58 protein-coding genes (1 of these 58 running past the window's edge) are annotated in these 57,671 nt (G+C 35.9%); 31 read left to right on the plus strand and 27 right to left on the minus strand.

Features of this window, described 5'->3' with window-relative positions; translation table 11 throughout:
- Positions 1-174 precede the first annotated feature (174 nt).
- The gene (locus ACQKIM_RS12070) at positions 175-414 is read right to left on the minus strand and encodes a hypothetical protein (RefSeq protein ID WP_427543966.1); all 240 of its coding nucleotides are present in this window, start codon (positions 412-414) and stop codon (positions 175-177) included.
- Between the two features lie 107 nt (positions 415-521).
- Positions 522-1,292: an ORF6C domain-containing protein gene (locus ACQKIM_RS12075; RefSeq protein ID WP_427543969.1), complete on the minus strand. Its 771-nt coding sequence runs from the start codon at positions 1,290-1,292 to the stop codon at positions 522-524.
- 68 nt (positions 1,293-1,360) lie between these two features.
- Here ACQKIM_RS12075 and ACQKIM_RS12080 point away from each other — a divergent pair, with 68 nt between their 5' ends.
- Positions 1,361-1,567, plus strand: a complete 207-nt coding sequence (locus tag ACQKIM_RS12080; RefSeq protein WP_427543972.1) for a hypothetical protein — start codon at positions 1,361-1,363, stop codon at positions 1,565-1,567.
- 37 nt (positions 1,568-1,604) lie between these two features.
- Here ACQKIM_RS12080 and ACQKIM_RS12085 read toward each other — a convergent pair whose 3' ends face one another.
- Both ACQKIM_RS12085 and ACQKIM_RS12090 read right to left on the minus strand, forming a co-directional pair.
- Entirely contained in the window at positions 1,605-1,877 is a 273-nt protein-coding gene (locus ACQKIM_RS12085; protein WP_427543975.1) for a hypothetical protein, read from the minus strand.
- A 13-nt stretch (positions 1,878-1,890) separates the two neighbouring features.
- Positions 1,891-2,121, minus strand: a complete 231-nt coding sequence (locus ACQKIM_RS12090) for a helix-turn-helix transcriptional regulator (protein WP_427543978.1) — start codon at positions 2,119-2,121, stop codon at positions 1,891-1,893.
- A gap of 169 nt (positions 2,122-2,290) precedes the next feature.
- On the opposite strand from ACQKIM_RS12090, the gene ACQKIM_RS12095 reads away from it, so the two are divergent.
- The 3 genes from ACQKIM_RS12095 (at position 2,291) to ACQKIM_RS12105 (ending at position 4,828) form a co-directional block, all read left to right on the plus strand.
- Positions 2,291-2,758 (plus strand): helix-turn-helix domain-containing protein, encoded by a 468-nt coding sequence (locus ACQKIM_RS12095; RefSeq protein ID WP_427543981.1) that lies wholly within the window; start codon positions 2,291-2,293, stop codon positions 2,756-2,758.
- Positions 2,759-2,762: 4 nt separating this feature from the next.
- A complete protein-coding gene (locus ACQKIM_RS12100; RefSeq protein WP_427543984.1) occupies positions 2,763-3,488 on the plus strand; it encodes an ImmA/IrrE family metallo-endopeptidase in 726 nt (241 codons plus the stop codon).
- 182 nt (positions 3,489-3,670) lie between these two features.
- Entirely contained in the window at positions 3,671-4,828 is a 1,158-nt protein-coding gene (locus ACQKIM_RS12105; RefSeq protein ID WP_427543987.1) for a tyrosine-type recombinase/integrase, read from the plus strand.
- A gap of 649 nt (positions 4,829-5,477) precedes the next feature.
- Here the strand turns inward: ACQKIM_RS12105 and ACQKIM_RS12110 are convergent.
- Positions 5,478-6,443 (minus strand): hypothetical protein, encoded by a 966-nt coding sequence (locus ACQKIM_RS12110; RefSeq protein WP_427543990.1) that lies wholly within the window; start codon positions 6,441-6,443, stop codon positions 5,478-5,480.
- Positions 6,444-6,859: 416 nt separating this feature from the next.
- On the opposite strand from ACQKIM_RS12110, the gene ACQKIM_RS12115 reads away from it, so the two are divergent.
- The 4 genes from ACQKIM_RS12115 (at position 6,860) to ACQKIM_RS12130 (ending at position 10,366) form a co-directional block, all read left to right on the plus strand.
- A complete protein-coding gene (locus tag ACQKIM_RS12115) occupies positions 6,860-7,759 on the plus strand; it encodes a hypothetical protein (RefSeq protein ID WP_427543993.1) in 900 nt (299 codons plus the stop codon).
- 266 nt (positions 7,760-8,025) lie between these two features.
- A complete protein-coding gene (locus tag ACQKIM_RS12120) occupies positions 8,026-8,673 on the plus strand; it encodes a TetR/AcrR family transcriptional regulator (RefSeq protein WP_427543996.1) in 648 nt (215 codons plus the stop codon).
- Positions 8,674-8,684: 11 nt separating this feature from the next.
- Positions 8,685-9,572 (plus strand): ABC transporter ATP-binding protein, encoded by an 888-nt coding sequence (locus tag ACQKIM_RS12125; protein ID WP_427544164.1) that lies wholly within the window; start codon positions 8,685-8,687, stop codon positions 9,570-9,572.
- A complete protein-coding gene (locus ACQKIM_RS12130; RefSeq protein WP_427543999.1) occupies positions 9,569-10,366 on the plus strand; it encodes an ABC transporter permease subunit in 798 nt (265 codons plus the stop codon). The genes ACQKIM_RS12125 and ACQKIM_RS12130 overlap by 4 nt, the downstream gene beginning before the upstream one ends.
- Before the next feature lie 70 nt (positions 10,367-10,436).
- On the opposite strand, the gene ACQKIM_RS12135 is transcribed toward ACQKIM_RS12130, so the two are convergent.
- The 3 genes from ACQKIM_RS12135 to ACQKIM_RS12145 form a co-directional block, all read right to left on the minus strand.
- Positions 10,437-11,081, minus strand: coding sequence for a CPBP family intramembrane glutamic endopeptidase (locus ACQKIM_RS12135; protein ID WP_427544002.1), 645 nt, complete (start codon positions 11,079-11,081; stop codon positions 10,437-10,439).
- Positions 11,074-11,700 (minus strand): TetR/AcrR family transcriptional regulator, encoded by a 627-nt coding sequence (locus ACQKIM_RS12140; RefSeq protein WP_427544005.1) that lies wholly within the window; start codon positions 11,698-11,700, stop codon positions 11,074-11,076. Before ACQKIM_RS12140 ends, ACQKIM_RS12135 begins: the two co-directional genes overlap by 8 nt.
- Before the next feature lie 115 nt (positions 11,701-11,815).
- Positions 11,816-12,409 (minus strand): TetR/AcrR family transcriptional regulator, encoded by a 594-nt coding sequence (locus tag ACQKIM_RS12145; protein ID WP_427544008.1) that lies wholly within the window; start codon positions 12,407-12,409, stop codon positions 11,816-11,818.
- 199 nt (positions 12,410-12,608) lie between these two features.
- Between ACQKIM_RS12145 and ACQKIM_RS12150 the strand changes: the two genes are divergently transcribed.
- From ACQKIM_RS12150 to ACQKIM_RS12185, 8 genes are all read left to right on the plus strand, one after another.
- On the plus strand, positions 12,609-13,337 hold the full coding sequence (locus ACQKIM_RS12150) for an ABC transporter ATP-binding protein (RefSeq protein ID WP_427544011.1): 729 nt from the start codon (positions 12,609-12,611) through the stop codon (positions 13,335-13,337).
- The gene (locus ACQKIM_RS12155; protein WP_427544014.1) at positions 13,334-14,350 is read left to right on the plus strand and encodes an ABC transporter permease; all 1,017 of its coding nucleotides are present in this window, start codon (positions 13,334-13,336) and stop codon (positions 14,348-14,350) included. The genes ACQKIM_RS12150 and ACQKIM_RS12155 overlap by 4 nt, the downstream gene beginning before the upstream one ends.
- A 160-nt stretch (positions 14,351-14,510) precedes the next feature.
- Complete coding sequence (locus ACQKIM_RS12160; protein ID WP_427544017.1) at positions 14,511-14,738, plus strand: hypothetical protein; 228 nt, start codon at positions 14,511-14,513, stop codon at positions 14,736-14,738.
- Positions 14,739-15,310: 572 nt separating this feature from the next.
- Positions 15,311-16,189, plus strand: a complete 879-nt coding sequence (locus ACQKIM_RS12165; RefSeq protein WP_427544019.1) for an ABC transporter ATP-binding protein — start codon at positions 15,311-15,313, stop codon at positions 16,187-16,189.
- Positions 16,190-16,210: 21 nt separating this feature from the next.
- Positions 16,211-16,924: an ABC transporter permease gene (locus tag ACQKIM_RS12170; protein WP_427544022.1), complete on the plus strand. Its 714-nt coding sequence runs from the start codon at positions 16,211-16,213 to the stop codon at positions 16,922-16,924.
- A 6-nt stretch (positions 16,925-16,930) separates the two neighbouring features.
- Positions 16,931-17,641, plus strand: a complete 711-nt coding sequence (locus tag ACQKIM_RS12175; protein ID WP_427544025.1) for a response regulator transcription factor — start codon at positions 16,931-16,933, stop codon at positions 17,639-17,641.
- Between the two features lie 9 nt (positions 17,642-17,650).
- Positions 17,651-19,090, plus strand: a complete 1,440-nt coding sequence (locus ACQKIM_RS12180) for a sensor histidine kinase (RefSeq protein ID WP_427544028.1) — start codon at positions 17,651-17,653, stop codon at positions 19,088-19,090.
- A gap of 74 nt (positions 19,091-19,164) precedes the next feature.
- Positions 19,165-19,650 carry a DinB family protein gene (locus ACQKIM_RS12185; RefSeq protein WP_427544031.1) on the plus strand — a complete coding sequence of 162 codons (486 nt, stop codon included), beginning with the start codon at positions 19,165-19,167 and terminating at the stop codon, positions 19,648-19,650.
- 140 nt (positions 19,651-19,790) lie between these two features.
- Here the strand turns inward: ACQKIM_RS12185 and ACQKIM_RS12190 are convergent, their stop codons facing one another.
- Positions 19,791-20,558 (minus strand): DUF4184 family protein, encoded by a 768-nt coding sequence (locus ACQKIM_RS12190; protein ID WP_427544034.1) that lies wholly within the window; start codon positions 20,556-20,558, stop codon positions 19,791-19,793.
- Positions 20,559-20,749: 191 nt separating this feature from the next.
- Here ACQKIM_RS12190 and ACQKIM_RS12195 point away from each other — a divergent pair, with 191 nt between their 5' ends.
- The gene (locus ACQKIM_RS12195) at positions 20,750-21,508 is read left to right on the plus strand and encodes an ABC transporter ATP-binding protein (RefSeq protein ID WP_427544037.1); all 759 of its coding nucleotides are present in this window, start codon (positions 20,750-20,752) and stop codon (positions 21,506-21,508) included.
- A 3-nt stretch (positions 21,509-21,511) separates the two neighbouring features.
- The gene (locus tag ACQKIM_RS12200; protein ID WP_427544040.1) at positions 21,512-23,902 is read left to right on the plus strand and encodes an FtsX-like permease family protein; all 2,391 of its coding nucleotides are present in this window, start codon (positions 21,512-21,514) and stop codon (positions 23,900-23,902) included.
- Between the two features lie 56 nt (positions 23,903-23,958).
- Here ACQKIM_RS12200 and ACQKIM_RS12205 read toward each other — a convergent pair whose 3' ends face one another.
- The 3 genes from ACQKIM_RS12205 to ACQKIM_RS12215 all read right to left on the minus strand — a co-directional run bounded on the left by ACQKIM_RS12205 (position 23,959) and on the right by ACQKIM_RS12215 (position 26,189).
- Entirely contained in the window at positions 23,959-25,059 is a 1,101-nt protein-coding gene (locus ACQKIM_RS12205; protein WP_427544043.1) for a DUF4179 domain-containing protein, read from the minus strand.
- Complete coding sequence (locus tag ACQKIM_RS12210; RefSeq protein ID WP_427544046.1) at positions 25,056-25,622, minus strand: sigma-70 family RNA polymerase sigma factor; 567 nt, start codon at positions 25,620-25,622, stop codon at positions 25,056-25,058. Before ACQKIM_RS12210 ends, ACQKIM_RS12205 begins: the two co-directional genes overlap by 4 nt.
- Before the next feature lie 114 nt (positions 25,623-25,736).
- Positions 25,737-26,189 carry a DUF523 domain-containing protein gene (locus ACQKIM_RS12215; protein ID WP_427544049.1) on the minus strand — a complete coding sequence of 151 codons (453 nt, stop codon included), beginning with the start codon at positions 26,187-26,189 and terminating at the stop codon, positions 25,737-25,739.
- Between the two features lie 193 nt (positions 26,190-26,382).
- On the opposite strand from ACQKIM_RS12215, the gene ACQKIM_RS12220 reads away from it, so the two are divergent.
- Positions 26,383-26,868 carry an NUDIX hydrolase gene (locus ACQKIM_RS12220; RefSeq protein ID WP_427544052.1) on the plus strand — a complete coding sequence of 162 codons (486 nt, stop codon included), beginning with the start codon at positions 26,383-26,385 and terminating at the stop codon, positions 26,866-26,868.
- Between the two features lie 51 nt (positions 26,869-26,919).
- On the opposite strand, the gene ACQKIM_RS12225 is transcribed toward ACQKIM_RS12220, so the two are convergent.
- Both ACQKIM_RS12225 and ACQKIM_RS12230 read right to left on the minus strand, forming a co-directional pair.
- Positions 26,920-27,441 carry a DUF6886 family protein gene (locus tag ACQKIM_RS12225; RefSeq protein ID WP_427544055.1) on the minus strand — a complete coding sequence of 174 codons (522 nt, stop codon included), beginning with the start codon at positions 27,439-27,441 and terminating at the stop codon, positions 26,920-26,922.
- 151 nt (positions 27,442-27,592) lie between these two features.
- Positions 27,593-28,795 carry a YbfB/YjiJ family MFS transporter gene (locus ACQKIM_RS12230; protein ID WP_427544058.1) on the minus strand — a complete coding sequence of 401 codons (1,203 nt, stop codon included), beginning with the start codon at positions 28,793-28,795 and terminating at the stop codon, positions 27,593-27,595.
- A gap of 114 nt (positions 28,796-28,909) precedes the next feature.
- Between ACQKIM_RS12230 and ACQKIM_RS12235 the strand changes: the two genes are divergently transcribed.
- A complete protein-coding gene (locus tag ACQKIM_RS12235) occupies positions 28,910-29,806 on the plus strand; it encodes a LysR family transcriptional regulator (RefSeq protein WP_427544061.1) in 897 nt (298 codons plus the stop codon).
- Between the two features lie 10 nt (positions 29,807-29,816).
- On the opposite strand, the gene ACQKIM_RS12240 is transcribed toward ACQKIM_RS12235, so the two are convergent.
- Positions 29,817-30,080 carry a hypothetical protein gene (locus tag ACQKIM_RS12240; RefSeq protein WP_427544064.1) on the minus strand — a complete coding sequence of 88 codons (264 nt, stop codon included), beginning with the start codon at positions 30,078-30,080 and terminating at the stop codon, positions 29,817-29,819.
- A 264-nt stretch (positions 30,081-30,344) separates the two neighbouring features.
- Here ACQKIM_RS12240 and ACQKIM_RS12245 point away from each other — a divergent pair, with 264 nt between their 5' ends.
- The 3 genes from ACQKIM_RS12245 to ACQKIM_RS12255 all read left to right on the plus strand — a co-directional run bounded on the left by ACQKIM_RS12245 (position 30,345) and on the right by ACQKIM_RS12255 (position 31,185).
- Entirely contained in the window at positions 30,345-30,491 is a 147-nt protein-coding gene (locus tag ACQKIM_RS12245) for a hypothetical protein (protein WP_427544067.1), read from the plus strand.
- A 184-nt stretch (positions 30,492-30,675) separates the two neighbouring features.
- The gene (locus ACQKIM_RS12250; RefSeq protein WP_427544070.1) at positions 30,676-30,816 is read left to right on the plus strand and encodes a hypothetical protein; all 141 of its coding nucleotides are present in this window, start codon (positions 30,676-30,678) and stop codon (positions 30,814-30,816) included.
- Positions 30,817-30,903: 87 nt separating this feature from the next.
- Positions 30,904-31,185, plus strand: a complete 282-nt coding sequence (locus tag ACQKIM_RS12255; protein WP_427544073.1) for a hypothetical protein — start codon at positions 30,904-30,906, stop codon at positions 31,183-31,185.
- Positions 31,186-31,394: 209 nt separating this feature from the next.
- On the opposite strand, the gene ACQKIM_RS12260 is transcribed toward ACQKIM_RS12255, so the two are convergent.
- The gene (locus tag ACQKIM_RS12260) at positions 31,395-33,074 is read right to left on the minus strand and encodes a hypothetical protein (protein WP_427544076.1); all 1,680 of its coding nucleotides are present in this window, start codon (positions 33,072-33,074) and stop codon (positions 31,395-31,397) included.
- Between the two features lie 113 nt (positions 33,075-33,187).
- On the opposite strand from ACQKIM_RS12260, the gene ACQKIM_RS12265 reads away from it, so the two are divergent.
- A complete protein-coding gene (locus ACQKIM_RS12265) occupies positions 33,188-34,456 on the plus strand; it encodes a DNA cytosine methyltransferase (protein WP_427544079.1) in 1,269 nt (422 codons plus the stop codon).
- Positions 34,457-34,758: 302 nt separating this feature from the next.
- Entirely contained in the window at positions 34,759-35,877 is a 1,119-nt protein-coding gene (solA, locus tag ACQKIM_RS12270) for an N-methyl-L-tryptophan oxidase (protein ID WP_427544082.1), read from the plus strand.
- Positions 35,878-35,945: 68 nt separating this feature from the next.
- On the opposite strand, the gene ACQKIM_RS12275 is transcribed toward solA, so the two are convergent.
- The 7 genes from ACQKIM_RS12275 to rpoN all read right to left on the minus strand — a co-directional run bounded on the left by ACQKIM_RS12275 (position 35,946) and on the right by rpoN (position 48,054).
- On the minus strand, positions 35,946-37,922 hold the full coding sequence (locus tag ACQKIM_RS12275) for a hydantoinase B/oxoprolinase family protein (protein ID WP_427544085.1): 1,977 nt from the start codon (positions 37,920-37,922) through the stop codon (positions 35,946-35,948).
- 24 nt (positions 37,923-37,946) lie between these two features.
- The gene (locus ACQKIM_RS12280) at positions 37,947-39,971 is read right to left on the minus strand and encodes a hydantoinase/oxoprolinase family protein (RefSeq protein WP_427544088.1); all 2,025 of its coding nucleotides are present in this window, start codon (positions 39,969-39,971) and stop codon (positions 37,947-37,949) included.
- Between the two features lie 216 nt (positions 39,972-40,187).
- Positions 40,188-41,585 (minus strand): aldehyde dehydrogenase family protein, encoded by a 1,398-nt coding sequence (locus tag ACQKIM_RS12285; RefSeq protein WP_427544090.1) that lies wholly within the window; start codon positions 41,583-41,585, stop codon positions 40,188-40,190.
- Between the two features lie 29 nt (positions 41,586-41,614).
- Positions 41,615-42,940 carry an aspartate aminotransferase family protein gene (locus ACQKIM_RS12290; protein WP_427544093.1) on the minus strand — a complete coding sequence of 442 codons (1,326 nt, stop codon included), beginning with the start codon at positions 42,938-42,940 and terminating at the stop codon, positions 41,615-41,617.
- A 269-nt stretch (positions 42,941-43,209) separates the two neighbouring features.
- Positions 43,210-44,856 (minus strand): sigma-54 interaction domain-containing protein, encoded by a 1,647-nt coding sequence (locus tag ACQKIM_RS12295; protein WP_427544096.1) that lies wholly within the window; start codon positions 44,854-44,856, stop codon positions 43,210-43,212.
- A gap of 207 nt (positions 44,857-45,063) precedes the next feature.
- On the minus strand, positions 45,064-46,479 hold the full coding sequence (locus ACQKIM_RS12300) for an amino acid permease (protein ID WP_427544099.1): 1,416 nt from the start codon (positions 46,477-46,479) through the stop codon (positions 45,064-45,066).
- A gap of 237 nt (positions 46,480-46,716) precedes the next feature.
- Complete coding sequence (gene rpoN, locus ACQKIM_RS12305; RefSeq protein ID WP_427544102.1) at positions 46,717-48,054, minus strand: RNA polymerase factor sigma-54; 1,338 nt, start codon at positions 48,052-48,054, stop codon at positions 46,717-46,719.
- A gap of 219 nt (positions 48,055-48,273) precedes the next feature.
- Between rpoN and ACQKIM_RS12310 the strand changes: the two genes are divergently transcribed.
- The 5 genes from ACQKIM_RS12310 to ACQKIM_RS12330 all read left to right on the plus strand — a co-directional run bounded on the left by ACQKIM_RS12310 (position 48,274) and on the right by ACQKIM_RS12330 (position 53,409).
- Positions 48,274-49,428 (plus strand): acyl-CoA dehydrogenase family protein, encoded by a 1,155-nt coding sequence (locus ACQKIM_RS12310; RefSeq protein ID WP_427544105.1) that lies wholly within the window; start codon positions 48,274-48,276, stop codon positions 49,426-49,428.
- On the plus strand, positions 49,425-50,501 hold the full coding sequence (locus ACQKIM_RS12315; protein WP_427544108.1) for an acyl-CoA dehydrogenase family protein: 1,077 nt from the start codon (positions 49,425-49,427) through the stop codon (positions 50,499-50,501). The genes ACQKIM_RS12310 and ACQKIM_RS12315 overlap by 4 nt, the downstream gene beginning before the upstream one ends.
- 55 nt (positions 50,502-50,556) lie before the next feature.
- Positions 50,557-51,363, plus strand: a complete 807-nt coding sequence (locus ACQKIM_RS12320) for an enoyl-CoA hydratase/isomerase family protein (protein ID WP_427544111.1) — start codon at positions 50,557-50,559, stop codon at positions 51,361-51,363.
- Between the two features lie 17 nt (positions 51,364-51,380).
- Entirely contained in the window at positions 51,381-52,520 is a 1,140-nt protein-coding gene (locus tag ACQKIM_RS12325; RefSeq protein WP_427544114.1) for a CaiB/BaiF CoA transferase family protein, read from the plus strand.
- Between the two features lie 121 nt (positions 52,521-52,641).
- Positions 52,642-53,409, plus strand: a complete 768-nt coding sequence (locus ACQKIM_RS12330) for an IclR family transcriptional regulator (protein WP_427544117.1) — start codon at positions 52,642-52,644, stop codon at positions 53,407-53,409.
- 47 nt (positions 53,410-53,456) lie between these two features.
- Here ACQKIM_RS12330 and ACQKIM_RS12335 read toward each other — a convergent pair whose 3' ends face one another.
- Genes ACQKIM_RS12335 through ACQKIM_RS12350 form a run of 4 tightly spaced genes read right to left on the minus strand, consistent with a single transcriptional unit; the run spans position 53,457 to position 56,971 of the window.
- Positions 53,457-54,017 (minus strand): 5' nucleotidase, NT5C type, encoded by a 561-nt coding sequence (locus tag ACQKIM_RS12335; protein ID WP_427544120.1) that lies wholly within the window; start codon positions 54,015-54,017, stop codon positions 53,457-53,459.
- A 17-nt stretch (positions 54,018-54,034) separates the two neighbouring features.
- Complete coding sequence (locus ACQKIM_RS12340) at positions 54,035-55,120, minus strand: FAD-dependent monooxygenase (RefSeq protein ID WP_427544123.1); 1,086 nt, start codon at positions 55,118-55,120, stop codon at positions 54,035-54,037.
- Positions 55,117-56,226 carry a bifunctional diaminohydroxyphosphoribosylaminopyrimidine deaminase/5-amino-6-(5-phosphoribosylamino)uracil reductase RibD gene (gene ribD / locus ACQKIM_RS12345; protein ID WP_427544126.1) on the minus strand — a complete coding sequence of 370 codons (1,110 nt, stop codon included), beginning with the start codon at positions 56,224-56,226 and terminating at the stop codon, positions 55,117-55,119. Before ribD ends, ACQKIM_RS12340 begins: the two co-directional genes overlap by 4 nt.
- Positions 56,227-56,239: 13 nt before the next feature.
- Positions 56,240-56,971 carry a GTP cyclohydrolase II gene (locus tag ACQKIM_RS12350; RefSeq protein WP_427544129.1) on the minus strand — a complete coding sequence of 244 codons (732 nt, stop codon included), beginning with the start codon at positions 56,969-56,971 and terminating at the stop codon, positions 56,240-56,242.
- A 271-nt stretch (positions 56,972-57,242) separates the two neighbouring features.
- Here ACQKIM_RS12350 and ACQKIM_RS12355 point away from each other — a divergent pair, with 271 nt between their 5' ends.
- On the plus strand, positions 57,243-57,671 hold the 5' portion of the coding sequence (locus ACQKIM_RS12355) for a TrkA C-terminal domain-containing protein (RefSeq protein WP_427544132.1). The gene runs 207 nt beyond the window's last position; only the first 429 of its 636 coding nucleotides appear in the window; the start codon lies at positions 57,243-57,245; the stop codon falls past the right edge of the window.

Consider the following 57,671-nt stretch of genomic DNA (forward strand, 5'->3'; position numbering starts at 1 on the left):
CAAAAGCGGAACAAAGTATAATTGGCAAATAAGTTAATATATAGGCAAGAGGTTTATTGCCCAAACCTCTTAACAGTTTAGTAGTTTAGTAGAGGTCATTTGCCATGGCCTCTCCTTATTTCAAATTTATCGTTTTATCACACATGTACCTGTCCGGGGTAAATTGTGTTATTTTTAATTCCATTCATTCATAATGATTTGTTCTATTGCTTGGATAGTTGGTTCATAAATCCAAATTCGTTTGCTATGTGGTCCTCGTTGGCGTTGATATTGCCTAACTCTAGGATCGTTTAAAATGTTTTTTTCTAAGAAATCCCGTTCAAATGGAACAATTTCTTTTAACTGTTCCAAATCAATAAACAGTACCTTTGGTCGAGTTACTTCACGTACATATTTATCGAAAATCTCTTCCATCTTCTCTTTTGGAAAGCCAGCATTTTCGAAAAGTTTTTGAATTAAGAAATTATCATTTTGTGTTTTTATAAGTGAACACCATCCTTAAGTTGTTCGCTTAACAACTTTTAATTTATACCGCCATCTACTAACTTTAGATGTTGTTGCCCATTACATACGGTGATGTCCATTCGTAATGAAGTAGATGGCTGCCACATAGAAATAAATTTGATACCTTCTGCAAAACGTGATCTTGGCAAATCACCATAACGAGGGATTTGAAAATGATCTTTGAAATCACGCCAAAAGGCTGAAAATACTTGTTTACTTAGCTGTTTGTAAGCATTGGCATCTTTACCACCAAGAGCTTCCAAAACTGCTTCATTACCACGTTTACGAATTTGAGCTTCTTGGCTACCATCTATACGCATGGTATTAACCAAGTTTTGAACAGTTTCTTTCACTTCACTAACTTCCACTTTTAGAGTTTCTACTTCTTCGGAAGTTTCTAGTGATAGTCTCATAGAAGCTTTGAGCTGTTCTTTTTCTGTTAGAGGCTTTGCATGCTGCTCTTGGATAAATACTCGCATTCTCTTAAACTCCTCTATGAATTTAACTTTCATTTTCATAGCTTCGGGAGTTGTATACGACATAGCTACAATTGCAAACCCATCTTCCGTTAAATTGTATTTGGGGTACCATTGTTTATTTTGTGAGTGTTGGTAATGGGTCTGCCCAAAGTTGGACACCCCCCATTCAGGCTCTCCAGCTTCTTTTAACTTTTCAATTTGTATCTCAATGTCACGTAGAACATGCTTATGTTCTTTCCCAAACATTTCAGAGATTGTTAAGCTATCTGTTACTGCCTGGTTGTTATTGATGAAAACTAATTGTGTCATAATTGAACCTCCTATTTTCCGAAGTATTTCCAATCTGCTAAACTATTGGTAGATTGGAGGTGATACATATGGCTGTAAAGAAAAGTTATATTCCTGTAACACAGGAACAATTAGTTCATGATTTAACAATTACTTGGTTAAGTCGTGATAAAAAAGAATACAATGCAACTGAATTCGTGAATGAGTACCTTCGATTAACACAAACTTTCACAGAGACAGTTGACCAATTAACTCAGTATGACTTCAATCCAATGGCTCCTAAAGAGCTAGATTAAAACGCTGTGTTTAGCAAGATTAATAGCGTAGGACCTATTAATCTTGCTTTTGTACAAAATGTTGAGCAGACATGTTATTCAATTCATTAGAGTATTGCTTTTGACGACGAACTTTTTGATCATGTATTAGTTCATTCATGGCAAGCAGCACATGTTGTACTTCATAGATACTCAATTCACCATAATCAGCATCTATCAATTGTTCTGCTTCTATTAAAGGAATAACCTTTGTTAGCAGGTTTTCTAGTTTTTGCGACTGTTCATCAGTAAATGGTGACTGATACAGTTCCCTAAGTGTTTTAGGTTCCACATTTTCACCTCCTTTATGCAAGACACCCTTTCTGTAAACTATGTTCAACATCATGGATAAAAAAAATTTCTCTTGGGTCTTTATTGAAAAAATGACCTATTTTAATAACCATTTCTGCTGTTGTACTACCGCCTTTTTCAATAGAAATTATAGTATGTCTCGAAACACCAAGCGCTACTGCAAGTTCTTCTTGAGTCAAATCAAAATCTTCACTGAGGCGTAGATACTTAACAATATTACGCATTCTAATTTCACCTCACTTTTTGTTGCACATTGTTTACATACACATCGTAATATACATGCAACAATATGTCAACTATGTACAACAAATTATTCTTATGTTTTTACTTAATGTTTTGTTGTATATGTCTTACAATATGGTAAACAAAGTTTACAGACAGGAGGGGAGCATTATGAGTGAATTAGGAGATCTATTAAGAGAACTACGAGGTAAACGCTCGTTAAGAGAAATAGCTGATTTAACAGAATTAAGCCACACTTACATTTCAGATGTTGAAAAAGGCTATAGACGAGGTACTAAAAAGCCATTAAACCCTTCGCCTGAGACATTGAAAAGATTAGCAAAGGCTTATGATTACCCGTATGAAGAACTTATGAAAGCTGCTGGTTACGTTGAGAATACTGGGTATCTTAATAAAAATCAAGAATCATACCATAAAGTTGAAGTAAACGGTAAAATTATTTCTTTATCGCAAGAGGAGTATGAAGTTTTAGAAGCTATAAAAAAATATCCTGTTGCTATGGATAATCTAAAAAGTAATCCTGAGAAAAAAGTAAAACAAATGATTACTTCATGGCGAAAAGTAGAAGAAGCTATGAAGGAAATTGATGATGATGACGATGGTGATTATTTGGAGTGATTAAATGGCATTGGTTTTAGGCGATTTTTTACAAAAAAAGAGAATTGATTCATATGAGAGAATAAGTAAAGATATTTTGAAAAATATTAATTATAACCACCCTCATAAAATCGATATATATGAGCTATGTGATCTTTATGGTATGAAAGTTCTGTTGAGTTTGATACCAGATGATACTAGTTATGCTGTTTCACACAAAAAAGGTAGAAGAGGCGTTATAAATTTAACTGTTTGTGAAAATGAAAAAGAAGAACGTGAAACATTGGCCCACGAATTTTCACATTTATATTTACACCAAATGAATCAACTAACTCAGATACCGATAATGGTAGATAAAATGGAAATTCAAGCTTTTAAATTAGCTTCAAATATTTTGATGCCTTCGTCAGACATATTAAACTTTGAAGTTTACCCTGATATTAATACTGCGTACTTATTAGCTGAAGATATTGCACAATATTTCAACGTCACGCCAGAATTTGCTTATAGAAGACTACTATATTTTAACGAAAATCATAAATTCAATATAAATGAAAAATTAGAACTGCCTAACCTATCAATTCTTTCTGATTCAGAAGTTAGAGAATACTGTTCTTATGACATATTAACTAAAACAAATAATAGATATGATAAAGGTTCCTATTATATATCTACTGACCCAGCAATAGATATGAATAAAAATAAAATTATTGTTATTTTTAATGAGAGTAACAATTTAGAATTAAAATGATATTATTTTGAAACAGGTATTGGTTTATATGATTAGCTCCTTGCACATCAAAAGTGTAAGAAGCTATTTTAATACCCAAAAAAAGAACATACATTCTACATTTGAAAGGAGTGATGATGAATTAGCCTAAAATTATCGTTTTCTCTTAGATACCTGTCCGGGGATTACTGAGGTGGAATGAAATGGCTAGACAACAATATAACAAGACAAAAAAGGAACATATTTATTGGTATAAGGATGGTAAAAAGAAGAAGTTTGCTTTCCGCTATCGATATTACGACACTTCTGGTGCTCGCAAAGAGAAAAGTAGAAGTGGATTTGAAACTGAAAAAGCTGCAGAACTTGCATTAACACAATTGAAGGCAGACATTTTATCTGGAAATCTTGCAAAAGTTGAAAATCAGGGTTTAACAATAGAAGAATGGCTAAACATGTGGTATCTAGCAAATCATCCAAAATGGAAAGTAAGTACACAACATTTGTATAAATACTATATTGAGCATCATATCCTACCTTCATTACGACATTTGAAGCTAAACAATCTAACGAAAACATCCTATCAAGACTATATTAATAATCTACTAAAAGATTTTTCACAGTCTACAGTATACGGTGTCCATGCTGTATTAAATCATGCTATTAATGCCGCAGTAGATGATGAAATACTGACTCGTAATAAAATTTCCAAAGTTATTATTCCTAAGGATATTCATAAACCTTTTGAAGAGAAACATTTAGATTTGCATGAAATTGAAGAATTGCTAACCTACATCAAAAGGAATGAAGGATTTACTCATTTTGTATTAATTTTAACTCTTGTTTCTACTGGAATCAGAAAAGGTGAAGCGTCTGGTTTAAAGTGGAACGATATTGATTTTGAAAGTAATATCATTACTATTCAAAGGACTAGAGATCACTTAGGAACTCGTTCGACAAAAAGCTGGAATAGCATGAGAAAAATTGATGTAGGTAATCACCTAATATCTTATTTAGAAAAGTATAAAATCTGGTCTAAGAAAAAATTTCTTGAACATGGAAAAGTATTAACTGAGGATGATTATATTTTTATTAACGAAAATCTATTAGAGCCTATTTCCAGACAATTCCCTAACTACATTTTAGAACGTGCTTTTGAGGCAGGAGTTATCAAAAAAATCACACCCCACATGTTAAGGCACTCTTGCGCTTCCATTTTAATTTCTCAAGGCATTCCTATAACTACTGTTGCAAAAATGTTGGGGGATTCTGTAGAAATGATTTTAAAGGTTTATGCTCATTCTTTACGAGAAAAAGAGAAGGAAGTTGTAAAAGTAATGGACACATTACTGAAGTTTGGATGATTTAGTAGATTTTGGGGTACAAATTGGGGTACACATTAAATGGGTACCCTTCTCCCCCTTATATATCAATACAATCCCACTTATTACAACTTATCTTTTTCTTAAGAATTTACATTATTTAGTTGTATCTATAATAGGCTAACTGCGATTAAATCTGTTTTTATACTCTCTATGTGAACAGTAAACAAGATTAGCTTTTTATTTCACCGTATTCTTATGTTGGGTACGTAACATTTTTTAATACACTTAGGGATAATTTTAGTTTAAATAAACAATTAAAAGAGGCTGGGACAAAAAAAAAAATGTTAGACCAAGATACAATCGGTCTAACATTTTTTTGATTTAGGAAGGCATATTTAACTTCGTGAAGTGAAAAAGCTAATATCCATTTTTGTTGTTTTTCAATATAATCGAGTTTTGTCCCAGCCTCTTTGTATATTATTTATTAACTTCCAGATATTTCATATAGCGAACCGACCGAATACCATTAATGTATTGAATAAATGTCATTCTACTCCACATTACCTTTGGAGAGCGTCAAACCTCTATTAGAATCAATTAAAGAAAAAAGAGTGTAAGCAAACTAAGTATTTTTGAATCTGTCCCCGGTCTGAAACAAGAATGTTTATTTAATAGCATTTTGTTTTTTTTAAATACCTAAATCATTATCATAAAGGTGATTTAAAAATGGTAACCAATGAAAGTCAGAGATTCTAAAATCATTATAACCTAATCTTTGGTATTCCCACTTATATTGATCTCTTTGTCGTGCATCCTGAATATATTTTCTGTATATCGGTGATGTATGGTCTTCCCACGGGTTGTATATAACACTAGAATAGTCCTTTGGTACGTCACCAGGCCAAGTGTTTTTCATGTAAATAGGTTCATAATTAGACCAATGTAAATAAAGAATGTTATTATAATCGAGTTTTAAATTGGGATATCCATAATAAGATTCATCGTTTCGGCCCAATATTTTTTTATCAGGAAACTTATCAATGATGTCTCTAGCCAGTCTTTCTATAAAATCTTTTAATTGTTTTTTAGAAAGTTCGACATCTTCTTCTGCAGCTGTATCGTTCTTATTTAAATATAAATGTTGATTCATATCTCCTATAAAGCTTGAAAATCTCGTACCCAATTCTATTCTGTAATCATACACATCAAAAAGACTATCATTTTCATAAACATGAATATCAAAATTAACTTTTTGTAGTTTTGTTTGTAGTACAGAATAATTTTCTCTGAGATAAACTTGTAATTCAGCTCTGTTAGTAACTTTTTTAGGTTTAAAATACACTTCAATTTGTTCTTTTGATTTTTTACCATTTAAAGTTGAAGATACATAAATAAAATTTTTTCCTTCTTTAGTAAATTTAATTTCATATGTATTATCTTTATCCTCTACAATTTCATCATTTAAGGTAACTGTAACAGTCGCTTTTTCAACTGTTGATACATTTAAATTATGAGTACTTTCAGTTGTTGTTTGACCATTTACCAAACCGGTAATTTTCAATTCGGGAGGCTTGCCCCACAATTTTTTTGCATGTGCTGTTTCATTAACAGTAGTTATAAAGAGCAATGTAAGAAAAATAACACTTGCAATCAATAACGATGAACACCTCTTCATTACTTAAATCACTCCATTTACTTTAGATTAAGTTAAATAATACTATGATAATACCATTATATTTATTTAGTGGGAATATTTTTTTGTAATGTATAAAGCACACCTTTAAAACTCTTATTAACATTGTAACGACTTGATAGTGAAATCATGTATACCAAATTTTGTGCAATAGCCCATGTTGTCCAATCTTTACCCTAAAAGTTATTTACACACTAAAGAACAAACGCTCTTCTTTTATGAAATGTTCGACAAAAATAACACACTCTTATGAGCAAAGTTAGGCTGAATATTGATTTTAAGTTTTCCTACATAAAATAGGCATACAAATGCTACTAGTAGAATAGAAACCTATATAGAGGTCATTTTTATCGAAAATTAAAGTGGGGTGTGAAAGGATGCTGAAACTAAATGATGCAAAGGAAATGGTACTCGAAATTGTACAACATGACCCATTATTTGTTGTCTTACAACAAGATACGCATTTAGAAGAAACGCTTTATAATGATGCTTATTTAGCACATATTAAGGAATCAAATTATTATTCTATTTCAGAAGTAGCTGGTTGGTTTAATATTACTGATGCGATGCTTCGTTACTATATTAAGCCATTTGAACAGTATATTTTTAATGATGCTACAAACAGCCCAAACACCAATATTCGTTTAAATCTTTCTGCCATTTTAAGACTTCGGATGATTTTATTATTAAAGGACAAGCACCGTGTTAAAGGTCTGAAGAATTTATTAGGGATTGATGATCATGGTCAACTTCCTAATCATCAAATAACTGCAACAACGATGATTAATGATGATTTAGCCAATAAAGTCGATGTTCTCGGAAATGTCCTACAGCAGATAATCCAAACGGGACTCTTTACTATCTTGCCAAATGAAGAGCAAGGTGCCCTGCAAGTAGCCATTAATCAAGATTTTCTTACACAAAAAATTCAATTACTATCCACTGAGTCAAGTTCATTTGAAGAAATACAAAAAGAAACAGCTGAACTGAAACAAGAAAACGAAAATTTACAGAAACAAATTCAAGAGCTGCAGGGAGGAAACGTGAAGACCATCGTCCAAAAAATACGTGAGCGTCATATTGAAAATGAAATTGTATCCATATTGCGCACAGAGGCCTTACAGCAATTTTCTCAGGAAAGAAAAATAGGCTTTTTCGTGAAAATGTTTCGTTCCTCACAAATTGAGATGGAAAAAGAGCAATTCGCCTTGAGCTATATTTCAAAGAATTTAGAAGAACGCTTAGAAGCAACCTTGAATAATTATTATGACAAATAGTGCAATTTATTTATTTGACGTTTGCAAAAGAAAGTATCAGTCTCCCAGGGTAATGTCGCGAAGGTCTTGTTCATATGGATGTGATGATTCTAGCCTTCGTCCCCCCACCCTGTGGAGTTCCTCTAAACTTACTCTTCATTCCCTAACGATCCTTTTACTGTTCATTTCTCTATTCGTATCACTAGGAAAATTATCTATCAACCATATTGACCACTTTGGTCAACGCATATATAATCGATTTAAAATACACCAAAGGGAGAAAAAAATTGTATCAAGCATTTCAAAATTTAGAAGAAAAAAAACGTAATAAAATTATAAATGCTGCACTGCGAGAATTTTCAATTCATAACTACGAAACAGCCTCTACTAATAAAATAGTGAAGGATGCAAAAATCTCAAAAGGAATTTTATTTCACTATTTTGGTAGTAAAAAAAATTTATATCTTTACTTATATGACTATGTAACAACAATTTTCACTGAAGCAATCAATAGTAGCGTAGATTTGGAAGAACCCGATATATTTAAACGTTATGAACAAATTATGATGATGAAATTGGCATTAATTCAGCAATACCATACACTTTTTGATTTCTTAAAAAAGACATATGCTGAAACAAGCTTAGAAGTAAGAAATGAACTCGATCAATATAATAGTAAGCTACAAGATTCTTCCTATACTCGTGTGTTCGCTGGAATTAATTTTGATTTATTTCATGAAAATATAGATAGTACTAAGGCGTTAGATACCATTAGATTAGTTACAGATGGAATCAGTGATCGATATGAAAAACAATTAAAAAGCAACGTTGATAATCCTGAAGCCTTTCATCAACTACTAAAGCAATGCATGGAAGAGGCAACCCATTATTTTGAATTTTTAAAACAATTATTATACCGAAACACAAAGGGGTGAATAGCATGACAATTATTGAGATTAATCAATTAACAAAAAGGTTTGGGAATTTTTATAGCATTCAAAATGTGAACTTACAGATTGAAAAAGGTGAAGTATTTGGATTTTTGGGTCCAAATGGTGCAGGTAAATCGACAACAATCAGACATTTAATGGGCTTTTTACAGCCAACTGAAGGCATTTGTACAATCAAGGGATTAGATTGCCGAAAAGCTACAGCTGAAATACAAAAATTTGTAGGGTATTTACCGGGTGAGATAGCCTTTATTGATAAAATGACAGGACAGCAGTTTATTCAATTTATTGCCAAAATGCGAGGATTACATGATCTAACAAGAGCCCATGAGCTTATGCAATACTTTGAATTAAACGCTACAGGGCTAATAAAGAAAATGTCGAAGGGTATGAAGCAAAAAGTTGGTTTAGTTTGTGCGTTTATGCATAGTCCTGAAATAGTCATTTTAGATGAGCCGACAAGTGGATTAGACCCGCTTATGCAAACAAAATTTATTGAATTGATTATCGGAGAAAAGGAAAAAGGAACGACTATCTTCATGTCCTCTCATATGATTGAGGAAATTGAGAAGACCTGTGACCGAGTAGCCATTATTAATGCTGGTAAGATTGTTGCCATAGAAGCCATTGCTGATCTAAAAAAACGCAAATCTAAGAAATTTTTAATTGAATTTCAAAGTGAGCAGGAGCTTTCTCGCTTCCTAGAGGAACCATTTATGACTGAGCAAATCAGCCCTACACAGGCGATTATCAAGGTTCAGGGGAATGTCCAAGTATTGCTTTCAACGTTAGCACACTATCAAATGATGGATCTCGATGTTATTTCACAATCACTCGAAGATATTTTTATGCATTACTACGATGTAGGGGGACAAAAATCATGAATTTTCCTTTGCTAAAACATGAGATGCTAGCCACGGTTAAATTATTTTGTATTATACTCGCAGTATTAATGCTCTATATTATCAGTATTGTTTATATGTATAATCCCGAGATGAGCAACACATTAAAGCAGCTTACAGCAACTATGCCAGAAATGATGGCCGCATTTGGGATGGGTTCTATCGGTGATACGTTAATTGAATTTTTATCCACCTATCTCTACGGATTTTTATTACTAATTCTCCCATTAGTGTTTATTATTATGTTAGCAAATAAACTTATAATGGGCTATATAGATAATGGATCAATGGCCTATCTCATTGCAACACCAAATAGACGATTGAAAATTGTATTTACACAGGCATCTTTTTTAATTGCTAGCATCTTTATACTGCTCGCTGTGACAACTTTAGTAGCCATTATCTTTTCAGAATTTCTATTTCCTAATGAATTAGATATCCCTGCTTTTCTTACATTAAATCTAGGTCTATATTTCTTACACTTTGCCATTAGTGGCTACTGTTTTCTTGTTTCCTGTAGCAGTAAGGATTTAAAAACCTCCTATGCATATAGTACAGGCTTACCAATTGCTTTTTATTTAATAGAGGCGCTAAGCAATATGGGAGGCTCATTAGAAAAACTTCAGTACTTTACAATCTATTCATTATTTGCTCCAGAAAAATTAATGGCTCAGGATAGCTCGACTATTTGGATGCTTGGAACATTATTTATTATTGGGCTACTGTGTTACACGTTCGCTGTTCGCATTTTTGTGAAACGTGATTTGTACTTATAAAGTGCATGCCAATCTATATCATAGATGAAAGCTTGGTTTGAGATTTAAACCAAGCTTTCGTTCATAAATACTACATGGTTGGGGGTAAATAAATATTTAGAAATGTTAGCACGGTTAAATTACCAATATCTACAATGAAATGTGAAAAAATAACCCACCTTAAGCTCTTTGTTTTAAAATATGTAATAGCCCAAACAATACCTGCTATACTTAGATAAATATATAAATGGTAGGATTTACTAGCAATCGAAAATACACCCCACATAAATGGATGGCTTAACACAAAAAATAAAGTGGAATATATTATGCTAAACCATTTTGACCAATCATCTTTCAACCCATCTAGTAAAACTCCGCGCCAATAAAGTTCCTCAAACCAAGGATTAATGCAAGCAAATACTAACCATAGTATTATTAGTAAAGTCGAATCAAATAATTGGTAGTTCATTAGTAGAATGCTTAACGGGAACATCCCCAATAATAAAGAAATAGTAATCCATAATTTTGATTTATTTGACTTCATCAGCCAACTTTTAATAGACCTATCTCCTTTAAATAGGACAATACAGATACCCATCAAAATCCAATAAACTATCGCTAGGGGAATCCAAGCCCAACCATCTATGTACTGACTAAAAAAAGTTGCAGTTAAAAATCCTACACCAATAATTATGAATGGTGATAGTAAAAGAGATATATTCTTTTGGCTACTCATTATGATGACTACTCCCTTTTTCATTAATAAAAATTTTTAACAGTAAATTGGCATCAGGGATGGGGCATTCAGGCCATTGAATTTTATTAATAGCTAAGCCTTGTATAAAGGAATAATAGGTAACAGCCAAAGTTATAGGATTTGCTGAAATAATTTCTCCCTTTTCTTGCCCCGCTTCAATAATAGGCAATGTACACATAACTGGTGATAACGATTGATCTCCTGTAAGTAACTCTTTGACTTCAGTTGGTATAGCATCTGAGGTACTTGCCTGGATCATGATTAAAAAAAGTAGTGTATGTTCTGAATCTATAAAGCTATTTAAGATCTGCTCTGTCATCCATCTTAATTTCTCAAGTGGTGTACCCTTATATTCATTTGCCTTTTGAATAACCTCTATGGAACGATTCATTGCTTCTTTTACAAGCAATGAAAAAATCTCTTCTTTCGAATTAAAATAATGATAAACAAGACCATGACTTAATCCTGCCTCTTTAGCAATATCACTTATTTTTGCTGCAACCATTCCCCTCCTCGCAAAAACGATCAAGGATGCTTTTAATATCTGTTCTTTTCGCACATCCCTTAATTCTTGATTAAGCTCTGATTTCCTTGGCATTTAAAATCACTCCTTTTTTGATTGACTAGTCAGTCAATGTTATTTTATTCTATGGTTTATTTACATAATTGTCAATTCAATTCCATATTTAAATATTATCGTACTAAATGTTCACTTATAATGTAGCTAAGTTCCCGATAAAGCGCATTAGACGAAAATGGATGGTTGCCATTTCCTCTACACTTACATCCACATTGTCACTATCAAGCCACTCCTGAATAACTCCTATAATCGCAGAACTTAAAAAAGCCTGTAAATATTGTCGAAATTCTGGATCTAGCATCTCCTCTTGAATAAGAGATAGGCTATTTAAAATATGATTACTAAAAACCCTTTTCATTTTAATAATAAAGGCAGGACTCCCCTGTTCCCCTAAAAAAACGCGAAAAACCTTTGCGTTCCTTTTAATGCATCGAAATACCTCAACAAATGGTTGATAAAGCTGTCCTGTTTTTACGGTGTGGAAGGCTTCTACAGGCTGAACATTTTTAACATAGCGCTCTAATTCTTTTAATAGCTCCTGCTGTAAATCCTCCATTACTTCAAACTTATCCTTATAATGTAAATAAAAAGTACCTCTATTGATGTTAGCAGCTAAAGCTAGATTTTTTACGGTTACTCGTTCAAAGCCCGCTTCCTCTATTTGTTGGATTAAAGCTTTTTTGATTGCTTGCTTTGTTTCAAAATTCATCTTTTCATGGATAGACATCGTTAACCTCCTATAGTTTGACTCTTTAATTCAATCCTTTTGTTTGTATATATGCTAGCGAAAAATTTCCCTAGTATCAATATAGTGCATTTCCCATAAAATCACTAAACACATTTTCTTTATCTGTTGATTGTAATTCCCTATACACTATTTTAAAATTTCAAGTATCAACACTGTGTTCAGTAAAGGAGATGGAGATATGGGAAACAATGCGATATCACTAAATTCCATTGAAAAAAAGTTTCATCACAAGCAAGTGATTGCACCCCTTTCCTTAGAAATTCCACAGGGTCAGCTTATCGGTTTACTTGGTCCCTCAGGCTGTGGGAAAACAACGTTAATCAAATTGATTATGGGTATGATAAAGCCTGACAACGGTAGTATTCAAGTATTAAACCTTACTGTTCCACATAAGCAGTTGCTGATGGATATCGGCTATATGGCACAATCTGATGCACTTTATTTGGATTTAACAGGTAAAGAAAATCTTCATTTTTTTGCAAAGCTTTTTCGTTTAACAAAAAAAGAACGCGCTGAACGAGTAGCATATGCGGCCGATCTCGTTCGTTTGACAGATGATTTAAATAGTAAGGTCATGAATTACTCTGGCGGAATGAAGAGAAGATTATCTCTTGCCATTGCCCTACTCCAAAATCCACAGCTTTTAATTCTTGATGAACCAACAGTTGGCATTGATCCTGTCTTGAAAAAGGTAATATGGCAGGAGCTTATTCGATTAAAAGACGAGGAACAGAAAACAATTCTTGTCACAACACATGCCATGGACGAGGCGGAACGTTGTGATCAATTAGCTATGCTAAGAAATGGGCAAATTATTGCATACGGTACTCCGCATGAATTGAAAGACCGTTATCAAGCACAAGATTTTGATGAGGTATTTGTAAAGGCTGGGGGTGACGTGCTATGAGGATTGGTGCTATCATAACAAGAATTATGCAGCAGATGAAACGCGATAAACGGACACTTGCTTTATTATTTATTGCACCTTTAATTATTCTTTCCTTAATGTATTTTATTTTTAATAGTAATGAGCCTGAGATGACGCTTGTTGTATCGAATGGTCCAGCACCATTAATCGAAAAGCTTAAAGCAGTAGATGTTAAAGTAGTGGAAAACAATGATTATTCCTCAGCGATGTTAAAGGAAGAAAAGTATGATGGATGGTTAGCAATCAAGCAAAATGATATAAAGCTTACATTATTAAATGATGATCCCTCTAGTACAAAAGTTGTTATGATGAAGCTCTCTCAAGCTTTACAGCCTGAACAAACTTCTATGTTAAATCTAAAGACTGAGTATGTTTATGGGGATGAAAATACCGCTATCTTTGATATTTTTAGTCCAATGCTGACTGGCTTCTTTGTTTTCTTTTTCGTCTTTTTAATTACAGGGATAGCACTATTAAAAGAACGCACCTCTGGGACACTGGAACGTCTGCTTGCAACACCGATTAAACGCTCAGAAATTGTCGCAGGCTATATGATTGGCTATGGTTTGTTTGCCTTTCTTCAAACAATTATTATTGTTTTGTTTGGTATTTATATTTTAGATATTGTACATGTGGGCTCAATTTGGCTTGTTTTGCTTATTAATATTGTTGTAGCACTTGTTTCATTATCATTAGGGGCATTGCTATCAAGCTTTGCAGCGTCTGAATTTCAAATGATGCAGTTTATTCCGCTTGTTATTGTCCCTCAAATATTTTTTTCAGGCATTTTTCCACTGGATAATATGGTAGAATGGCTGCAAAATATCGGACGTATTATGCCACTTTACTATGCGGCTGATGCACTGAATGGTGTTATGTATAAAGGCTATGCTTTTCATGACATTGTTGTGGATTTAGTGATACTTGCTTGCTTCGCTCTTGTATTCATTACGCTAAATATTATTAGCCTAAAAAAATATCGATCCTTATAATGCACACAGAAGAGTTCTGCCATATCCTAAGCAGAACTCTTCATGTTGTTGAAATACTATTATGTCAATGAAATTAAGGTGACAAATTAAAAAGTATAGCCCTTTTTCAAAACGAGGGGTTGATCTCCGTTCCGACAGAGTGCTTTCCTGGGGGCGTCCGATGAGCCGCTTCACTCGCGTAGCTCGCTCCAGGGTCTCATCTGTGACGCTGAATCCCCGAGGAGTCACTCAGTCTACACTCCAATCAACCTTTGCTCATCGTATTTTCTTCTGGCAATTCACACAAATATATAGTGATAAATTTGAAGTCTTAGCCATCATTATATTGTGCAAAAATGGAGCTTTGATAACATTTTTCAATGCGAAAACAGAGGAGTACTTTATGTAAAGTTACAAAGTAGTTTTACGCATAAAATGTAGGTTAACAGCTATAGAATTTGTACCAATATTCTATCCATTTAATGATGGTGAGTAACATGCTTTTACTTCACTTTACTTTTGAGGGAAGAAAATATTTAAAGTTCTACACTATTGTGGGATAGCGAGACAGACGAGAAACTGAGGCCAACACGATGTTGGTCACGAAGGCGTTGTCACAGGACGTGACGCACTTAGTCTTCGTTCCTCCAGCGCAGGAAGCGGCTCGTCGCTCGCCCACAGGAAGCCCTTGCTCTGCGCGAAAGCGAAGCGTCAGCGGCAAAGCGAGTAGCCTGGAACGGAAATCACCTTCATTTTGACTAAATATTCACAAAAAGTCCCTTGACTATTTAATTTTTCAACACTTTGAAGAGTTCTGCCATTTCCTAGGCAGAACTCTTTTGAACGTAATGACCAAAAATAGAAAATTACCCCATCATTTTCATAGTAAAAGAGCAGATATTCAACTATACTAGTTTTACAATTAGTGCCATCGTACATATGTATTTTACCAAAATATCAATAAAATAAAGGGGTATAAAAATGAAGATGATAATGGAAATACAGAACATCTCTAAACAATACAAAGGCAAAAAGATTTTAGAGAATGCTTACTTATCAATTTATGCCCACCAAATAATAGCTCTTGTTGGAAAGAACGGTTCTGGAAAGAGCACTCTTTTAAAAATCATTTCTGGATTAATAGATGCCGACAGTGGTGCAGTTATTAAACACCAACAGTCTTTAAAAATTGGGTATGTACCAGAGGTGACACCTTCACATATTTTATTTACGCCAGAAGAATATCTTTTTCATATGGGCAGTATTCGAGGAATGGCAACAAAACAATTACAGCAAAAAATTGATGATTTACTAGAAATGTTTCATTTACAGGAATCAAGGAATATTCGTATCATTAATTTTTCAAAAGGCATGAAGCAAAAGGTAATGATTATGCAGGCAATGCTTGAAAATACGGATCTACTAATATTGGATGAGCCATTATCAGGTCTTGATCCAAAGGCACAGAGTGATCTAGAAGAAACCCTCTCTATTTTAAAAGACAAGGGTTTAAGCATCGTCCTAACCTGTCATGAAACGAAATTGCTTCAGCATCTTGTTGACACCGTTTTTGTAATTCAGAATAATAAAATCATCCAAACAGATTCATTCAATTCCAATCAGACACAGCATAATAGATTAATTTTTGAGATTGGCGATCTGGCACTATTGGAAAACCTATATCCTTTTCTTGATATTCTAGAGCAAAATCAGTTAAATTCTGACCATTTTGAAATTGTTACTGTGATTAAATTAGAGGATACCAATCGTATTTTAGAAGACCTTCTACGCAAAAATGTCTCCATCAAACAATTAATGCCAGTCAACTATCAGGAGGAACATTTCTATAATCAATTTTAACGAGGAGGAATAGACACTAGAATGCTTAGTTTATTACGCTATCAATTTATCAATTATTTAAGGACTTATCAATATGTTCCACCTTTTTCAATCTTTGTGCTATGTCTTGTCGTCAATTATACCTTTGTTCCAAATCCTATATTAGATAGCTATTCATTCACAGCCATTATGCTCTTTTTTCTAATGGGATGGTTTACGGTCACACTATTTCACGCGGAGGATGAGGAGCAAAAAGTAATAACAACGCTACATGCTAAAGGTCGAACACAATACAATTTAGCAATTTTCATTATTTGTGGACTGATTGCGTTAGGCTTAAGCTTTATATCAGTACTTTACCCTACTGTTATTGGTGCCTTTGGAGAAACGCCAAGATTTTTACATCTATTACTAGGCTTCCTTGCTCACTTTAGTTTAGCTATACTAGCTATTGCACTTTCAGCTATCTGTACAAGAGAGCTTGTTAAAAATAGGCACAATACTTGGTGGGGTGTGCTAGGCATCTTACTAATCTCTGTTGTAGCCGCTGCTTTACACGAGACAATATCACAAGTGAAAGGTCTTACTTGGCTGCTTCCACCAGTCCGTCTTTCGTTAGAAATGATGAATTCAGAAGATTCCATAACAACAATACCAAGCATTTTTTATTGGCAATTTGCTTGGATATTTATTTATGCGAGCCTAGTCATTATGGTGTTCTTCCTCCTAGCTAATCGAAAACTACTAAGGAGATAGGTTTCTATGTTAAAAAAAGCAAAAGTGCTAATTATAGAGGATGAAAGTGATATTGCTACTATTATTAGAGACTATTTAAGCGTCAACCATTTTGAGCCTTATATCGCTCAAAATGGACATGAGGCTATTCAAGCTATAAAAAATAGCCGTCCTGATTTTGTTATTCTTGACCTATCTCTCCCTGATTGTGATGGCATCGAATTATGTCGTCAAATTCGAGAAGATAGCAATGTTGCGATATTAATTTTAAGTGCTCGCAGCAGTGATACTGATAAGGTTCTTGGTCTAGGATTCGGTGCAGATGATTATATGACGAAGCCATTTTCCTTAAGTGAGCTTGTTGCAAGAATAAATGCCCATTTACGGAAACAGTATAGATGGCTGCAGGACAATACAGAAAAGATGGATCTGATTCAAATCGATCATATGATTATCAATAAAAATGAGTATACCTTTTCCCTTGATCAAAAGCACATTCCTCTATCAGCAAAAGAATTTGAAATGTTATTTTTTCTAATGAAAAATAGTAATCAGGTGTTCTCCAAAACGCAGCTGCTTGATGCTGTTTGGGGCTATGACACCTATGGTGATGAAAACACGATAACTGTTTATATTAGACGTCTCCGTGAAAAAATTGAAGTCAATCCATCTTGCCCTGTCTACCTTCAAACTGTTTGGGGTGTTGGTTATAAATTTAGTACTCAAAATCATTCGTAGGAGAGCACAATGTATTTAAAAATTTGGATGAAGAAATGGCTATGGTCTATACTAATTTGTGTTTCTCTATTATTTATTTGTTTCCTTCTTTTACTGCTTACTACTGTTAAACAAAATGAGGAACCATCAAATGAGTACGTTATCAATCAAATTCGCTTACAGGTAAATAACGTTTTATTGTACATAGAAGACCATTTTACAAGTCTCGAACAAAATTTAAATTTACGCAATTCCCTTCAGGAAATGAGCAATAGTGAAGATATAGATATCACAGTTGTTCAATTAGATGGGAAAATTATTTTTAATTCAATAGAAGATGACCCTTCACAGTTTATCAGCTTAAAAAACGATTTACATTATGATTTATTTACTTCTCAACAACAACCTGAGATCATAAAAATTGCCTTTCCTATAATTAGTAAGACGAATGAACAACTAGGTAACGCTATTTTCACCATCGATAAAGATGTACTCTTTCCCATGGAACAGCCTAATACTAGCATTTTTTCAATTTTATTTATAAGTGGTCTATTATGTTTTTTAATCATTTGCCTTGCCATTTACATTACAAGGAAGGCTAATAAGGAAATCTTACTTCCTTTAAATGATTTGAAAAAAAGTACCGAAGAAATTGTCAAAGGGAATTATGAACAGAAAACGGAGTATCCGAGAGTAGATGAAATTGGTGAATTATATGCAGTATTTGATCAAATGCGATTAGAAATAAAAAATCTTACGCTACAACGAGATGAACAGGAGCAAAACCAGAAAAAGCTCATTTCAAGTATTTCGCATGAGGTAAGAACACCTCTAACAACAATAAAAGCCTATTTAGATGCTATTTCAGAGGGAATTTGTCCAGATACGAATTCTCTTATGTCATACATTCAAATTATACAGACAAATACTGAAAAAATGTCCAGGCTAATTGATGATTTATTTATTCACACGTTGAAGGAGCTTGGGCATATCCCAGTTAACTTAACAGAGCAGTATAGCAAAGATGTTTTTACGAATATTTTGCATCCAATTCATCATTACGTCCAAACGACCGGCATTCAATTTATCGAGCCAGAGCATATTCCTAATGTCCTTATTCGAGCAGATGAGCATAGACTAGAGCAGGTACTTTCAAACCTTATTACGAACGCACTAAAGCATACCTCTAAAGGCGATTCCATAACCGTTTCCATCAATATTGAAAACCAATTACTATACATTAATGTCATAGATAATGGTAATGGAATGCTACCTGAGGATATGCCTTTTATTTTTGAACGATACTTCAGAGGTATTCAGGCTACTGGAGAGACTGCTGTGAAAAATGAAGGAGCTGGACTCGGGTTGTCTATTTGTAAGCATATTATGGAAGCGCATAATGGTTCTATTTCATTTAAAAGCAAACAAAATATAGGAACAACATTTACATTAACTCTTCCTATTATTTAAATTTCTAAGAGGATAATTTCGAAAAATTAAGAATATAAGTAATGAAAATCAGAAAAAAATTGGAGAGTGAAGACATGATTCATGACATAGAGGAATATGTAAAATATTTAGATGGTATTCATAAACGAACGATGCAATATATGAACGCAATACCTGATGAACTTTTAGATTGGAAGCCCTCTGAAGCTAAATTTTCTATAGGTGAATTATTGCGGCATATCGCATCAGCTCGTTTGATGTTTCTAGGTATATTTGAACATGGCTCGTGGACGTACACGGGACATGATACTAGTAATGGGGCTTCCATAGAGGATATATCTAATTATTTAGAGTCATGTCAAACTAAATTAACAGAGGGGCTATTGAAAATAGGTAACGATGTGTTGTCAAAAAAGGTTTTAACCCTTCATGGTCATGAAGTAAGTGCATGGAGAATACTTATGTCGATTCCCGAACATGAAATTCATCATCGTGGACAAATCTCTGCATATTTACAAATGAACAAGATTGAACCGCCTCAAATTTTCGGATTAAAAATCGAGCAAGTGAAAACATTATAATTTTAGGAAAGAGCTTTGGACCCTTCTTATATCCAAAGCTTATTTTTGTCTTTATACTAAAGGTTTAATCTGAGAGGGTTTTCTTCATTCCTACTGATCAAGCTTCTACGACTGGTTACGCGGGATAAAAATACATCTTTTCAAGAGAGCACTTTTTTATTACGATAATCTGATTTTTTTTGATGGTATGTTATAACTAAACAAATGGTTAGTAAACTTCCAAAAAATGAATCTATAAAACGCACAACTATTTTTCCATAGCTACTAATTGGTACCCAATCAATCATGCACCAAATACTTACATATAGTAGTGTTAAAATAACTAATAAAGCCCAAAAATAGAGTTTCTTTTTAGCGCTAATTTTCGAAGTATCTTTATTCTTATTTAGTGATGCTCTGTAAAACATATAGCCGATAATTAGCGAAATTCCAAAAAGTGTACTGCCGTGTTGTAAAAATTTATAAATGGGTATTTGATAGCCATACACATTGAAAGTGTGGCTAAGAGTTGGGAAACTCATTACCATAAATCCATGCATATGTGTAAAAGAATCCCATACTACATGAGTTAACATTCCAATTATCGCTGAGTAACAAAAAACGACTGTCTTCCATGTTTTACTTCCCTCCACTTTGTAGCTAGATGTATCCTGTAGAAAGGTAGGTAAATGATGGATTACATTCAAACGTATAATTTGATGATAAATAAAGTAAATCATTAAAACTAAAGGGAGATTTAATAGAAAAAAACCTGTGAAAGTATGCCCTATTTCCCCTATTGGTTGGCCTCGTAAAAAATATTCAAAGTCAGGAGCCATACTTCCCAAAACCATTGCGGAAAAATTAATATATCTGCTTTTTCTACAGAATGGTATTACTGCCGCTGGATGGGCAAATGTTAATGGCATAATAATCCCCTCCTCTTTCACAGCATCTATATTTCAACGTTTTTCATTTCTAAAAGTTCTTAGACTGAAAGAGCTACATGAATTTATCAACAGATTTTTCTGTTGTAATAATTTATTAATAATTTAATAAGGCCCTTATAATAAATCCCCCTTACACTAAAAGAAATAAAATCGATGGAGGCGGTATTCTCGTGGGAAAAGAGGTACTTATTCGTGCTCAAAATCTATGCAAGACATATTCCACAGGGAGTGAGCAATTTCATGCAATAAAAAATATTAATATCGAAATATATAAAGGAGATTTTACTGTTATTATGGGAAACTCCGGTTCAGGTAAATCGACACTGCTTTATCTTTTAAGTGGTCTAGATTCCATTACGACTGGTGAAGTCTATTTTCATGGAGAAAGGCTGGATACATTTACCGAACAGCAGTTAGCTACATTTCGTTCTAAAAAAATTGGATATGTCTATCAAAGTAGTAATCTCGTCCCGGATATGACATTGCTAGAAAACATCACCCTGCCAGGATATATTGCAAAATATCCTAAAAAAGATGTGTTAAAAAAAGCGGAGATGCTATTAAATAAAATGGGACTAGAAGAGCAACGAAATCGTTTACCTTCGCAAACCTCTGGTGGACAGCAACAAAGAGCTGCTATTGCTAGAGCATTAGTCAATGACCCAGAGATTCTGTTTGCAGATGAACCAACTGGTAGTTTAAATTACGATCAAGGTGTAGCTGTCTTAGATATTTTAACGAATTTAAATAACAAGGGTCAGTCTGTCGTGATGATTACGCATGATATAAAAGCAGCCTGTCGTGCTAATCGGCTTATTATCATTCAGGATGGAAAAATTGGAGGTATTTTAGACTTCGATCAATACGATGATGCTAGCATACAAGAGCGTGAAAATATTATCTTCTCATATGTTGCAGGAAAGGAGTAAAAAATGCACGCAATACTTACACTTTGCTTTGCACATATTAAGAAAAGGAAAATCCAAAATGTCCTATTAGCAATCCTAATTATGCTATCTACCCTTTTATTAGCCACCTCTGTAATAATTATTATGAATACAAGCAATATTTTTGAAAAAACACATCGTGATTCAAATGGGGCACATCAAATTTTAACGATGGGTAAGGATATTCATAATCCAAACACTGTCAACAATTGGTGGCAAGAACAACAAGGGGTTTCTGCCTCGAATCTCATTCCTTATAGAAATTTATCTGGCTTTACAGCGAATGGTGCAGAAACGCCAAATGATCTCTACTTATTTATGATGAATACACCAAAAACGCCCTTTGCTATTGATCAATTACTATTTTCAGAGGGTGAAAATCAGGACTATCCTACTGAGGGAACAATTTGGATTCCCACATCGATGGCTACTACTTCGAATATTTCACTTGGAGATGCTATTGAATTTAACACTGGCGAAAAAGCTTTTATATTAAACGTTTCTGGTATCGTTGTAGATTTGCCATATGGTGGACCCTTCACAACGAATGCTCGTATTTGGATGAACGACTCTGACTATCATAAACAATTTGATACGATGATAGGGTCTGAACATTATATGATGGCTCTTCGCTTTGATGATTATCAGCAAAGTGCAAACTATTGGAAAGAATTCGAAAAATTTTTAAACGGCCCCTACCTTGAATCAAAAATGGAATACGTGGATCTCTATTCGTTTAATTTTATTATTAATAAAATTATCGGCTTTATCATGATCGCTTTTGGTGTAGCAATGTTATTCATTTCATTGTTTATTATTGGTTTTAGTATTTCAGATGCCATTTTAACGAACTATAAAACGATTGGTGTTATCAAATCTCTTGGACTCACTTCTTGGAAAATTAGTGCGACCTATGTTTTACAATTTGGTTTATTATCCATGGTTTCAATTATTCCGGGTCTTATTGCCAGTACAGTCCTTTCCAGAGTGGTCATAGAAAGCTCTTTATCTTATTTAAAGGCCGGAAAGCATTTAACGATTATTCAAGATTTTAGAATCACTATGCTACTTGCTGTCATAATCCTTGTCATTGTTATCCTTACTGCGTTCATTTACTCAAACAAAGCACGTCACGTTGAACCAGTACAAGCAATTAAGTACGGTATGTCAGAATTTGCAAACAGTAAGTTGAATCGGCGTTTAAACAACTCTAATCGTCTTTCTAATTTAGTTAATTTGCCGATTCAACTTCAAATTAGCATTAAAAACATTACTAAAAATATGAAAAGTTCGATTTTAATTATTGTTCTTACAGCCATTACTTCTGCAATTTTAGTGTTTAGTGCAGTCATTCATAATAGCTTTATTTCCAACATCAAACAAAACACACCAGCATTGGGCTACGATTCATCACATGTTGTTGTAACGGTTTTTAATGAGGCAACATTTTCAAAACAACAGTTTGAACAATTTTTACGCTCAGATGAACGCATAAAAAATCACGCTTGGTTCGATCAATTTACAGGGGTCCTCCCTAATGAATCAAATCAACCACTAAATATTAATGTCAATACCATTGAAGGTAGTTTTGATGTTGCTGGATACGAGACAATTTCTGGCCGTAATCCTGTAAAAAAAAATGAAATCGCCATTGGCCTTAATGTCGCGAAGGCTTTACACAAAAATGTAGGAGATATTGTAGAAGTCTATATCGAAGGCAAGCAGCATCATTTGATTGTAACTGGTATTTATCAATCAATCGCCAATATGTCTAATTCAGCGAGAATTACCGCTGATGTAATCAAAGTTTATAATGCTACCTATTCTGCTTCAGAAATCAGTATGATCAATTTGGTAGATGAGACATTATCAACTCAAATCGTTGATGATTTAAACAATAACTTTAAAAGCTCTGTCAAAGCTGTCACACAACAAACATTATTATATGATGTCTATAAAGTTGTGGTCGCTGTTTTAATCATCCCATTATCTGTTATCGGAATTTTATTTATTGTTGTAACATTCATCATTATTTTTAGTGTTTCCAGAATAAACGTAAGAAAAGAAAGCGGAACTTACGGAATTTTTAAATCTATTGGTATGACCTCAAATACTATTCGATGGTCTATTACATCTGGAATTCTATTACTTTCATCACTAGGGGCTATGTTTGGAATTTTTATCGGTGTAAAAGTAATTCCCGTAGCTTTACAAAGTATTGTTTTAGAATATGGCTTACTAGAATTACCTCTTGTGATAAATTGGCCAATAACCATCGGATTATCTTTCTTAAGTGTTGTGGCAGCCTGTCTTGGTTGTTGGGTATCCACGAAAGTAATCGCCAAAACCTCACCTCGAATTCTACTTGTTGAATAAAAAACTGCCCTTACTCTATAAAAGAGCGAGGGCAGTTTCATCTTTTCATATCTTACCTATTCTTTCAATTCAATAACGATCGGTTCAAGATTTATTTCTTTATAGTCCTCTATTTCTACAGGGCTATTCCTCACAACAGTTTCGCCAAAGGCATTCTTTTCCTCTATTTGTTCATCTTCATTTACAGATGACTTTATGAGCCGGATATGTGGCATAATCTTCAGTGTAGTTGCTCTTTCGTCAACTTTTCCAAACGTCTTACCTATACTAAGATCATGTGGATAACCTCGCCCCCCATGACTTAAACCATCGTAGCTATTCCCCTTATCATCTGTCATTGTAAAGTCTAGTTCAATATTATTCCAATAATCTAAAATATGCTGATCTAATTGTTGCCTTACATATACAATGGTGGACATCGGTGTATGGGTGATTTTTTTTACTGATACTTTGATATCATCAAGAGTCGAGGATTTATTGACTATTTGCGTGTGCTTTGTGGTTGCCTCTACAGAAAAAGCAAAACGCCAGTGACCATTAATCATTGTATTCTCTTCCGTTAAAATCTTATCAATATCCCATACTAAGTATGCTGTATCCCCTACATTTGTTCCGAAATTTCCAACTGTTAACATACCAACATAATTGTAATCGTCTACTCTTTTTATTTCCGATCCCCAGGCCATGCCATCTGCATCCTTTACTGAAGAAGAAGTATCATGGATTCTTGGATGGTCACCTAATTTCTTTTTACTTTTGAGAGAATAGGTTACAAAAATTGTTTCACCATCGTAAAGGGCATCATTAATCGATATCTCCACACCCTTACTTACGTCGGATAATTCTATAGCTGTTGAAAATTCTTTATAATTTTCATAAAGCGAAGATCTTTCTCCATCTATAAATTGAAAGATGTTTCTTACAATAGGAATGCTTCCTGCATTGGCTGGAAAGGTATAGCCTAGTATCGCCCCTGATAATCCTATAAAAAGCATTGCTACTGCTATTTGCGACCATCTCACTCTTTTTTTCTTTTTCTTTAGGCTTTGCTTTAATCGCTTTTTTACCTGAGCTTTTTCAAATTCACTAACATCCAGTTCAGTAAATTCCTTATTATCTAATTGCACATCGTTGAAAAATTTATAAATTCCCTTCATGACGGATTACCTCCAAGCTTTAATTCAATTGCTTGCTGCTGTAATTTTTTCTTGCCTCGATATATGCGATTATCAACAGCAGCACCTGTTAAACCAACTTGAATTGCAATATCCTTCGTGCTCATACCAAGGAAAAATTTCATCATAAATATTTTTTGATCTATAGCATCAAGTGTGTTGATTAATTTTACTAATTCTTCTTGATTTTCAAGCTGAATGACCACTTCCTCAACTGAAGGGTCGATTAGTAAGTCTGGGTGCTTTGAGGATACTTCTCTATTCTTTACTGCTCGTCGGTAATAATCGAATGCTTTAAACTTAGCAATGACACATAGCCACTTTCGAAAATCATCAGTACCTCCTTTAAATTGCTCAATATTGTCCCAAATACTTAAAAAGACATCATTAATACATTCATCAACTATATAATCCTGTTGCAATGGTGCAAGCACCTTATAAATAACACCTTTCACAAGCGATAAGTACTGATCCACGACATATTCAAGAGCATCCTCTTTCTGTCGTTTTAATCGCTTAATGAAATTTTTCTCATTCGATTTCATGGCACCAATTCCTCTCAACTTCTTGTATAGGCCTCTACATCCTATACAACGACCATATCAAGCATTTTCTCTCAAAAAAAAAAGAATTCCTTTATACGCAAGGAATTCACTTTATTATTTTGTAAAAAAATCCTCTTCTGAAATAACCACTATATTATTTCTTCTTAGCAGTGCGGATGTAACGCCTGCACCGATTCTCTTTGTAGCATTGAAATCACCATTATAAATCATTGCACTGCCACAGGATGGGCTATACTCTTTTAAGATTACCTTAGTCGCGCCAAGTTCAAGCGCTTTATGTAAAGTTGCATAGGCACCCTTTAGATACAGCTCCGTTACATCACGGCCAGACCTTTCCACTACAATCGCATTTCCATCAAGAACATCTTCCCCATCACCGCCAACTATTTCAGCGGGCTCACGAGGTGTAGTAAAGCCTCCCATCAATTCAGGGCACACAGTTACAGCCTTATTTTCTAATACCAGCTGTTGTATTCTTTCATCTAAACTATCTGTACCGTTATAGCGTACCTTTAATCCCGCTAAGCAAGAACTGATTAATATCACAACGTTTCCTCATTTTCTCATTCATCAACAAGGCATTTTTTAAATATCACGTCAAATTTATATTTTTTGATACAATATTTTTATCCTAAATATGGATTGTAAGTCACATTTATTATAACTTCCTCTTGGTACAACTGCTATAGTAGACTTAAGACCACTATGGCACATTTTTTGAATTAAAGGAGGAAAAAGCTTGGTTGAATATACAATTTGTTTTCTTAAGCAAGGAGACAAAATATTATTACTAAATAGAGATAAGCCACAATGGATGGGCGCTTGGAATGGTGTCGGTGGAAAAATTGAGCAAGGTGAAACGCCATTAGTCGGTGCATTACGAGAAATTAACGAAGAAACCGGCATTGCTTTGCAAGACATTACATACAAAGGAAAAATAACATGGACGGATGGAATCACTAACTTTGGGTGCATGTATGCATTTATTGCCGAACTACCAGACTCCTACCCATATGTGACACCCATTAAGGTTGCAGAAGGTATTCTTGATTGGAAAGACTTAACTTGGATTTTGCATCCTCAAAATGTAGGAATAGCAGATTTAAAATATTATTTACCGAAGATGCTAGATGAATCAACCAATTATGAATACATATTTACTTATAAAGATAGTAAATTAATTGAAATGATAAGTATCCCATTAGTACATACATTTACTGTCTAAATCTGAAAGGACCTCGTAAACGTGATAGTAGTGTTTACGAGACTTGTCTAATTATTTTCTTGGCTGCGCAAATCGCATTCTGCACATCGACCAATTTAATGTTGTTTTTTGTATATTATCATAAATATCCCACAGGCTATCGACTACCCGTACTTCTACATGAAGCTTAAATAATTCCTCAAATAAATTTTCCACTTCAAATTTAGCAATAGGTAGCTGAGTTGTTTCACTCGTATAATAGCCTGCTACCTGATCCTGTAACGTAAATCCATGGATATCAAATTCATATAGATAAAGTGTCGTATTTTTCATTGTTTCAAACCACTTGCTTTCAATTACAATTACATGTGAAGCAGATGCAGAGGTGAAATAAGTTTGTATATCCTGTTCTGTTGTTTCTGCACCTATATGATAGCAAACTCTTGGACAATTTCTAGGCGTTAAAAAGTTAGGGAGGCATTTATCATTTATAGCCCATACGAGCCCTTTAGTTGCATCTAAATCTGCTCGTTCAGGTAATCGAGGATGAAAGACAAGGATATCACTTTCCTCACTGACATGAAATATTCTCATGTACTTCCCACCTTATTTCTAAAAACAATAAAATCTGTACAATGTAAGTCTTCTGAACTTATATTTAATATTTTATATCATGTAGATAGAGGCACACCTTCTATAAGTAAAATATTCAAGCCTGAAATTCCAAGTGAATTTCAGGCTTTTTTTAGGAATTCGATTGTGTTTTAATGGTCAATATATTTTCTAATGCAGCTTGCTGCTTCATTGTTAACAATCGCCCACACAACATAACGAGCAAGGCAAGAAATACTATGCCACCAGCAAATACAAGTGCTGCTTTATAGCTGCTATAAACTTCTACAAGTTGCCCCGCAATAATCGGTCCAATAATTTGTCCAAATGCATAGAATGTTGTTAATAAAGATACAACAGGACCGCTTTGAGTTGGGAAAAGCTGACGTGCATAGGAAGTTGTCAGCGTCACAATCCCTACAAATGTTAAGCCAAATAAAAACGAAGATAATAATACGCTCCAAACAGTTTGTGAAAATACTGGTAGCAGGATACCCAACACTTGTAATATGTAAGCCACAAACAGGATTTTTATTGCAGAAAACTTTTCTAATAACACGGTCCAAACTGGTGCTGAAGGTATGGCTGCTACCCCAACGATAACCCAACTATAGGAAGAATACGCTTGGAGTGAAGGAATATTATGAATAATATCAACTAAAAATGTACCTGTGATGATATAACCTAAGCCCTCTAAGCCATATGACATTATTAACCACGGCATAAAACCCTTTGTCATTTTTGCATCGGAGGATTTTGCAGCCTTCTTGCTATCTTGTACATCTAATCCTCTCCAAAGAATATACGTAATGCCTAAGAACAGCGCTGATAAAATCCCTAAACCTATCCATGTACCCTGCCATGCAAATTGTTCCTCAAGAACTGGTACGAATAAACCTGAGATAGCAATTCCTAAGCCAATTCCGCTAAATAAATAGCCTGACCAACGTGATAGTGAGCGCTTTGCTAAGTAATCCATAATAATGCTCGATGTTAAAACAAAAATAAGTCCCCCTGTTATGCCTGCAATCAAACGAAGTACAAGCCACACACTGTATATTCCAATGATTCCCATAAGAACAACAGAAAGGACATTTAAGACAACACTTAATAATAAAAAGTTCTTTCTATTGCGATGTATAAATCCTGCCCATAATGCTCCAATAAAATAGCCAATATAATTACTTGATGCCAAAAATCCTGCAACTTCAAAAGAAAATCCGACATCATGACGCATAAATGGCAAAATTGGTGTAAAGGCAAATCGGCTAATGCCCATTGCCACTACGAGCAACAGTACCCCTCCAAATAAAATTCCGATGTGCTGTCGATTCATCTCGTCCCCTCCCCTAAAACTTTATAGTAATTAAAGGATACAGAGTGAAAATTAATAAATCTAATATATAATTTATATAAAAGGATAAATAATTTTTATATAAGGAGAAATTTCATGAATTTACATGCTCTTAGACTCTTCACAAAAGTAGCCGAGCTCAAAAGTGTTTCTAAAGCAGCACAAGCACTAATGATTAGCCAGCCTGCCGTTACTATACAAATTAGGAATTTAGAAAGAGATTTGGAATTAACTTTGTTGGAATCTAAAGGAAGAGGAATAACGTTAACACAAAATGGAGAATTTTTATTTAAACAGGCACAGCGGCTATTTGATTTAGAAATGGATATTGAAAATAAGTTAGAGCAATTAAAAAATACTGGGAATGAGGAATTGCAAATTGCTTCGACTCATGTTCCATCGCATTTTTTATTACCGAAATGGCTAGCTAAATATAAACAAGCTTTCCCGAACTCTTATATCCATATAAAAACTGCTAACTCCCAACAGGTTATTGAAGAATTGCTTCACTATAAAGCGGATTTAGCCTTTATCGTAAAAGAGGATGGCCATCATCCAGATATTAATTATCAATTTCTCATAAATTTAGATTATTGGTTTATCGTGCCTTATGGTCACCCAATGGCAGATCAAACTGTGACATTAGCAGAACTAATGCAGCAGCCATTTGTTTCTAGAGAAGACGGTAGCTCGACAAAGGAATTTTTAAATGCATTATGTAAGGTTCATAAAATTCCGCCACCAAGAGTAGGTCTGCAACTCGATGGCATTAATGAATCGATCCATGCCATAGCAGCAGGCTACGGTACGATGCTAGCTCCGTCCATAGCAGCTTCAAGCTTTATTCAAAGGCAGCAAATAGCCAGAGTCTTTATAAAGGATATGGATATTCAAAGACCCATCTATCTTTGTACACGAAAGAACGAACAAAATATCTCTTCGGCCTTTCATACGTTTATGGATATTATTAATGATTCTATTAATCGTATTTGAGATTTTATTCTCAAATACGATTCACTTTTTTTAGATGAAGCTGTTTCTGAAACAAAAATACAATAAATCGAATGATTAATACATAGATAAATGCTTTTATAAAACTAATTGCTAACACAAAGACGTAACGACCAAAATCTTCAAGCTCATTAAAATAATATTTTTGTATTTGCCACTCAAAAAATAATGCCTTATAGCTTATTCCTAAAAAAATTGGTATGAACAATAGCCAATAAAATATCGATAATTTAAAATTATACCCTTTAACCAACATATAAATCCTCCTCTTTGAGCTGTCTCTTCTATTGATTATTCTGCAAGTATTTACAAAAGCCTTGTTTTGCTTATTTTTCTAAATGCAAACCTTATGCCATTGATTGCTTCATTGCTTGGTTCAACTCCTTTTACTGGGTATTCAACGAATTCAGGTGTTATTTCCATTACAGGTATAGCAAGTCGCTGAGTATTTATTGCCACTGGTGCTTGGTTTCCCTGGTAAACCAAAATAATAAAAAATGAAAGCATTGGTGAAAAAGAAATGCATGTAATTGCTGTTCCTTTAATTTTAACATTAGCATTAATGTTACTACCTGATGATTTCCTTTATTCATTGCCAACTACCGTTCAATACTTATTCCGTTCATCAATCGCATTTGCTGCTATAGTAGCCATCTTGATGAATTAATTATTACCAGATGTGAAATAAACTCAAATGCCCAATACTCCTATTCCTTTAGGAGATTGTGCATTCATGTTGTTGAAATACTATTATGTCAATGACATCAAGGTGACAAATTAAAAAGTATAGCCCTTTTTCAAAACGAGGGGTTGATCTCCGTTCCGACTGAGTGCTTTCCTGGGGGCGTCCGATGAGCCGCGGGGCAACAGATGTTTTTTGCGCGAAAGTGAAGCGGCAGCAGCAGGAGGTTGGTCACGAAGGCGTTGTCACAGGACGTGACGATTTTAGCCTTCGTTCCCCTAATCTGCTCGCTCCAGGGTCTCCTCTGTGACGCTGAATCCCCGAGGAGTCACTCAGTCTACACTCCAATCAACCACTGCTTAAAATATTAGATGCGCTTGCTGAAAATGAAGAAAGGTTGATTATTGAAACAGGGAAATATATAGGGGAGGGTTTTGATTATGCTCGACTAGATTCCTTATTTTTAGTTATGCCTTTTTCATGGAAAGGTACATTGCAACAATATGTAGGAAGACTACATCGTCAGCATGATTCAAAGTTAAAAGTAAAGGTCTATGATTACGTAGATTATCAAGAGCAAATGTTCAAAGTAATGTTTGAAAAAAGATTAAAAGGCTATCGTTCGTTAGGGTATAAATTGTTGGAAAATAAATCATCTAAACAAATGAAGTTATTTTAAAATTCCAATCAATTTCCATAAAAAAATTGGTTCTTAACAATAAAGAATCCGATTTTAAGATTAATTGATGGTTCGACACTTCCTGTGAGTAAGTATCGAACCATTTTGCTCCGTGGAGGATTTGTCTGTCTCGCTTTTAACTTTACTCTGCGACGAAAACAAATTGTTATCCTTAACTTCTTTAATTATTTATATACTACCAAAATAGACTAAATCCCCATCTCCCCAACAAATTTAACCGAAGACCATCCCTTACTCTTTCCTGCGCTAAACTTCACTCTTAAACTTAAATTTAGTTCACCCTCATTACAAATAAAGGTCGTTTGAATAGTAGATGGTGTTTGTTGATTGATCATTACATGACCTATGGCTTTGCTGTGTTCTAAAATGTGGCAATCGTTTTGCTTATACATTGTAATTACCTTAGTTGCATTACCTAGAATAGCTACTAAACCTTTTTGCAGCTTGTTTAATTCAGCATTCCCCACTGCCTGCCCAAATTCAACAGATATCTCTTCCAAGCATTGGCGATGGTTCTTTTTTCCAAGATCAAATTGCTTCTTCAATTTATCTAACAGTGGAACTAATGAGCCGACATCGAAATATAGCGGTCCTAAAATTTGTCCAGCTCCTGGATTTTTTACTGTTATCTTAGCACTTTTGTTTGCAATGGCTTTTAGTGATAAACCTTCTTCGATATATTTTCCGTTAGCTAATAATATTATTTTTAAATCTGTTGTATCAAGTCTATCCTTTATATAGCTTTCTGGAACTAGCTGAATACTTTGAAGTCGATATTCTCCATACTTATTCACTAAATATTCCTCTATTTTTTCTTTAGTGACAATTGACGATTCTACAATTTGTAGTAGTATATCATGATCAACAATTGAACTGTAAGAAGTCAAAATTTCTTGGTAAGTAGATCCCTCCACTTGCTGAAGCAATGGATTTGTTTTTAATAATCGGTAATAGACTATTGCTTCATTACATTTCCCAATCGCATTGCTGCTATTACTCGTACTGGTTTTGACATGTTGCTCAATCTTTTTCTCAAATGCTTCGATACTTTGTAAATTTTCATTCTGCACCTTTGCATTTTCTGGGAAGTATTCAAAACTCGTTGCTATTTTAATAGAAGTAGATGGACTACTTTCAAATTTAAAACGTAATGTTAGCGCATGTTCACCAATACGTAACCCTACTGTATCATTTCCCTTTTTATAAATATACAATGGTTTAGAAAAATCAATTTGGGTTTGCCATTGTTCTACCTTATAAATTCGTTCTTCGTTGTACCTAGAAACAATATTAATACTGTCTATCATCATTAGTATTTGAAAGGTTTCTTCTAGCAAACCCTTTTTTGCATTGTAGGCTTCTTTCAGCAAATAAAATGCAATATCTCTTAATTGCGCCAAAAACACTCGACGAAGAGGATTGATCTCATCCGTAAATTTAGGGAAATAATGCTTCACCTTACTTCTTAATATTGTTATCGTATCATATTCGTTTATTTGTCCTTTTTGACTTACAATTTCTCGATAAAATGCTTTAAGTTCATGTTCTAAATCTACATTAAACATTTTCTGTAAAGCTTCACTGTTAAAATATTTAGATAAAAAGCTTTTAGCACCTATATTTTTCGGCTGAATAGATGTTGCTCCTTTTATAGTAAAAAGATTTATTTTAATTACATCCTCATTTTGCAACGTGATCAGTAAATCTGGATGTTGATCAGGGTGATTTGTTTGATATTTATTCATAATAGATTTGATATTAGGGTAAAGCTGTTTAATATAATTAGCAGTTGGGTAATCTTTATGATTCAGTAAAGATTCATAAACTTTTAAAACATGTGCTTTTCCACGCTCACTCGACTTTGCCATCTACTATCACCTCTTATTTCCATTCTAACCTATTTTATTTTTTGAAAACATCATACTGGCCTTTTATTACAGTGTTTGATATAATAATACAAGCAATCTAGGAGGGAATAATGATGAGCATCAAAGTAGAACAAAAAGGACGAGGGAAATTTAAACCCGCTCCCGACTATAGTATTGATGATGTGAAGCGTGTGCTACATGAAAAAATAATCGAAGAAAACAGTAAAATGTTACATGCAAACATTGACTCAGATTATTTGTCTTCTATTCAATATATACCAAATAAAATCAACACAATTAGCTTATTCTCTGGTTGCGGTGGATTGGACCTAGGCTTTGAACTAGCGGGTCTCGCAGCGGTTATCGGAGAAGAAGCGGCACTTAAGGCATTACATTCAAAGAAAGCTTACGACAACATACGTGGGCAAAGTATTTTTCATACAATTTATACAAATGATTTATTTAAAGAAGCGAATGAATCATATCGAGCAAATTTCCCCAAGCCTGTATTTCAGCACGGTATTGATATTCGTAGGGTGCGTAATTTTCCGAAGGCGGATCTTGTCATAGGCGGCTTCCCTTGCCCTGGCTTCAGTGAGGCAGGTCCACGCTTAGTAGATGATGAGCGCAACTTTTTATATATTCACTTTATTCGCTGCATTACACAGGCTAAACCGGATATTTTTGTTGCTGAAAATGTAAAAGGGATGATGACACTCGGAAAGGGTGAGGTCATTAAGCAAATTACTGAGGATTTTGCGGCCAGTGGTTATGATGTGCAATACAAACTATTGAATGCTCGCGATTATGGTGTGCCACAGCTCCGTGAGCGTGTTTTTATTGTAGGTGTCAAAAAAGGACTTGGCTTTAAATATCATTATCCAAAGGCTACTCATGGTAGAGGATTACTACCATTTACGACGTTACAGCAGACAATCGGTGATTTAGAGGAAAATCCAGGACCTTATTTCACAGGCTCTTACTCCAGTATTTACATGTCACGTAATCGTAAAAAAGATTGGAATGAACAGAGTTTTACAATTCAGGCATCGGGTAGACAGGCTCCGTTACATCCTAGTGGTTTGCCAATGGAGAAGGTTGGTAAGGATAAATGGATTTTTCCAGATGGCGAGGAGCAACATCGCCGTTTGTCTGTCCTTGAAATTGCACGTATTCAAACATTTCCTGATTGGTATACATTTAGCGACGGTAGAAATATGAATGTTTCCGCTAATAATCGCCTCGATAAACAGTACAAACAAATCGGTAATGCCGTGCCTGTTTTACTTGCGAAGGCAGTTGCCACACCAATCGCTGAATGGGCGGTTGATTTTGTAGGAAACCGATTTATTGAACAATCACAACAACTAAATTTATTTTAAATGTTGTGAACAAATATATCATCTCCCATAAAATAAGGAAATTATATGTGCAATGATTGAAGCGATTGTATCAACTAGAACGAATCCACATGAAGCACTTAGTAGGAACAGAAATTATCCCAATATAGAAATTATAGGAATTTTTCAATCAAAATACCAACAAATAGCGCCCCTCTTTTATATTAGGAGCGCTATTTGCCTCTTTCCCGTTAACCTAATATTTCCTATTATAAAGTATTTTCAAAAATTTCTGTCTCCTCGTCTATTCTTTTGTTATACTAGAGCAAAAAAGTAGGGATTATATGATATATGATGTGATAATTGTTGGGGCTGGCTCGATGGGTATGGCAACGGGCTATTATTTAGCAAAGGCAGGAAAAAATGTTCTGATGCTTGATGCCTTTGATCCTCCACATGAAGAAGGCAGTCATCATGGAGAAACAAGAATTATTCGCTTTGCCTATGGCGAGGGGGCTAGTTATGTACCTTTTGTTAAAAGAGCAGGTGAATTATGGAGGGAATTAGAAGCGTTATCAAATGAATCCTTATTTCTACAAACAGGTGTTGTGAATGTTGGAGAGCCAACACATTCTTTTATTAAAAATGTAAAAGCTAGTGCCGAACTTTACGACTTAGCATTAGAACAATATTCAGCCGATACAGCTATGAAAAAATGGCCAGGATTATTCGTCCCTAAAAACTTTGTTGCTTGCTTTGAACCCACTGCCGGTGTTCTTCGTGTAGAAGCCTGCATTCTTGCCTATAAAAAATTAGCGATAAAGGCAGGAGCAGCATTACATACAAATGAAAAAGTTCAGTCCATTCAAGCGGGAAGTATTATAAAGGTACAAACCGAAAAAAATGTTTACGAGTCAAAACAGTTAATTGTCACTGCTGGTGCTTGGATTACGGAGCTATTACAAACAATGGACATTACCATCCCTGTTACACCTACTCGAAAAACCTTTGCTTGGTTTGAAGCGGATGAACAGCTCTATGGTAAAGATGTATTTCCAGCCTATTGTTTTGAATTGGCAGATTCCACGTACTATGGATTTCCAAATATTGATGGTGCAGGACTAAAGCTTGGTCGTCATGATGGTGGTGAGGCAATCAATCCAAATGATCCGCTTCGTCCGTTTGATGAACAGGATTCCATTGATTTACTTAACTTTATTCAGCAATTTATGCCACAGCATGGGGCATTAAAATATGGAAAAACGTGCAAGTATTCCATGACACCAGATGAAGATTTCATTATCGACTTTTTACCTGAGCATCAAAACATTATCGTTGCAGCAGGCTTTTCTGGACATGGCTTTAAATTTAGCAGTGCAGTTGGTGAGGTACTCACTGAGTTAACACTAAATGGAGAAAGTAAGCAGGATTTATCACTTTTTAGATTAAATCGTTTTAAATAAAATTACTTGTATATTCATACGAAATGCATTAGAGAGTAGCGTAAACTACTCTCTATATTTATCTATGCTTACCAAAAGGCTAAAGAACGTTTCTTCATCGATTCTCGATATTGCTCTGTTGAGATTGGTAATGATTTATTTATTTGATAATCCATAACTACACCATATTTTCGGACAACATCCATTTGATTAATTTCTCCGTTATTATACAGTTGCTCCACTTTTATAGGATCTGTCTCCAGCCATCTATGACGATTTCGGCGAATATAATCCCTTTCTTTTAATGTGGCAGCTATATCTACTTCAAATGCATCGATATCACGATCGATTTCATGGATCACAACACCATAATCAAGCTTAGCACGCTCAATTGAAACATATTCATCAATAACATCCTCTAATACAGCATTTACATCTCGTGCTAACGGGTCTCCTAAGCCCCCTCCTCCTGCTGAGGGACGAGTAAAGGAATCCCCTTCTTTCACTTCGATATTTGAGAAAATTGTACCTAAAAATGACTCATCCTTTTTACCTGGGTTTAAAATAGCTCCCTGTGCGATAGAAGGTAAGCCACCCATAATTCCCCATGTGATCGAGCGTGAACGATCACAGCAATACGACATCACTGTATGGTTGACATTTGTTAAAATGCCTCCCTTCTCGACACCACAACCACCACGGTATTTGCCTGGGCCTGCAGAATCTATTATTATTTCATGCTTTGTTGTAATCACTGGTGACAATCGCTCTTGCCCCTCACATGGCTGCACGCTTAGCCCTACTCCAAACACTGGCGAGGTTGTATTTGCACCATCACGATCAATACGCCCCCCATGTCCACCAGCCATCCAGTCATACCACATAAAATACTCACTACTATCCTGACGCTGATCATACCCACCGATTAATAAATATTCTAAATTAAATGAACATGCAATAGCTCGTTCAGGCATAATATTTGACCATAACTCGAAGCAAGCATTCATAATTTTCTCAAACGCCCCAGAACAATAGCCAGAGACAGCAACTGGGCTAGGAGCATTGACGACAGAGTTCTCAGGAAGATAAATTTTCACAACTCGATAGAATCCTGAATTTAGTGGGATATCTGGGAAGAATGTTTTAGTGCCTGCATAAGTGCCAGAAAGGGCTGAGCCAAACCCCGCATTTAAAAAGCAGCTAATATAAGGATGAGAATTACTTAAATCATACGCTATTTCTTTCTCTGTAATGGTCATTTTTACATGGATTGGGATAAGTCCATCTCCTACTTGTGGGTCCATATCGATATAGTCCACCGTTTCCCATTGACCTTTGGGTAGAGCTTTAATTTTCGCTCTCATTAATCGTTCTACATAATTTTGCACCTCTTCAAAGGCTACTAGTACTGTATCTATGCCGTACCTTCCAATCATTTCCTTAAGCTGCTTCTCTCCAACTTTTGCTGCTTCTACCTGAGAACGTAAATCTCCTATCCGTTCTTCTGGTATCCGCATATTCATAACAATAATTTTCACAACATCTGATAAATATTGACCTTTACTATAAATGCGTACAGGCGGAATACGCAATCCTTCTCCGTAATGCTCCTTGGCAGTAATATCAAAGGAACCTGGATTAGAGCCACCGACATCTGCCCAGTGTCCATTCGTTTGCATAAGAGCAATTAATTTTTCATCATGGAATACTGGTAAAATAACACGGACATCGCTAAAATGTGTGCCACCACGATAAGGATCATTCACTAGAAATACATCACCAGGATGAATATCATCTACGAAATCCTCTAATACAGCTTTTGCGGTTAAATGTAATGTCCCGACATGTACTGAAATATCTTGCGTTCCTTGCATCACTGTATTTCCCTGCGCATCACATAATGCACAGCTGAAATCTCGATTATAAATAACGAATGAATAGCATGTACGCAGCATTTGTTCAGCCATTTGATCAACTAAGTTCACAAAACCGTTTTTTAACACTTCAAATGTTACTGGATCTAAATTTCGAACCTTATGATGTGTCTCTAAATTCGTTGTACTCATCGCCCAATTCCTCCTTATCGAGTATTAGTTCACAGTAATAATGATATTCTTATATGCATCAACCTCTGCTGTAAAACCAGGTGGAATAACGGTCGTTGTGTCAAGTTGATCGATGATGGCTGGACCAGCAAAGTGTGTGTAAACAGGTATTTTATCGCGATAGTACACGTTTGTTTCAAAATATTTGCCCTCAAAATAAACAGAGCGAGTTTCCTTGAATGCATCTTCTAAAGAGCCCTCAGGAACATATTGCGGGAAATCTGGCTTTGGTACTGTTCCAATCGCCGTGACACGTAGACCAAAAATTTCAACAGCTTGGTCCTTATCGGAAAATGCAAATTCTCGTTCATGTTCCTGATGAAATGCTTCTAGTATTGCATCTAGAGAAGTTATTTCATCTGATACAAGAACGGCAAGAGATCGCCATTGTCCCTTATAACGGAGATCTATATAATTCGTTAAGGACGAGGTATTTTCTGCTATCCCTTCCTCCTCTAATAATGTTGTTGCTTCTATACGTAATGCACCAAATTGTTTGGTTAGTTCTTCGGCAGTTATCTCATCAAGCTTTTTTACATACGTTTTAGAAATATCATGACGAACATCGACAAGTAGACAGCCCATTGCAGCAGCTACACCTGGATGTGTAGGAATAATAACTTTTGGAATGTTTAAATCCTTTGCCAAATAGGCACCATGTAATGGCCCTGCACCACCAAAAGCAACAAGTGCAAAATCTCGTGGATCATAGCCTCTACGAACAGATATCAGTCGTACTGCATCACTCATATTGGCATTTGCAACATCTATAATCGCGCTAGCCGCCTCCTCAATCGTTTGATTGAAAGCGTTTGCGATTTTTTTCACGGCTTCTCTTGCCGCTTCTTTGTTTAATTGCATCGTACCATCCAATAAATCTACACCAAGACGCCCTAACACTAAATTTGCATCTGAGTTCGTTGGTTCTGTTCCACCTCGTCCATAGCAGGCTGGACCTGGAGCTGCTCCTGCACTTTGTGGTCCATTACGTAAAGAGCCCCCTTCATCCTGCCATGCAAGGCTACCACCCCCTGCTCCTATTGTTAATATTTCAATACTTGGGAAACCAATTGGATATCCATATTCTATTGACCAATCCTTTGTAATGCGAATATCACCCTTATACATAAGTGAAATATCAGTACTTGTACCACCCATATCTAAGCCAATTGCATTGTCAAATCCACACAGCTTTGCGATATGCTTACTTGCAATAGCACCAGCTGCTATCCCTGAGCTTGCTAGTCTAGCCGCATAACGTGGAACCGTACTTGAAGTCATGACGCCACCACCAGAATGTAACACTAAAATTTCTTCCTCATAGCCCTTTTTCTGCATTTCATTGCTTAACTTACAAATGTATTTACTCATAATTGGTCCGAGAACTGCGTTGATAATCGTTGTGCTCATTCGCTCATGCTCGAAAATTTCAGGAAGCACCTCGCTTGATATACAAACATAGACATCCGGTAGTTCCTCTTTTAAAATTTTTTTGACTTTCAGCTCATTCTCTCCATTGACATAGGCGTTGAGGAAGCAAACAGCAATAGATTGTGTACCTCTACGTTTTAATTTTTTGGCTAAAATCCGAACTTCCTCTTCATCAATAGCTTGAAGAATGTTCCCTTCATAATCTATGCGTTCTCCTACTTCAAACCGATCTCTCCGCTGAATATAGGGTCTAGCAGTATCCTTGTACGTATCCCAAATATCTTCCTTTGTCCCTCGACGAATTTCAATAACATCCCTAAAACCCTTTGTCGTTATAAGGGCTGTTTTCGGAAGCTTTCGTTCAATTAAGGCATTTGTTCCAACGGTTGTGCCATGAGAAAAAATTTTAATATTCTTCCCATTTAATCCTGCTTTTTCTACACCATTTAAAATTCCCTGCTCTGGATTTGAAGGTGTTGAAGATGTTTTTGTTACAAATACGTCTCCCGTCTCTTCATTAAAAACAAATACATCCGTAAACGTTCCACCAACATCAATTGCTAAACGACTTTGTGCCATAGTTATACCTTCTTTCGTTTACTTGGTTTGATGAAATACACAAAAATTCTTCATTATAAATCTTCTTTGATGAAGATAATACCTCAAGTGAATGCCGCTAGATTTCCTCAAAATATAGCAGTCACTATGAGAACAATCCGAGATCATTACACTGAGGCATATAGAATGTGTTATTGTTTGGCTGGATACTATTTAATTTCAAGATGAGTTAGATTTTTATTCAACCTTTGTACCAATTGTAATTGTTTTGAAGGTTGTAAAAAATTCCTTCGCCGCCTGCCCCTGCTCACGGGCACCGGTACTTGAGTTTTTCATTCCTCCAAATGGTGCTTGGGGCTCGGCTCCTCCTGTTTCATCGTTCACCTGTACAAGTCCCACTTCACTGCGATTAATAAAATCAAAAGCTTTTGGAATATTAGTAGTATAGATCGAAGCACTTAATCCAAAATCCGAATCATTTGATAAGTGAATCGCCTCTTCATAATCCTTAACCTTTATAACAGCTAGTACGGGACCAAATATTTCTTCATGGGCAATCGCCATATCATGTGATACATTTGTAAAAATGGTTGGATCGATGTAATACCCCTCTTTCATACCTTGAGTGGGACCACCACCAAATACAAGCTCAGCTCCATCTAGTTGTGCTTTTTCAATAGCGGCTAAAATAGAATCATATTGCCCCTTGGAGGATACAGGGCCCATTGTTACGCCAACCTCTATTTTTTTAGCCTCTTCTATTAACTGCTGCAGCACTTCTTCATAAACCGCTTCCTCAATATACACTCGACTTGTCGCTGTACAACGCTGTCCTGTTTGTTTCATGGCACCTTCTATCGTTAGTTTTGCAGCTTGTTTGATATTGGCATCCGCTAAAATGATGGCTGCATTTTTTCCTCCAAGCTCCAGTTGAATTTTTTTATTCGTTGATCCAGCAGTATCTAAAATACTTTGACCGACACTATTTGAACCAGTAAATGTAATCGCCCTTACTTCAGGAGCCTCCAATAAAATCTGCCCCACCTTTGAGCCACGTCCTTGGACTACATTTAACACATTTTCTGGTAAACCAGCTTGTTGAAATAATTCTCCTATTAATTTTCCGGTTAAAGCGGTTTCAATGGATGGCTTCCAAACAACTGTATTGCCATACACTAATGCCGGAGCAATCTTCCACAATGGAATGGCAACTGGAAAATTCCAAGGGGTGATTGCTGCAACTACACCGAGTGGCACACGCATTGTATATAATATTTTTGATTCATTGGCAGAAGGTAACACCTCACCTACAGCACGCATCCCCTCTTGGGCAAAATAACGCAAAATAGAAGCCCCTCTTTTCACTTCACCGAGCATTTCACTTTTCGTTTTACCCATTTCACATGAAGCTATTTCAGCTACTTGATCCATATTTTTCTCAAGTAAATCCGCTGTTAGTCGTAAAACCTCTCCACGTGCTACAGACGATGTATTTTTCCAGCCTTCAAATGCATTATGAGCCGCACTAACAACTTCCTTCGTTTCATCTAGTGTCAAAAGCTCCACTGTGCCAATACATTGGCTTGGTCTCGCTGGATTAAATTGTTCACGTACTTCTCTAACAACCGTTGTCATATTACTCCTCCTTCACAAAATTATTGTATTTATATTTCAACGATAGTTTTACGTATATATTCAAACGTTTCGTCTAATATACGTAGCATTTCGTCCAATTCTACTTTTGATAGAATAAGAGGAGGAGCAAAAACAACTGTATCTTGATCATAAGTAACCGTTCGAAGGATTAACCCTCGCTTCATTGTTTCCTGTACAAAAATAGGGCTAAGTGGAGACCCAAACAATTCACCTGTCTCACGGCTTTTTACTAATTCAATTGCTCCAAGTAACCCCAGTGTACGTACACGTCCGATAAAGCTATATTTTTCTTGCAGTGCTTGGAATCCCTTTAACATCGCATCACCCATGACCGCTGCATTTTCAACGAGATTTTCACGCTCAACGATTTCAATATTTTTCAAGCCGACTTGACAAGCAAGTGCATGACCACTGTAAGTGTAACCATGCATTAAAGTACCTTTAGAAAGCTCACAAAAGTCTTGATGCAGTTTTTCGGATATCACCACGCCTCCAAGTTGGGCATAACCACTCGAAACGCCTTTTGCGAAGCTCATCATATCTGGCACTACACCATAATGCTCCATCCCAAAAAATTTACCCGTACGACCAAATCCTGTGATGACTTCATCCGCGATCAATAAAATACCATACTCATCACAAATTTTTCGCACTTCTCTAAAGTAGTCCTTTTGTGGAATATTTACTCCACCTGCTCCTTGTACAGGCTCAGAAATAAATGCTGCCACAGTTTCAGGGCCTAATGCCTCAATAGTTTCACGTAAATTACGTACCGATTGGCTATAGACATAGTGGAAATCTGGAGCATGTGAATTAGTAAAATCACGAAATGCTTGTAAACCTGTTGCATTTGTAGCACCCATCGCTACACCATGGTAGGAGTGTGTACGTGAAATAATTTTTTGGCGCTTTGGCTGTCCTTTTAATAACCAGTAATGACGGGCTAGTTTAATCGCTGTATCGTTTGCCTCTGACCCACCTGAAGTGAAAAATACTGTGTTTAAATCTCCAGGAGCTAAAGAAGCAATTTTCGCTGCTAAACGAATCGCCGGTTCATTGCTAAATGTTGCAAAGCAGGAGCTAAAAGCTAATGTAGACATTTGCTCCTTCGCGACGTCTGCAATTTCTTGACGGCCATGCCCAATATTTACATTCCATAAAGAGGACATCCCGTCAATATAGACATTTCCTTCAACATCTTTTAAGTAAATGCCATTTCCTTCTGTAAAAATAACTGCTGGTCCTTGTGTTTGCTGTTGCTCAATTGACGATGTTGGATGTAAAAAATGCTTTTGATCTAATGTTTTTAGCTCTTCCTGTAATTGAATTGCCATCAATACCAACCTCTTTTCGTTTAAAATTTCCTACACTTTTTTAATAGCAACTCTCATGCCAACTGTTTAAAAAATTTCCTTCCATCAAAAAATTTCGGCATAAAAAGCAAAAGAGACATTCTCTTGATTGAAAATGCCTCTCCTATCCCTTGTTTTATTGATGAATTTCACTGATGCAGTTCATCATTGTTTTTGCATTACACCAAAAAGATTGTTGCGTTATCACCATTTACTATGCAAAAACGAAAATTTGATGCAATAATACATCACTACTCCTTATAAGAAATATGTCTTGTTAATTGGAATTTTTGTATTTTGCGTACTAATGTTGATTGATCACAGCCAAGTGATTTGGCTGCCTGCCTTATACTTGGATATTTAGACAATGCCTGTTTAATAATTTGCTTTTCAAACGCAGCTACTTGCTCCTTTAATGTGCCTCTAAATACCATTGGAACAGCTGATTCCTGTAAATTTGGTAGTTGCTCCACATTTTCGATATTACGAATATTCGTTGTATTACTATCTAATTCCTGTTGTACCGTAAATACTGTTATTTCTGGCTGTGTAGCTAATAAGCAAATTCGTTCCACCATATTTTTAAGCTGACGTATATTTCCCGGCCAATCATAAGACACTAATATTTTCATAGCCGAGGATTCAATTGTTCGATGAATCCCATATTTCTCTCCAATGACAGCTAAAAAATGATGAACTAATGGAATAATATCCTGGCGTCGTTGTCTTAACGGTGGAATTTCAATAGGGATGATATTTAAACGATAATATAAATCCTCACGGAAACTACCTTGTCTCACCATTTCTGCCAAATTACGATTCGTTGCTGCAATGATGCGGACATCAATAGAAATAGGCTTCCCACTACCAATACGCTGAACCTCTGACTCTTGGAGCACACGCAATAATTTTGCCTGTAGTAACAAAGGCATCTCTCCAATTTCATCTAAAAATACTGTACCACCTGACGCAATTTCAAATAACCCAGCTTTACCACCTCTAGATGCCCCAGTAAATGCTCCTCCCTCATAGCCAAAAAGCTCTGTTTCTAATAGATTTTCAGGAATTGCACTACAGTTAATCGTTAATATTTGTTTATGACTACGTCTACTATTTGCATGAATCAGTTTTGTAATTTCTTCTTTACCAACACCCGATTCACCACCGATTAGTACAGTAGAATCCACCTCTGCAATTCTCATCACACGATTTATAACATCCATCATTGCAGGAGATACAGCGATTAAACTACTTGTTGTCGCCTCCTTATTATGTAACATTTGTAGCTTGTTTTTAAAATTTTCGTTTTGAACCTCTAATTTTTTCACTTCTGTCTCTAATAGTTTTAACTGCGTCATATCACGTGTAATGGCTACTACGTATTGCAACTCACCATTTTCATCAAATATCGGCTTGCCCGTCACTAAAAAGCATTTTCCATTAATAAACGTTTGCAGTATGGTTACTTTTTCTTTTGATTCGATGACTTTCATGGATATAGAATCACTCATTAAACCTTCAGCTATTGCGTCTTTTGCATATCTTCCCATTAAATCGATACCGACAATTTCGATATCAATATCATTTTGAAATAATATTTTACCATCGCTATTACAAATGGTAATGCCATCTGATATGGAATTTAATACTTTGTTTGATAATGGATTCATAAAATCAAAATGGCTAAACTGCATTAATGGTCTAATAGTAAATAAACCACCTTGTGAAGTTTCTAATACATGAATAAAATAGCCCTCTGCCTCAAATGTTTCTGTTCCTTTGCTATATTTTTTTATTATTTTTTCAAGAAGCTCTATTTGGATATCACTTTTTACAATCACTTCATCATTTTTGACAAGAATAAAATGTTCATCTTTACGAAGTTCTGTTATCGACATATAGACCACTTCCTCTCAGACCAGAAAATATAAACTCTTCATACAAAAAATTCGCTCTCTTTCCACGGGTAATTTGCAAGCCTAAAGGTGCTGAAGACCTTCGCTTTATTGCTTGGCTTACTATCTCGCAGAATGGTCGCGAATTTTTTGTATGCTTATTTAAATCACTACGATTATCAATATGATTAGGAACATCACCATACTATTCTACTCTGAGGCTAGTTTTTCCTCTATTTGTTCTGCTGGCCTTGTTGACAGCTTTCGCATAATCATGAACAGCACAACTGAGACAATTAAAACAATTGTGCTTAAATAAAATTGAGAGCGTAATGATTCAATGAGCGCTTGGCAGAAATAAACAACTGTTAAAATACCAATTGTGACATACGAAAGGTATGGGAATAACCACATTTTAATCGATAATGGCTCATTTGAAACCTTGTCATAATAACGTCGGAAACGAATTTGAGAAATAGCAATAAAAATATAAACCGCAATCATCAATCCACCAACACAGTTACCTAAAAAATAGAAGATAACTTCAGGTGAAATGAAATATAGCATCGCACAAATATAAGCCACCACTGTGCTACCGATAATGGCAGGTACAGGTACTCCCCGCCGATTTTTAATTTGAGAAAAGATTTTCGGTGCATCACCCTGACGTGACATTTCAAGTAACATACGTGAGCTTGTATAAAGTGCCGAATTTAAAACTGAGATTAATGAAATAAAAATGACGATTTGAATAATTTGAGCAGCAATAGGGAGCCCTGCCATCGTTAAAATATTTGCGTATGGCGCTGCCAACATTTTTGTATCATTCCAAGGTAATATTAACACCATAATAGCTACTGAGCCTACAAAAAATAGCCCTAATCGAAACACGACATTACGAATGGCACGAACAATATTTTTAGCTGGATTTTCAGACTCTGCTGCCGCAATAGCCGCTACCTCTGCACCGCAAATTGAGAAAATGACAAATACAATAGCTGTGAAAATTGGAACAATACCATTTGGTGCAAATCCACCGAATTCTGTTAAGATTCCTAGCCCCTTTGCTTCATAGTTTGGCCAAATGCCTAAAATCATAGCTAGCCCAACTACTAAAAATACAATAATGGCTGAAACTTTGACGAAGGAAAGCCAATATTCGAATTCCCCAAATGATTTTACAGAATAAATATTGATGATGGTCATTAACAATGTGATGCCAATACTCCCAACCCATATTGGTATAAACGGGAACCAGTTATGCAGCATTCCTCCAATAAGTGCCGCCTCTAACCCCACAATAAATACCCAGCTTGCCCAATATAGCCAGCCAACAGTAAAGCCTGCCCATGGACCAATATACTTTCCTGCATATGAAGCAAATGAACCTAACTCTGCCGAACCATTAGCCTTTTCCCCTAGAACAATTTCTCCTGCTGCCATTTCACCAACCATTTGCATGATTAAAACAATGAGTAAGCATGCAATTGCATATGAAACGACCGCTGCTGGACCAGTACTTAAAATGTTTTTTCCTGTACCAACGAATAGCCCTGTACCAATTACCCCTCCAATGGAAATCATTGTAATATGCCGTGTTTTCAGTGATTTTTGCAAAGCTCCCATTAAAGCACCCCTTTAGTGTTTTATGTAGACATTTACTAGCCCCTTTCCTCTAATTCAATGTCTACCATTTAATAAGCAAATTGGATGCCAACTCTATTCAATTATTAAAAATTTCAAATAATTATCTATCCATACCTCCAATTGTTGTCATTTAAAATGATTGGTTCTTGAATAGACTCATATGCAGTTTCGAATATTTGATGCAAATATACATCATTGACACTTCATTTACATCATCTATCCATATGACCGATTAAATGAGCTCAAAATGTTCATTTCCTCTCTGTACTTCGCTACTGTCCGTCTAGAAATTTGAATCCCTTCTCCACTTAATATTTTAGTAATTAGCTGATCCGTTAAAGGCTTTTGTTTATCTTCACCTTCGATCAACTGTTTAAGTCGCTTTTTAATATACATAATAGAATCCATTTTTCCTGAACTATTCATTACTCCTTTTGTAAATAACGTTTGTAAAGCATATACACCGTGAGAGGTTTTTATATATTTTCCACGAACAGCACGACTAATCGTTGATACATGTAAACCTAAAATGTCCGCCACATCTTTTAAACGCATGGGCTTTATGGCTCCAAGCCCTTGATGGAAAAAATCTTCTTGCAATTTCACTAGTAATCTAGCTAGTTCGTAAAGTGTCTTATCGCGTTGCTCAATTCCTTGTAGTAATAACAGAGCATCTTTCATTGTGTCTCGGAAATATGTTTTACAGTTTGGATCATTCTTTAATATTTCTACATAATTTTTATCAATTGTAACGGTTGGTACATATCCACGGTTTAATTTAATCAACCATTCCTCATCCATTTTCTCCACTTCAATTTCAGGAATGACATATGGAATCGCTTCCAATTTATCTCCTGTTATTACTGGTTGTAAATTTTTTATATAGTCCAAAGTTTTTTTTACTTCATGTATTGGCGTTTTGTACTTTTTACTTAATTGTTTAATGGCTTGTGCAGCCACTAACTCTAAATCATCTTTGATAAATTGGTAGGTCGATTTGGGCGCAAGCTCATCTCTTTCTACTTGAATTAGTAAATATTCTTTCGTATTACGCGCCCCTACCCCTATTGGCTCAAATGTTTGAAGTAAGTCCAATAGTGCCTCTACATGCAAATTACTTGTTTTAAATCTAGCAGCCACCAATTCTACATCAACATCTAAAAATAAACGGTCATCTAAGGATTGAATTAAAAACGTTAAGATTTTTAAATCCTTTGAAGAAAGGTTTTTATGCATAGGCACCTGTTCCAATAAAAACCGTTCATAGCTTTCTTTTGCAGCCAGCCCCATCTCAACCAAATTAAACAAATTACTTTCTGATTCATAATATTGCGAGGAGAAATTCTTAACAGAACAGCTTGCTAATTGGAAAATTTCCTCGTATTGACTTTTTAAAGTAGCATCAGTAACAACTAACAGAGGATTTTCATTGGCCTTGTCATAAATGAACTGTTCAAGCTCATTTGTGGAGTATTGCAGTATTTCTAAATGCTGTACAAGCTGTGCTGATAAAACTTGCATTACTTTTTGGGAAGTTTTGATAGCCATTTGCATGCCCTTACCTCCATAACAGAATTTTCTACATAGTAACATGTTTATTCTGCATTTTACCATTTTTTTATTAAAAATATTACTTCCACCTCATCACTTATCCTTCCGCAGATAAAAATTTTAATAATTCAAAAAATACATTGACTCCATTCATAAGAAGTCATAAAATACACATATAAAATAATAGTTACCACATTGCGGTAAAAAAGGAGGAATGATGAAATGTTTCAATTACCAACGGTGCAATTTACAGAAGAACAGGAACAATTTCGCTTAGAGGTTCGAGTTTTTCTACAGGATGAATTAGTAAAAGGGACCTTCACACAAAAATGTGATTCTTGGTTAAGTGGAGATGATCCTGAATTTTCCAAATTAATTGGTCAAAAAGGCTGGATTGGCTTAACTTGGCCTAAAAAATATGGTGGCCAAGAACGAAGTACTATAGATCGATATATTTTAACAGAAGAATTTTTAGCTATTGGCGCTCCCGTTGCAGCACATTGGTTTGCTGACCGCCAAACAGGTCCACTTCTTTTACGGTATGGAACAGAGGAGCAGCGTGAATTTTTCTTACCACAAATCGTGAAAGGCGAATGCTACTTTGGCATAGGCTTAAGTGAACCTAATAGTGGGTCTGACCTAGCTTCAGTCAGTACACGTGCTGAAAAAGTAGATGGCGGATGGATTGTAAATGGTCAAAAAATATGGACAAGTAACGCTCACCTTTGCCATTATATGGTGACCTTAGTACGTACAAGTCCCTTTGACGGAAAACATAAACATGCAGGGCTTAGTCAGCTTATCATCGATTTACAGGCACAGGGTGTAACCATTGTTCCCATTAAATTTTTAACAGGTGAGCATCATTACAATGAGGTGTTCTTTGATAACGTTTTTGTCCCAGACAATATGGTTGTTGGAGAAATCGGTAATGGCTGGGCACAAGGATTAGCAGAGCTCGCCTTTGAGCGCAGTGGTCCAGAGCGAATATTGAGCACATTCCCATTAATTGATGAGCTTATTCATGAGCTAAAGCGCCAAAACAATTCACAAGGATTAATGCAAGCATCCAAAATTGTTGCTCGTCTTTGGAGTTTACGAAATCTATCAATTGGTGTGGCTCAGCTTTTAGAATCTGGCAATAGTGAAGACGTATCTATTCCAGCAGCACTTGTAAAAGCTCTCGGAACGAAATTTGAGCAAAGTATTCCTGAAATAACACGTCTAATCATACAGACTTATCCTTCACTTGATGCTGATCGTAAAATTGATCGCTTTATGGCCCAGTCTATTTTACATGCTCCAGGCTTTACTATTAGAGGTGGAACTTCAGAGGTATTATATGGCGTTGTAGCGAAAGGAGTTGTAGCACAATGAGTGAGATGAAAGACATGATTATGGATGTTGTTGAGCGCATGTTAAAGGAAAATGTGGATAAAGATTTAGTCGATACTGTAGAACAAGGTGATTGGGCACCAGCCTTATGGGAATTATTCGAAGAAAATGGTATGACGGTTGTAGCTGTTACCGAAGAAAATGGAGGTGCGGGGGGCGATATTGAAGATTTATTGAATATTGTTCGATTAACAGGAAAATACGCTGCACCGATTCCATTTATCGAAACAACCTTTGCGAACTATTTGCTGGAGTATTCAAAATTACAGGTACTAGAAGATTTAGCGACATATAGTTTATCTAAGAACCAAGTCTTTACGTTAGAGAACGGGACATTAACAGGTGAGGCTCATCATATTCCTTGGGCACGTCACGTGAAGCACCTAGTAACGCTTGCTCATAGTACAGAGGGTACACACCTTGTAGCAATAGATTTAAGTCAGGCTGATATTAAACATGGCACAAATTTAGCAGGCGAGCCGCGTGATACAGTGACATTCCAACATGCACTAGTTTCACAATTGTCTGCTGGGCTATCTCCTGATGAAATACACACTTTAACAACCCTCTGTACCGCCTTTCAATTAGCCCTGATGACTGGTGCTATCGATAAAATAAATGACTTAACCGTTCAATATACGAAGGAGCGTGAGCAATTCGGTCGACCAATTCACCGCTTCCAGCTTGTTCAGCAGCATATCGTTCACTTAGCAGGTGAAACGGCTATCGCATTAGCTGCATTTAATAATGTAACCGAAGCCCTTCTGACAAACAATGAAAATAGTGAGGTTGCCTATGCCCGCATTCGTTTTGAAGAGATCATTCAAGCAGTGACAACCATCTCACACCAAGTACATGCAGCCATCGGTACTACCCACGAACATAGTTTACATCAATTTACACGTAGACTTTGGGCATGGCGGGACGAAGGAGTAGATTCCTCTTATTGGGCTAATATCGTAGCATTACAGCTGATGGAAAATAGCGAGGATAGTCTTTGGGCATATTTAACTACTTCTAATAGTAGCTCTCCACTATTTAAAATAGAAGGATGAAGTTTACAGTAAATACATTCAATTTAAACCAATAACCTAAAGGGAGTGTTTTTCAATGACTGATTTACTTTTTGAAGTGCGAGATCATATTGCAACAATTACGTTAAATAGACCTGAGGCATACAATGCTTTTAGTGAAGAAATGATTACTGAATGGATAAAAGCGCTTGAAATTGTTCGTGATTCTAACGATATTCGAGCTGTAATTGTGAAAGGTAATGGAAAATCCTTCTGTGCGGGGGGCGATATTAAAGCCATGCAAGCAGGTGAAGGCTTTTTCCAAAGTGAAGAGGATATCTCTTCTACAGGTTTAGCACGAAAAAATTCACTTTGGAAAAAGATTCAACGTATCCCTCTTCTCCTTGAAGAAATTGATAAACCTGTAATTGCACAGGTGCATGGCTTTGCAATGGGGGCTGGGCTTGATATGGCCTTAATGTGTGATATTCGGATTGCCGCAAAATCTACAAAGATTTCTGAAAGCTATATTAACGTTGCAATAGTGCCTGGTGATGGTGGAGCATATTATTTACCAAAATTAATTGGTATCGATCAAGCATTGGATATGTTCTGGACCGCTCGTGTACTAACTGCAGATGAAGCAAAAGACAAAGGTGTTGTAACATTTGTTGTGGATGACCATGAGCTGGAAGAATATACAATGAATTATGCAAGGGACTTAGCAAGTCGCCCAACCACGACATTACAATTCATTAAGCGAGCTGTTTATCAAAGTCAACGCATGGATTTACGTACTGCCCTTGATTATATTTCATCGCAAATGGCAATTGTCACAGAGCTAGATGACTTTAAAGAGGGTGTAAGCGCGGTTGTAGAAAAACGTAAGCCTGTTTATAAATGAGTGTAGGAGGAGAAATGATGCAACCTCTTGAAAATATTCGAGTACTGGACTTATCTCGCGTTTATGCTGCCCCTGCCGGCTCCATGATGCTGGCAGATTTAGGAGCAGAAGTAATTCGCATTGAACATCCAAATGGCTCCGATAGTATGCGAGATTGGGGACCGTTTGTGCAAGAACAAAGTACGTACTATCTATGTGCTAACCGAAATAAAAAATCAATCCTACTAGACTTAAAAACAACAGAGGGTAGAGAAAGATTTAAAGATCTTGTCAAAGATGCAGATATCGTACTTGAAAATTTTAAAACTGGGGATATGGCACGAATGGGGCTAAGCTATGAGGAGCTGAAAAAAGTAAATCCTCGACTCATCTATTGTGCGGTCACAGGCTTCGGGCAAACTGGTCCTCTTGCACACGAACCTGGCTTTGACCCCGTTATTCAAGCAATGAGCGGCTTAATGCATGTCACTGGCTCACCTGAGGGAGAAGCAACAAAGGTGGGTGTACCTATTGCAGATATTTTAACGTCTAATTATGTTGTAATTAGTATTTTAACTGCCTTACGAGTACGAGACCTAACTAATCAAGGTCAATTTATAGACTTAGCTTTATTAGATGTCCAAATGAGCAGCTTAGCAAATGTAGCAAGTGCTTATTTAAATACAGGCTTTTCCTCACAACGTCTAGGGAATCGCCATAATAATGTTGCCCCGTATCAAGTATTTCAATGTGCAGATGGTCCCTTAATGATCTGTGTTGGGACAGATGGACAGTTTCAAAAGTTTTGCGCGATGCTGAAACATGAGGAATGGGCAAAGGATCCGCGCTTTATATCAAATACCCTGCGTAAGCAGCATGAGGCTGACCTTGTACAGATGATAGGTACTATTACAATTACTAAAACTCGGGATGAGTGGATTACATTATTACAGCAGTATAAAATTCCTGGTGGTCGTGTAAATACGATTGCTGAGGCACTAGCCCAACCTCAGTTGATCGCACGTGATATGGTTGGTGAACTTGAGCACGAACAATATGGGACAATCAAATTTATTAAAAGTCCATTAAAATTTTCCAATTTAAATATTCAATATAAATTAGCACCACCGATACTTGGAGAACATACAAACGAATTCCAAAAACCCTCTCTCCTCTAATCAATTTACGCTATAATAGAAGTAATTTTTATCTTATTAAGATAAAAGCTTCAATAAAAAGGAGCAGATTTTGACAATAAAAGTCTGATATCCTGTAAATAAGATTTTAGTAGGTGTTGAGATGAATCAAGAGATTTTCGAAAAAAACTATACAATGTCATCACTGCACAAAGCTATTAAAGTATTAAAAGCTTTTACAAAAGATGAACCAAGCCTTTCTCTTACCGAGTTAAGTAAAAAAACAGGGATAAGCATCTCTAGTTTACAGCGCTTCGTTTCTACCTTTGTATATGAAGGCTTTCTGCATAAAGATGAACGTACAAAGCGCTATCAATTAGGGCATTCGCTTCTATACCTAGGAAATTTAGTTAAAGAAGAATCGAGTCTAATTATTGTTGCAGAGCCCATTTTAAAGAAGTTAAATGAAGAAATTGGCGAGAGTGTTTCCATGAATATAATTGATGGATTGGAAAGACGCTGTATATTAAACTACGATTCAACCTACCCGCTTTCAACAAAGATGTTTGTTGGGGACACGTCTCCTCTTTATGCGGGAGCTTCTTCTAAAGCATTGCTCGCATTTATGTCAAATGCGGAGGACTATGTTGGGAATATAGGACTTGAACCAATCTCGGATAAAACCATTCTTTCCAAAGAGCAGCTATGGGAGGAATTACTGCAAATTCGTAAACAACGATTTGCAAAAAGCAGTAGTGAACGTGTACGAGGTGCCTGCTCGCTATCGGCTCCGATTTTAGATGCTTCTCGGCAAGTTATTGCCTCTGTGTCATTGGTCATACCTGAAGTACGATACAGTGACTATGATGAAAATCAACTAATTCACACCATTCAAAGCGTTGGCTTAGAAATCGAAAAACAATTATTTTAAAATAATCCCGAACGAGCTCACACCTCATTCGGGATTTCTTCATGCAATTACATGATTAATTTAAAAAAATCATTCCAATGATTCAATCGCGGCAAATCTACTTGCTGATTATAGGATTGATTTTTTAGGATTACTTTTGTTGCTACATTGCCAAGTGTTTCTAACACTGCTGGTTTATCGTCAACATAGACATCTAAGGCAAGCTTCTGAATAATTTCTACTTTTTCTATATCCTGCATACCACAGAAAAAGTGACCATCTTTGATTGGAAAGCCCTGTGCTCTCATCCATTCCTTTGTACGCTCACAATACTGCTTTGGACGCGATGTAATGTAATAAATTTCATGTCCCTGCTGTGCTAATAATTGAAGTGTCTCAAGAGCTCCCTCAAAGGAAGGGCAGTCTGTAAAATAGATTTCCTCCATGGAGTTATTCCACAGCTTTGCTCCTTCTATGTCTGTTAACCCAAACGGTTCATGTATTTCCACCCTTTGCAATGTTTGAAATACCTCTTGCGCAATATTTTTACCTAATTTTTGATTATAGAGTGAAAAGGCGTGCGCACGTAAATCAATGAGTGTGTCATCTATATCAAAGCCAAATTTCATGTTTATTTTTCTTCCTTTCAGGACGCCTTGTTGATAAAGTTTGCTGCGAAGGTTTGCTCTTTTTCTAGTTGTTTTGTCAAAACTTCTTCAATAGCTTGCGCGCGCATATCTTGGAATTTTTTCACATCAAATTGAGCAAGTGACTCTTTCTTTAACAGCGATGCTAAACAATCTGCATCCTTTAACGCACTGTTGAGACCAAATGCCCCTGTTGGTGTCATCGTATGAACAGCATCTCCTAGTAAAGCAATACCTTCTGTTCCCCAGCTTTCACAATGGCTGCTGAAAACATCAAGCAAGACAAAGTCATGCCAAGAGGTAATCTGTGTTCTAACTGAGTCTGCTAATTCCGGAAATGCCACTGAAAGTTGATGAATAAACGGGGTAAAATCCTGTTTTTTTAATTGTGCAAAACTTCCCTGTTCAATATTCCACCCTATCTGAATAAAGCCACCAACCTGCGTAAACAATGATAGCTGTTTATCCCCAATTAAGGCCATTTTTATAGACGGCTCCCAGCCCTGTGGAGCCAAAATTTTTGCCCAAAGTAAATCAAAGCCATGCTTACGCTTTTGAATATCGATTTTTGCTTGCTTACGAATAGTAGAATAACGACCGTCAGCACCAATAATTAACTGACTGTCAATTTCAATAGTCTCCCCATTTTTTGTTGCTACAACGCCTATATACCTACCAGAGGAATCCTGTAGAAGCTGCGTTACTTTAGTATGTAGGAGGCATGAAAAATGAGGAAATTGCTGTGCCTTTTGTAAAATTCCCTGTAATAAATTTGCTTGAGGTACATGAATCCCTAAATGTCCTGCAGCTTCATTAGGATAGATTGTTTTAAAAGCTTTCCCTTCTGCGTAATATTCAAGCTTCTCCATACGTAATACGCCGAGTGCTTCGACTGCTTCAAAAAGCTGATGACTTTTCAAAACAGCCTCCCCCTCCTCATTTAAATGCTCACCACGAAATGCCTGACCAAGTGCTGCATTTTGCTCTAATAGTATGACAGAAAGACCTTTTTTGGCTAATAAATAGGACAGTAATGCACCACCTGGCCCTGCGCCTACGATACAAACATCGGCTTGATAATTCACTTGCCTTCACCCTTCTTTGGATAAGCAATAATACGTAAATCCTGCCCGATCTTATCAAAGGATGCAAATTCAACATCCCATGATTCATCCATTGTAGAAGGATTTGGGCCAGTAAATGGTGTCAAGGATAATTTTCCTCCAAGAACCTTTGGAGCTATATAAATTACATATTTATCAATGGCACCCTGTTGTAAAAAGGAAGCATTTACTGTGCTACCGCCCTCCACTAAAATATCAGTAATACCATATTGATAGAGCTTATCAAGCATATCATCAATCATAAGACCCTCTTGATTACGGCGCACTGGAATAACTGTCACACCTTGTTCTTGTAGGGTTGCTATCTTCTCTAAACTTGCATCCTCATCACAGACAATAATCGTGTTAGCTTCTTTCACATCTAGTACGTGAGCATGTACTGGTATGCGGAGTGTGCTATCCATAATGATACGTACTGGATTTTTCCCGTACCCCTCTTGTAATCTTGTTGTCAAGGAAGGATTGTCAGCTATCACCGTGCCAACCCCAACTAAAATCCCATCTACTTGATGTCGAATATGATGAACATCCTGACGAGCCTCCTCACCTGTCACCCACTTAGAATGACCTGTATGGGTCGCGATTTTTCCATCTAATGTCATCGCGTACTTTGAAATGATAAATGGTCGTTTTGTTAACATATTATGGATAAAACGTTCATTTAAGCGTTGAGCCTGCTCTTCCAGCACGCCTACAGCTACCTCAATCCCTGCATCGCGCAGCAATTGAATACCACGTCCAGCCACAGCAGGATTTGGATCTTGCATGGCAACCACAACACGCTTAACCTCAGATTCCTTCACTAATTTCGCACAAGGAGGTGTTTTTCCATAATGTGAACATGGTTCAAGTGTTACATAAAGCGTGGCACCTTTCGCATGTTCTCCAGCCATATGGAAAGCATGAACCTCTGCATGTGGTTCACCCGCTTTTCTGTGTAAACCTGTTCCTACAATTATGCCGTCTTTTACGATTACTGCCCCAACAAGTGGATTGGGATTTGTATTGCCTCTTGCACTAGCAGCTAAATCCAGTGCTAATTGCATATATTTCTCATCTGTCATCATCTCGCAACTCACCTCACTTCTCTCCTCGTATATGTCCAGATTTTTCAACCTTTGTATCTAAATAAAAACGATTTGTCTCTGTCAGACCTCCCCATAATGGGACATGTCCTTCTGCTGCTAAGCCATGTGCCTGTAATGCTGCAAGCTTTTTCGGATTATTCGTAATTAACGTAACTGGCTTGGAGCGTAGAGCACCTAATACGGTAATTGCCTCTTCATAGGAACGAGTATCGTCTGAGAAGCCTAGTGCATGATTTGCTTCAACCGTATCCAATCCCTCTTCTTGTAATAAATAAGCAAGAGATTTGGAGAATAAACCAATGCCACGCCCCTCATGATCCGCTAAATAAAAAATAGCTCCACTGCCATGCTCCACAATCATTTTCATCGATGCATGTAATTGATAGCCACAGTCACAGCGCTGACTACCAAAAATATCACCTGTATGACATATACTATGCATACGGATTAAAGCATCGTCTGTGTGGGTAAAATCACCATAAACAAGCACTGAAGATTGTTGTGAGAAAGCTAAATTGGCTGAATTTAAACCGTCAATGATTTCTTCTTTCGATAAATTTGCATCTATTTTTAGCCAGTTATACCATTGAAAAATGGTTGAAAAATCACCTTGTTTCACTGGTAACTTTACTGGCCCAACTAAACAAATATTTTCTGTTTTAGAGTGCTGTACAATAATCATTTTATCTTTCACTATATCCATAACTTTTGTTGTAATTGTCATTTTTTATCCAACCTTCTATTGTTAGCAGCTAGTTTATTTTACTAACTGAGCACGTATATTTTCACATCACTTACATAACGTAACTTAGTTTATAATAATAACTAATAACTGTCAAATAACTGCTCCTATTCTATAACTAAAAATATATAGAAACGAAAACTGTTATAAGACGTTTTAATGATATACTAATAGCTTATGGAGATGCTATTTTTTCTGTGCAGGCTAGTCTATAATAAGCTGAGGTAATTGTAATGATGAAAGGAAGTTTAGAATGAACTTAGAAAAGAATGTTCAGGTGAAGCAGCCAAAATATCAGCAAATTGCAGTCGATCTTGCTTCAAAAATTGTAGAAAGAAAATATAGTATTGGCGATAAAATTTATGCAAGATCCTCTCTTGCAAGTCAATACAATGTATCTGCAGAAACCGCAAGAAGAGCTATCGCAGTTTTACAGGACTTAGAAATCGTAGAGGCATCAAAAGGCAGTGGCGTCATTATCAAATCATACGAGAAGGCAGCACATTTTGTCCGACAATTTCAAGATGTTCAGTCTGTCCATGAGCTACAAACTGAGCTGATGATTAGTATTCAGAAACAGCATCAAGAATTATTAAACCTACAGGATAAAACGAAACAGCTTATTAGTCGAACTGAACATTTCCGATCCGTCAATCCGTTTATCCCTTATCAATTAGAAATG

This window comes from Lysinibacillus sp. NPDC047702 (assembly GCF_050272555.1).
Taxonomy (GTDB): Bacteria; Bacillota; Bacilli; order Bacillales_A; family Planococcaceae; genus Lysinibacillus.

What these genes read in the sequence shown, in the direction of transcription:
- ACQKIM_RS12070 (WP_427543966.1), bottom strand. Translation starts at nt 414, where the DNA reads ATGGAAGAGATTTTCGATAAATATGTACGTGAAGTAACTCGACCAAAG.
- ACQKIM_RS12075 (WP_427543969.1), bottom strand. Translation starts at nt 1,292, where the DNA reads ATGACACAATTAGTTTTCATCAATAACAACCAGGCAGTAACAGATAGC.
- ACQKIM_RS12080 (WP_427543972.1), top strand. Translation starts at nt 1,361, where the DNA reads ATGGCTGTAAAGAAAAGTTATATTCCTGTAACACAGGAACAATTAGTT.
- ACQKIM_RS12090 (WP_427543978.1), bottom strand. Translation starts at nt 2,121, where the DNA reads ATGCGTAATATTGTTAAGTATCTACGCCTCAGTGAAGATTTTGATTTG.
- ACQKIM_RS12095 (WP_427543981.1), top strand. Translation starts at nt 2,291, where the DNA reads ATGAGTGAATTAGGAGATCTATTAAGAGAACTACGAGGTAAACGCTCG.
- ACQKIM_RS12100 (WP_427543984.1), top strand. Translation starts at nt 2,763, where the DNA reads ATGGCATTGGTTTTAGGCGATTTTTTACAAAAAAAGAGAATTGATTCA.
- ACQKIM_RS12105 (WP_427543987.1), top strand. Translation starts at nt 3,671, where the DNA reads ATGGCTAGACAACAATATAACAAGACAAAAAAGGAACATATTTATTGG.
- ACQKIM_RS12115 (WP_427543993.1), top strand. Translation starts at nt 6,860, where the DNA reads ATGCTGAAACTAAATGATGCAAAGGAAATGGTACTCGAAATTGTACAA.
- ACQKIM_RS12130 (WP_427543999.1), top strand. Translation starts at nt 9,569, where the DNA reads ATGAATTTTCCTTTGCTAAAACATGAGATGCTAGCCACGGTTAAATTA.
- ACQKIM_RS12135 (WP_427544002.1), bottom strand. Translation starts at nt 11,081, where the DNA reads ATGAGTAGCCAAAAGAATATATCTCTTTTACTATCACCATTCATAATT.
- ACQKIM_RS12140 (WP_427544005.1), bottom strand. Translation starts at nt 11,700, where the DNA reads ATGCCAAGGAAATCAGAGCTTAATCAAGAATTAAGGGATGTGCGAAAA.
- ACQKIM_RS12145 (WP_427544008.1), bottom strand. Translation starts at nt 12,409, where the DNA reads ATGTCTATCCATGAAAAGATGAATTTTGAAACAAAGCAAGCAATCAAA.
- ACQKIM_RS12150 (WP_427544011.1), top strand. Translation starts at nt 12,609, where the DNA reads ATGGGAAACAATGCGATATCACTAAATTCCATTGAAAAAAAGTTTCAT.
- ACQKIM_RS12155 (WP_427544014.1), top strand. Translation starts at nt 13,334, where the DNA reads ATGAGGATTGGTGCTATCATAACAAGAATTATGCAGCAGATGAAACGC.
- ACQKIM_RS12160 (WP_427544017.1), top strand. Translation starts at nt 14,511, where the DNA reads ATGAGCCGCTTCACTCGCGTAGCTCGCTCCAGGGTCTCATCTGTGACG.
- ACQKIM_RS12165 (WP_427544019.1), top strand. Translation starts at nt 15,311, where the DNA reads ATGAAGATGATAATGGAAATACAGAACATCTCTAAACAATACAAAGGC.
- ACQKIM_RS12170 (WP_427544022.1), top strand. Translation starts at nt 16,211, where the DNA reads ATGCTTAGTTTATTACGCTATCAATTTATCAATTATTTAAGGACTTAT.
- ACQKIM_RS12175 (WP_427544025.1), top strand. Translation starts at nt 16,931, where the DNA reads ATGTTAAAAAAAGCAAAAGTGCTAATTATAGAGGATGAAAGTGATATT.
- ACQKIM_RS12180 (WP_427544028.1), top strand. Translation starts at nt 17,651, where the DNA reads ATGTATTTAAAAATTTGGATGAAGAAATGGCTATGGTCTATACTAATT.
- ACQKIM_RS12185 (WP_427544031.1), top strand. Translation starts at nt 19,165, where the DNA reads ATGATTCATGACATAGAGGAATATGTAAAATATTTAGATGGTATTCAT.
- ACQKIM_RS12190 (WP_427544034.1), bottom strand. Translation starts at nt 20,558, where the DNA reads ATGCCATTAACATTTGCCCATCCAGCGGCAGTAATACCATTCTGTAGA.
- ACQKIM_RS12200 (WP_427544040.1), top strand. Translation starts at nt 21,512, where the DNA reads ATGCACGCAATACTTACACTTTGCTTTGCACATATTAAGAAAAGGAAA.
- ACQKIM_RS12205 (WP_427544043.1), bottom strand. Translation starts at nt 25,059, where the DNA reads ATGAAGGGAATTTATAAATTTTTCAACGATGTGCAATTAGATAATAAG.
- ACQKIM_RS12210 (WP_427544046.1), bottom strand. Translation starts at nt 25,622, where the DNA reads ATGAAATCGAATGAGAAAAATTTCATTAAGCGATTAAAACGACAGAAA.
- ACQKIM_RS12225 (WP_427544055.1), bottom strand. Translation starts at nt 27,441, where the DNA reads ATGAGAATATTTCATGTCAGTGAGGAAAGTGATATCCTTGTCTTTCAT.
- ACQKIM_RS12230 (WP_427544058.1), bottom strand. Translation starts at nt 28,795, where the DNA reads ATGAATCGACAGCACATCGGAATTTTATTTGGAGGGGTACTGTTGCTC.
- ACQKIM_RS12235 (WP_427544061.1), top strand. Translation starts at nt 28,910, where the DNA reads ATGAATTTACATGCTCTTAGACTCTTCACAAAAGTAGCCGAGCTCAAA.
- ACQKIM_RS12240 (WP_427544064.1), bottom strand. Translation starts at nt 30,080, where the DNA reads ATGTTGGTTAAAGGGTATAATTTTAAATTATCGATATTTTATTGGCTA.
- ACQKIM_RS12245 (WP_427544067.1), top strand. Translation starts at nt 30,345, where the DNA reads ATGCATGTAATTGCTGTTCCTTTAATTTTAACATTAGCATTAATGTTA.
- ACQKIM_RS12250 (WP_427544070.1), top strand. Translation starts at nt 30,676, where the DNA reads ATGAGCCGCGGGGCAACAGATGTTTTTTGCGCGAAAGTGAAGCGGCAG.
- ACQKIM_RS12260 (WP_427544076.1), bottom strand. Translation starts at nt 33,074, where the DNA reads ATGGCAAAGTCGAGTGAGCGTGGAAAAGCACATGTTTTAAAAGTTTAT.
- ACQKIM_RS12265 (WP_427544079.1), top strand. Translation starts at nt 33,188, where the DNA reads ATGAGCATCAAAGTAGAACAAAAAGGACGAGGGAAATTTAAACCCGCT.
- solA (WP_427544082.1), top strand. Translation starts at nt 34,759, where the DNA reads ATGATATATGATGTGATAATTGTTGGGGCTGGCTCGATGGGTATGGCA.
- ACQKIM_RS12275 (WP_427544085.1), bottom strand. Translation starts at nt 37,922, where the DNA reads ATGAGTACAACGAATTTAGAGACACATCATAAGGTTCGAAATTTAGAT.
- ACQKIM_RS12280 (WP_427544088.1), bottom strand. Translation starts at nt 39,971, where the DNA reads ATGGCACAAAGTCGTTTAGCAATTGATGTTGGTGGAACGTTTACGGAT.
- ACQKIM_RS12285 (WP_427544090.1), bottom strand. Translation starts at nt 41,585, where the DNA reads ATGACAACGGTTGTTAGAGAAGTACGTGAACAATTTAATCCAGCGAGA.
- ACQKIM_RS12290 (WP_427544093.1), bottom strand. Translation starts at nt 42,940, where the DNA reads ATGGCAATTCAATTACAGGAAGAGCTAAAAACATTAGATCAAAAGCAT.
- ACQKIM_RS12295 (WP_427544096.1), bottom strand. Translation starts at nt 44,856, where the DNA reads ATGTCGATAACAGAACTTCGTAAAGATGAACATTTTATTCTTGTCAAA.
- ACQKIM_RS12300 (WP_427544099.1), bottom strand. Translation starts at nt 46,479, where the DNA reads ATGGGAGCTTTGCAAAAATCACTGAAAACACGGCATATTACAATGATT.
- rpoN (WP_427544102.1), bottom strand. Translation starts at nt 48,054, where the DNA reads ATGCAAATGGCTATCAAAACTTCCCAAAAAGTAATGCAAGTTTTATCA.
- ACQKIM_RS12310 (WP_427544105.1), top strand. Translation starts at nt 48,274, where the DNA reads ATGTTTCAATTACCAACGGTGCAATTTACAGAAGAACAGGAACAATTT.
- ACQKIM_RS12315 (WP_427544108.1), top strand. Translation starts at nt 49,425, where the DNA reads ATGAGTGAGATGAAAGACATGATTATGGATGTTGTTGAGCGCATGTTA.
- ACQKIM_RS12320 (WP_427544111.1), top strand. Translation starts at nt 50,557, where the DNA reads ATGACTGATTTACTTTTTGAAGTGCGAGATCATATTGCAACAATTACG.
- ACQKIM_RS12325 (WP_427544114.1), top strand. Translation starts at nt 51,381, where the DNA reads ATGCAACCTCTTGAAAATATTCGAGTACTGGACTTATCTCGCGTTTAT.
- ACQKIM_RS12330 (WP_427544117.1), top strand. Translation starts at nt 52,642, where the DNA reads ATGAATCAAGAGATTTTCGAAAAAAACTATACAATGTCATCACTGCAC.
- ACQKIM_RS12335 (WP_427544120.1), bottom strand. Translation starts at nt 54,017, where the DNA reads ATGAAATTTGGCTTTGATATAGATGACACACTCATTGATTTACGTGCG.
- ribD (WP_427544126.1), bottom strand. Translation starts at nt 56,226, where the DNA reads ATGATGACAGATGAGAAATATATGCAATTAGCACTGGATTTAGCTGCT.
- ACQKIM_RS12350 (WP_427544129.1), bottom strand. Translation starts at nt 56,971, where the DNA reads ATGACAATTACAACAAAAGTTATGGATATAGTGAAAGATAAAATGATT.